The sequence below is a fragment of the Streptomyces afghaniensis genome, assembly GCF_044327915.1.
Lineage (GTDB): Bacteria > Actinomycetota > Actinomycetes > Streptomycetales > Streptomycetaceae > Streptomyces > Streptomyces afghaniensis.
This window is the reverse complement of the sequence record NZ_JBIRGJ010000004.1, coordinates 169290-225176: the sequence shown is the minus strand read 5'-3', so window position 1 is coordinate 225176 and position 55887 is coordinate 169290. Positions and strand designations below refer to the sequence as shown.

At 71.5% G+C, this 55887-nt stretch carries 51 protein-coding genes (2 of these 51 running past the window's edge); 28 read left to right on the top strand and 23 right to left on the bottom strand.

Annotated elements, in window-relative coordinates; all coding sequences use genetic code 11:
* The 4 genes from ACH4G3_RS15590 to ACH4G3_RS15575 form a co-directional block, all read right to left on the bottom strand.
* Nucleotides 1–196, bottom strand: partial view of an SRPBCC family protein gene (locus tag ACH4G3_RS15590; protein WP_354742208.1) — the beginning only. 248 nt of this gene lie to the left of the window's left edge; 196 of the gene's 444 nt are visible here — the first part of the coding sequence; its start codon is at nucleotides 194–196; its stop codon lies beyond the left edge, outside the window.
* 2 nt (nucleotides 197–198) lie between these two features.
* The gene (locus tag ACH4G3_RS15585; RefSeq protein ID WP_274821440.1) at nucleotides 199–549 is read right to left on the bottom strand and encodes an ArsR/SmtB family transcription factor; all 351 of its coding nucleotides are present in this window, start codon (nucleotides 547–549) and stop codon (nucleotides 199–201) included.
* Nucleotides 546–1004 carry an SRPBCC domain-containing protein gene (locus tag ACH4G3_RS15580; RefSeq protein ID WP_397624951.1) on the bottom strand — a complete coding sequence of 153 codons (459 nt, stop codon included), beginning with the start codon at nucleotides 1002–1004 and terminating at the stop codon, nucleotides 546–548. The genes ACH4G3_RS15585 and ACH4G3_RS15580 overlap by 4 nt, the downstream gene beginning before the upstream one ends.
* A gap of 94 nt (nucleotides 1005–1098) precedes the next feature.
* Complete coding sequence (locus ACH4G3_RS15575; protein WP_397624950.1) at nucleotides 1099–2316, bottom strand: acyl-CoA dehydrogenase family protein; 1218 nt, start codon at nucleotides 2314–2316, stop codon at nucleotides 1099–1101.
* A 137-nt stretch (nucleotides 2317–2453) separates the two neighbouring features.
* Here ACH4G3_RS15575 and ACH4G3_RS15570 point away from each other — a divergent pair, with 137 nt between their 5' ends.
* The 7 genes from ACH4G3_RS15570 to ACH4G3_RS15540 all read left to right on the top strand — a co-directional run bounded on the left by ACH4G3_RS15570 (nucleotide 2454) and on the right by ACH4G3_RS15540 (nucleotide 10060).
* Entirely contained in the window at nucleotides 2454–3290 is an 837-nt protein-coding gene (locus ACH4G3_RS15570; protein WP_397624949.1) for an enoyl-CoA hydratase/isomerase family protein, read from the top strand.
* A gap of 94 nt (nucleotides 3291–3384) precedes the next feature.
* On the top strand, nucleotides 3385–4017 hold the full coding sequence (locus ACH4G3_RS15565; RefSeq protein WP_397624948.1) for a hypothetical protein: 633 nt from the start codon (nucleotides 3385–3387) through the stop codon (nucleotides 4015–4017).
* Nucleotides 4014–6611 (top strand): putative PEP-binding protein, encoded by a 2598-nt coding sequence (locus tag ACH4G3_RS15560; RefSeq protein WP_397624947.1) that lies wholly within the window; start codon nucleotides 4014–4016, stop codon nucleotides 6609–6611. The genes ACH4G3_RS15565 and ACH4G3_RS15560 overlap by 4 nt, the downstream gene beginning before the upstream one ends.
* Complete coding sequence (locus ACH4G3_RS15555) at nucleotides 6608–7726, top strand: acyl-CoA dehydrogenase family protein (RefSeq protein WP_397624946.1); 1119 nt, start codon at nucleotides 6608–6610, stop codon at nucleotides 7724–7726. Before ACH4G3_RS15560 ends, ACH4G3_RS15555 begins: the two co-directional genes overlap by 4 nt.
* An 18-nt stretch (nucleotides 7727–7744) precedes the next feature.
* A complete protein-coding gene (locus ACH4G3_RS15550; protein ID WP_397624945.1) occupies nucleotides 7745–8188 on the top strand; it encodes a Zn-ribbon domain-containing OB-fold protein in 444 nt (147 codons plus the stop codon).
* The gene (locus ACH4G3_RS15545; RefSeq protein ID WP_397624944.1) at nucleotides 8185–9339 is read left to right on the top strand and encodes a thiolase family protein; all 1155 of its coding nucleotides are present in this window, start codon (nucleotides 8185–8187) and stop codon (nucleotides 9337–9339) included. The genes ACH4G3_RS15550 and ACH4G3_RS15545 overlap by 4 nt, the downstream gene beginning before the upstream one ends.
* A gap of 16 nt (nucleotides 9340–9355) precedes the next feature.
* Complete coding sequence (locus ACH4G3_RS15540; RefSeq protein ID WP_397624943.1) at nucleotides 9356–10060, top strand: SDR family NAD(P)-dependent oxidoreductase; 705 nt, start codon at nucleotides 9356–9358, stop codon at nucleotides 10058–10060.
* A 15-nt stretch (nucleotides 10061–10075) separates the two neighbouring features.
* On the opposite strand, the gene ACH4G3_RS15535 is transcribed toward ACH4G3_RS15540, so the two are convergent.
* Entirely contained in the window at nucleotides 10076–10783 is a 708-nt protein-coding gene (locus tag ACH4G3_RS15535) for a TetR/AcrR family transcriptional regulator (RefSeq protein WP_397624942.1), read from the bottom strand.
* 143 nt (nucleotides 10784–10926) lie between these two features.
* Between ACH4G3_RS15535 and ACH4G3_RS15530 the strand changes: the two genes are divergently transcribed.
* Complete coding sequence (locus tag ACH4G3_RS15530) at nucleotides 10927–11532, top strand: TetR/AcrR family transcriptional regulator (RefSeq protein ID WP_397624941.1); 606 nt, start codon at nucleotides 10927–10929, stop codon at nucleotides 11530–11532.
* 16 nt (nucleotides 11533–11548) lie between these two features.
* Here ACH4G3_RS15530 and ACH4G3_RS15525 read toward each other — a convergent pair whose 3' ends face one another.
* The 4 genes from ACH4G3_RS15525 to ACH4G3_RS15510 all read right to left on the bottom strand — a co-directional run bounded on the left by ACH4G3_RS15525 (nucleotide 11549) and on the right by ACH4G3_RS15510 (nucleotide 15559).
* On the bottom strand, nucleotides 11549–12961 hold the full coding sequence (locus ACH4G3_RS15525) for a dihydrolipoamide acetyltransferase family protein (RefSeq protein ID WP_397624940.1): 1413 nt from the start codon (nucleotides 12959–12961) through the stop codon (nucleotides 11549–11551).
* A gap of 5 nt (nucleotides 12962–12966) precedes the next feature.
* Nucleotides 12967–13998, bottom strand: coding sequence for an alpha-ketoacid dehydrogenase subunit beta (locus tag ACH4G3_RS15520; protein WP_397624939.1), 1032 nt, complete (start codon nucleotides 13996–13998; stop codon nucleotides 12967–12969).
* A gap of 5 nt (nucleotides 13999–14003) precedes the next feature.
* A complete protein-coding gene (locus ACH4G3_RS15515) occupies nucleotides 14004–15008 on the bottom strand; it encodes a thiamine pyrophosphate-dependent dehydrogenase E1 component subunit alpha (protein WP_397624938.1) in 1005 nt (334 codons plus the stop codon).
* Nucleotides 15009–15103: 95 nt separating this feature from the next.
* A complete protein-coding gene (locus ACH4G3_RS15510; RefSeq protein ID WP_397624937.1) occupies nucleotides 15104–15559 on the bottom strand; it encodes a VOC family protein in 456 nt (151 codons plus the stop codon).
* A 313-nt stretch (nucleotides 15560–15872) separates the two neighbouring features.
* On the opposite strand from ACH4G3_RS15510, the gene ACH4G3_RS15505 reads away from it, so the two are divergent.
* From ACH4G3_RS15505 to ACH4G3_RS15490, 4 genes are all read left to right on the top strand, one after another.
* Complete coding sequence (locus tag ACH4G3_RS15505; RefSeq protein WP_397625494.1) at nucleotides 15873–17039, top strand: aromatic ring-hydroxylating oxygenase subunit alpha; 1167 nt, start codon at nucleotides 15873–15875, stop codon at nucleotides 17037–17039.
* Nucleotides 17036–17860, top strand: coding sequence for an SDR family NAD(P)-dependent oxidoreductase (locus tag ACH4G3_RS15500; protein WP_397624936.1), 825 nt, complete (start codon nucleotides 17036–17038; stop codon nucleotides 17858–17860). Before ACH4G3_RS15505 ends, ACH4G3_RS15500 begins: the two co-directional genes overlap by 4 nt.
* Before the next feature lie 34 nt (nucleotides 17861–17894).
* Nucleotides 17895–19631, top strand: coding sequence for a PEP-utilizing enzyme (locus tag ACH4G3_RS15495; protein ID WP_397624935.1), 1737 nt, complete (start codon nucleotides 17895–17897; stop codon nucleotides 19629–19631).
* Nucleotides 19632–19703: 72 nt separating this feature from the next.
* Complete coding sequence (locus ACH4G3_RS15490; protein WP_397624934.1) at nucleotides 19704–20018, top strand: putative quinol monooxygenase; 315 nt, start codon at nucleotides 19704–19706, stop codon at nucleotides 20016–20018.
* Between the two features lie 36 nt (nucleotides 20019–20054).
* Here ACH4G3_RS15490 and ACH4G3_RS15485 read toward each other — a convergent pair whose 3' ends face one another.
* Genes ACH4G3_RS15485 through ACH4G3_RS15470 form a run of 4 tightly spaced genes read right to left on the bottom strand, consistent with a single transcriptional unit; the run spans nucleotide 20055 to nucleotide 23031 of the window.
* Nucleotides 20055–21086 carry an NADP-dependent oxidoreductase gene (locus ACH4G3_RS15485; RefSeq protein ID WP_397624933.1) on the bottom strand — a complete coding sequence of 344 codons (1032 nt, stop codon included), beginning with the start codon at nucleotides 21084–21086 and terminating at the stop codon, nucleotides 20055–20057.
* A 4-nt stretch (nucleotides 21087–21090) separates the two neighbouring features.
* Complete coding sequence (locus ACH4G3_RS15480; protein WP_397624932.1) at nucleotides 21091–21306, bottom strand: transposase; 216 nt, start codon at nucleotides 21304–21306, stop codon at nucleotides 21091–21093.
* 7 nt (nucleotides 21307–21313) lie between these two features.
* Nucleotides 21314–21640, bottom strand: a complete 327-nt coding sequence (locus ACH4G3_RS15475; RefSeq protein ID WP_397624931.1) for a 2Fe-2S iron-sulfur cluster-binding protein — start codon at nucleotides 21638–21640, stop codon at nucleotides 21314–21316.
* Nucleotides 21625–23031: an aromatic ring-hydroxylating oxygenase subunit alpha gene (locus tag ACH4G3_RS15470; RefSeq protein WP_397624930.1), complete on the bottom strand. Its 1407-nt coding sequence runs from the start codon at nucleotides 23029–23031 to the stop codon at nucleotides 21625–21627. Before ACH4G3_RS15470 ends, ACH4G3_RS15475 begins: the two co-directional genes overlap by 16 nt.
* A 237-nt stretch (nucleotides 23032–23268) precedes the next feature.
* Between ACH4G3_RS15470 and ACH4G3_RS15465 the strand changes: the two genes are divergently transcribed.
* The 4 genes from ACH4G3_RS15465 to ACH4G3_RS15450 are packed head-to-tail and all read left to right on the top strand — an operon-like array spanning nucleotide 23269 to nucleotide 28105.
* Nucleotides 23269–24411 (top strand): sugar ABC transporter substrate-binding protein, encoded by a 1143-nt coding sequence (locus ACH4G3_RS15465; RefSeq protein ID WP_397624929.1) that lies wholly within the window; start codon nucleotides 23269–23271, stop codon nucleotides 24409–24411.
* Nucleotides 24408–25919 (top strand): sugar ABC transporter ATP-binding protein, encoded by a 1512-nt coding sequence (locus ACH4G3_RS15460; RefSeq protein ID WP_397624928.1) that lies wholly within the window; start codon nucleotides 24408–24410, stop codon nucleotides 25917–25919. The genes ACH4G3_RS15465 and ACH4G3_RS15460 overlap by 4 nt, the downstream gene beginning before the upstream one ends.
* A gap of 27 nt (nucleotides 25920–25946) precedes the next feature.
* Nucleotides 25947–27041: an ABC transporter permease gene (locus tag ACH4G3_RS15455; RefSeq protein WP_397624927.1), complete on the top strand. Its 1095-nt coding sequence runs from the start codon at nucleotides 25947–25949 to the stop codon at nucleotides 27039–27041.
* A 2-nt stretch (nucleotides 27042–27043) separates the two neighbouring features.
* On the top strand, nucleotides 27044–28105 hold the full coding sequence (locus tag ACH4G3_RS15450) for an NAD(P)-dependent alcohol dehydrogenase (RefSeq protein ID WP_397625493.1): 1062 nt from the start codon (nucleotides 27044–27046) through the stop codon (nucleotides 28103–28105).
* On the opposite strand, the gene ACH4G3_RS15445 is transcribed toward ACH4G3_RS15450, so the two are convergent.
* The 4 genes from ACH4G3_RS15445 to ACH4G3_RS15430 all read right to left on the bottom strand — a co-directional run bounded on the left by ACH4G3_RS15445 (nucleotide 28093) and on the right by ACH4G3_RS15430 (nucleotide 31768).
* The gene (locus tag ACH4G3_RS15445) at nucleotides 28093–28797 is read right to left on the bottom strand and encodes a DUF4328 domain-containing protein (RefSeq protein ID WP_397624926.1); all 705 of its coding nucleotides are present in this window, start codon (nucleotides 28795–28797) and stop codon (nucleotides 28093–28095) included. The two genes, ACH4G3_RS15450 and ACH4G3_RS15445, sit on opposite strands and share 13 nt — an antisense overlap.
* Nucleotides 28798–28915: 118 nt before the next feature.
* Nucleotides 28916–29698, bottom strand: a complete 783-nt coding sequence (locus ACH4G3_RS15440) for a ThuA domain-containing protein (RefSeq protein ID WP_397624925.1) — start codon at nucleotides 29696–29698, stop codon at nucleotides 28916–28918.
* Nucleotides 29699–29701: 3 nt separating this feature from the next.
* Nucleotides 29702–30466, bottom strand: a complete 765-nt coding sequence (locus ACH4G3_RS15435) for an SDR family NAD(P)-dependent oxidoreductase (protein WP_397624924.1) — start codon at nucleotides 30464–30466, stop codon at nucleotides 29702–29704.
* A 60-nt stretch (nucleotides 30467–30526) separates the two neighbouring features.
* On the bottom strand, nucleotides 30527–31768 hold the full coding sequence (locus ACH4G3_RS15430; RefSeq protein ID WP_397624923.1) for an acyl-CoA dehydrogenase family protein: 1242 nt from the start codon (nucleotides 31766–31768) through the stop codon (nucleotides 30527–30529).
* Between the two features lie 194 nt (nucleotides 31769–31962).
* Between ACH4G3_RS15430 and ACH4G3_RS15425 the strand changes: the two genes are divergently transcribed.
* The 8 genes from ACH4G3_RS15425 to ACH4G3_RS15390 all read left to right on the top strand — a co-directional run bounded on the left by ACH4G3_RS15425 (nucleotide 31963) and on the right by ACH4G3_RS15390 (nucleotide 42426).
* On the top strand, nucleotides 31963–33501 hold the full coding sequence (locus ACH4G3_RS15425; protein WP_397624922.1) for an AMP-binding protein: 1539 nt from the start codon (nucleotides 31963–31965) through the stop codon (nucleotides 33499–33501).
* 28 nt (nucleotides 33502–33529) lie between these two features.
* Nucleotides 33530–34135 (top strand): histidine phosphatase family protein, encoded by a 606-nt coding sequence (locus tag ACH4G3_RS15420; RefSeq protein WP_397624921.1) that lies wholly within the window; start codon nucleotides 33530–33532, stop codon nucleotides 34133–34135.
* A gap of 28 nt (nucleotides 34136–34163) precedes the next feature.
* Nucleotides 34164–35354 carry an acetyl-CoA C-acyltransferase gene (locus ACH4G3_RS15415; RefSeq protein ID WP_397624920.1) on the top strand — a complete coding sequence of 397 codons (1191 nt, stop codon included), beginning with the start codon at nucleotides 34164–34166 and terminating at the stop codon, nucleotides 35352–35354.
* Nucleotides 35355–35372: 18 nt separating this feature from the next.
* A complete protein-coding gene (locus ACH4G3_RS15410; protein ID WP_397624919.1) occupies nucleotides 35373–36350 on the top strand; it encodes a PDR/VanB family oxidoreductase in 978 nt (325 codons plus the stop codon).
* 83 nt (nucleotides 36351–36433) lie between these two features.
* Complete coding sequence (icmF, locus tag ACH4G3_RS15405; RefSeq protein WP_397624918.1) at nucleotides 36434–39661, top strand: fused isobutyryl-CoA mutase/GTPase IcmF; 3228 nt, start codon at nucleotides 36434–36436, stop codon at nucleotides 39659–39661.
* A 56-nt stretch (nucleotides 39662–39717) separates the two neighbouring features.
* A complete protein-coding gene (locus ACH4G3_RS15400; protein ID WP_397624917.1) occupies nucleotides 39718–40578 on the top strand; it encodes a 3-hydroxybutyryl-CoA dehydrogenase in 861 nt (286 codons plus the stop codon).
* Nucleotides 40579–40666: 88 nt separating this feature from the next.
* Nucleotides 40667–41638: an ATP-binding cassette domain-containing protein gene (locus tag ACH4G3_RS15395; protein ID WP_397624916.1), complete on the top strand. Its 972-nt coding sequence runs from the start codon at nucleotides 40667–40669 to the stop codon at nucleotides 41636–41638.
* Nucleotides 41635–42426: an ABC transporter permease gene (locus ACH4G3_RS15390; protein ID WP_397624915.1), complete on the top strand. Its 792-nt coding sequence runs from the start codon at nucleotides 41635–41637 to the stop codon at nucleotides 42424–42426. Before ACH4G3_RS15395 ends, ACH4G3_RS15390 begins: the two co-directional genes overlap by 4 nt.
* Here the strand turns inward: ACH4G3_RS15390 and ACH4G3_RS15385 are convergent.
* On the bottom strand, nucleotides 42407–45541 hold the full coding sequence (locus ACH4G3_RS15385) for an ATP-binding protein (protein WP_397624914.1): 3135 nt from the start codon (nucleotides 45539–45541) through the stop codon (nucleotides 42407–42409). The genes ACH4G3_RS15390 and ACH4G3_RS15385 overlap by 20 nt on opposite strands.
* A gap of 367 nt (nucleotides 45542–45908) precedes the next feature.
* Here ACH4G3_RS15385 and ACH4G3_RS15380 point away from each other — a divergent pair, with 367 nt between their 5' ends.
* The 4 genes from ACH4G3_RS15380 (at nucleotide 45909) to ACH4G3_RS15365 (ending at nucleotide 50329) form a co-directional block, all read left to right on the top strand.
* A complete protein-coding gene (locus tag ACH4G3_RS15380; RefSeq protein WP_397624913.1) occupies nucleotides 45909–46673 on the top strand; it encodes a B3/B4 domain-containing protein in 765 nt (254 codons plus the stop codon).
* A gap of 3 nt (nucleotides 46674–46676) precedes the next feature.
* Nucleotides 46677–47285, top strand: coding sequence for a LysE/ArgO family amino acid transporter (locus ACH4G3_RS15375; RefSeq protein ID WP_397624912.1), 609 nt, complete (start codon nucleotides 46677–46679; stop codon nucleotides 47283–47285).
* A gap of 82 nt (nucleotides 47286–47367) precedes the next feature.
* Nucleotides 47368–49251 (top strand): KedN5 family methylcobalamin-dependent radical SAM C-methyltransferase, encoded by a 1884-nt coding sequence (locus ACH4G3_RS15370; RefSeq protein ID WP_397624911.1) that lies wholly within the window; start codon nucleotides 47368–47370, stop codon nucleotides 49249–49251.
* 181 nt (nucleotides 49252–49432) lie between these two features.
* Nucleotides 49433–50329 carry a DUF5134 domain-containing protein gene (locus ACH4G3_RS15365; protein WP_397624910.1) on the top strand — a complete coding sequence of 299 codons (897 nt, stop codon included), beginning with the start codon at nucleotides 49433–49435 and terminating at the stop codon, nucleotides 50327–50329.
* Nucleotides 50330–50468: 139 nt separating this feature from the next.
* Here ACH4G3_RS15365 and ACH4G3_RS15360 read toward each other — a convergent pair whose 3' ends face one another.
* The 5 genes from ACH4G3_RS15360 to ACH4G3_RS15340 form a co-directional block, all read right to left on the bottom strand.
* Nucleotides 50469–51155, bottom strand: coding sequence for a DUF305 domain-containing protein (locus ACH4G3_RS15360; RefSeq protein ID WP_397624909.1), 687 nt, complete (start codon nucleotides 51153–51155; stop codon nucleotides 50469–50471).
* Between the two features lie 87 nt (nucleotides 51156–51242).
* Complete coding sequence (locus tag ACH4G3_RS15355; protein WP_397624908.1) at nucleotides 51243–51701, bottom strand: DUF6153 family protein; 459 nt, start codon at nucleotides 51699–51701, stop codon at nucleotides 51243–51245.
* Nucleotides 51702–51765: 64 nt separating this feature from the next.
* A complete protein-coding gene (locus ACH4G3_RS15350) occupies nucleotides 51766–53187 on the bottom strand; it encodes an NADH-quinone oxidoreductase subunit N (protein ID WP_397625492.1) in 1422 nt (473 codons plus the stop codon).
* Nucleotides 53188–53192: 5 nt separating this feature from the next.
* A complete protein-coding gene (locus ACH4G3_RS15345; RefSeq protein ID WP_397624907.1) occupies nucleotides 53193–54701 on the bottom strand; it encodes a complex I subunit 4 family protein in 1509 nt (502 codons plus the stop codon).
* Nucleotides 54702–54706: 5 nt separating this feature from the next.
* Nucleotides 54707–55887, bottom strand: partial view of an NADH-quinone oxidoreductase subunit 5 family protein gene (locus tag ACH4G3_RS15340; RefSeq protein WP_397624906.1) — the 3' portion only. The gene runs 673 nt beyond the window's last position; only the last 1181 of its 1854 coding nucleotides appear in the window; its start codon lies off the right edge, out of view; its stop codon occupies nucleotides 54707–54709.

The following is a 55887-nucleotide window of genomic DNA, read 5'->3' as shown; positions in this document are numbered from 1 at the left end:
CGACGGGGTCGAGCTCCAGGATCTCCATGTCGAAACCGCCGACGTCACCGAAGCGGAACGCCAGCTGACCGCCGACCTCGCTCTTGCCGGTGGTGTCGGTCGTCCACCAGCCGGCGATGCCCTCGGGCGTCGCGATGGCACGGTAGACGTCGTCCAGCGGCGCGAGGGCGCCGACGCGATGCAGGATGTCGGGCATCTTCATTCTCCTTCGGTGTGGTTGCGGCTGCGTTCGATCGCCTCCGCGATGTGCTTGATCCGGCGCAGTCGGGCGTCCCAGGACGTGCCGACCGCGGCCAGTTGCGCGGCCGCGCGGGCGAGTTGCGCCTCGTCGACCCGGTAGCGCCGCTCGCGACCGGCCGGCTCGGCACGGACCAGCCCGACCCGGTCGAGGACGGCCAGGTGTTTGGACACGGCCTGCCGGGTGAGGGGCAGGCCCGCGCTGAGTGAGGTGGCCGTTCCGGCTCCGGACGCGAGGAGCAGGTCGATCAGTGTGCGCCGGGTGGGGTCACCGATCGCCGACCACAGTTCGTCGTCGACCGGCGTGCTCATGAGGCCGACACCAGCCGCGCGATGTACGCGTCCAGCCGGGGGATGTAGTGGTCCCACCCGCTCACGTGCTCGCGGTACTGCTCCTCGAGTACGGCGATCTCCCAGCCCATCTCGCGGAACCCGGTCTCGGTCATCCGCACCCGGGTCCCCTGCTGCGCCGGCAGCAGGTCGAAGGTGACCAGCAGCGAGTCCCCGCCACGTTCGGGGTCGGCGTAGCACCACCTGAACGAGAACCGCGACGGCGGATCGACCTCGACGACGGTGAGCGCGACGGTCATCGTCTCGCCGGTCGCCTCGTCCCGCCAGAAGAGTTCACCGGGCGCCCCTGGGACGGACTGGAACCGGGCGTCGTCCGGCCACCACTCCCGCATGTGCTCCGGCCGGCTGACGACCTCGAAGACCACCTCCGGTGGTGCGTCGACGTGGATCTCGCGCTCGATGCTGCCGTATTCCATGCCCGAACCCTTTCGCAACCTTTAGTTGCACATCAGCGTACGACAGAGGGCAGGCATGCGCAACATTTGGTTGCGCGTCAGCTCGACGCCGTCATCAGCCGCCGGTGGCATCCGTGCGCGGCTGCCGGTAGGGCCGCACGGCTCGGCGCGCTATGGCGAAACGGTGTGTCTCCGACGGGCCGTCGTAGATGCGGAACGGCCGCACCTCCCGGAACAGGCGGGCCAGCGGGGCGTCGGCGGCCGAGATGCCGAGCGCTCCGCAGATCTGCACCGCGCGGTCGACCACTCGGTTCACCGCCTCCGCCACAAAGGTCTTGGACACCGAGGTGAGCTGCGAGGCGGCGGCGGAACCGGTGTCCAGCTCCCAGGCCGTGCGCAGGATCAGGGCGCGGCTCGCCTCGATGTCGATCTCGGAGTCGGCCAGCATCTGCTGGACCATGCCGAGGTCCCCCAGCGCCGAGCCGAACGCCATCCGGCTCCCCGCCCGCTCCAGCGCCACGTCCTGGGCACGGCGGGCGGCCCCCAGCCAGCGCATGCAGTGCGTCATCCGGGCGGGACCGAGCCGGACCTGGGCGCCCTCGAAGCCGCGGTCCACCGCGCCGAGCACCTGCTCCTCCCCCACCACGCACTCCTCGAAGGCGATCTCGCTGTGCCCGGCGAACAGGGACTCGTCCAGCGTCTCGATGGTCCGGACGAGGCGCATGCCCGGGTTGTCGGCGTCGACCAGGAACATGGTGGCGCCGCCCGGGTCGCCGGGGCTGCCTGAGGTGCGGGCCATGACGATGGCGAAGCCGGCGCCCTCGGCACCGGTGATGAACCACTTGCGCCCGTCGATGCGCCAGCCGCCGGGAACCCGGGTCGCGGTGGTCCGCAGGGAGCGGGGATCGGCACCCGCCCCGGGAGCCGGTTCGGTCATGGCGAAGCAGGACCGCGATCGGCCCGCGGCGAGCGGACGCAGATACCTCCGCTTCTGCTCTTCGGTGGCCACCTTCTCCAGCAGGTGCATGTTGCCCTCGTCCGGAGCCGCGCAGTTCAGCGCCAGCGGTCCGAGCAGGGAGTAGCCCGCCGCCTCGAACACCACCGCCTGCCCGCGCAGGTCGAGCCCGTGGCCGCCCCAGCGCGTCGGCACGTGCGGAGCGAAGACTCCCGCGTCACGGGCGGCCTTCTGCAGGGTCTCCCGCAGGGCCTCGGGGGCGTCGTGCACGGACCCGCCGCACTCGCGCTCGGCCGGAATGACCACCTCGCGCACGAACTCGACTGTGTCCGAGGCGAGTTGAGTGACAGTCGGATCGACATCGAACTGGATGGGCACGGGGCCTCCCGCCGACGGGCGTACGGGCACCGGCTCCCGTCGCGTTCTAGAAACTGTATAGCGTCTTCAGTATCTTGCCTGGAAGTACCGGCGCCGGGAAGCACCCCGGCGACGGGAAGACGACAGGAGAAGCACCCATGAGCCGTGCCGTGAGCACCGAGCCGGTCCGGATCGTCCGCCACCCCGACCGGGTCGTCGAGCTGCGACTGGACGATCCTGGACGGGGCAACGCCCTGGATCTGAGGACGGCCGAGGCGTTGCGGGACACCACGCGCGAGGTGGCCGCGGACCCGGGCGGCGCCGTGCTGCTGCGGGCGGCGGGCGGCAGCTTCTGCGTCGGCGGTGACCTGCGCGCCTTCGCCGGTCGCGACGCCGGGACCGGCGCCTACGTCCACGCCGTGGCGAGCGCCGCGCACGCGGCGGTACAGACCCTGTACGAGCTGCCGGTCCCGGTGGTGACCGCCGTGCGCGGCGCCGCCGCGGGTGGCGGGGTCGGCCTGGCGCTGGTGGGCGACATCGTCCTGGCGGCGCGGTCCGCGCGGTTCCGGCTGGCGTACACGGCGATCGGGCTGACGCCGGACTGCGGGGCCTCGTGGTTCCTGCCACGCCTGGTGGGCCCTCGCAGGGCGGCGGACCTGATCCTCACCAACCGGGTCCTGACCGGGGACGACGCCGAACGATGGGGCCTGGTCTCCCGCTCCGTGGAGGGCGAGGAACTGGACGTCGCGGCGCACCGCACCGCGGCCGGACTGGCCGCCGGCGCCGGTGACGCACTGCGCGCCGCGAAGGGCCTGCTGCGCACCGGCACCGGCGAGGAACTGGGCCGCCACCTCGCCGAAGAGGCGCGGCTGATCGCCGCCCTGGCGGACGGCCGGGAGGCGCGCGACCGTATGGCGGCGTTCCTCGCCGCCCGGGATCGCGCGAAGGCCGGCGACAGCCGGGCCGAGGCAGGCGCATCGAAAAGTGTTTCTTGAGTCCCTCTTCACTAACGGGCTTCTTGAGGCGTAACCTCCGGGCAACACAGAACCGAGGAACCGGTCACCACAGAACCGGGGAACAGGTGTGGCGATGCAATCAGCTGCCGTGGGCCTTCCGGACGCCCCCGACGAGCCTCTCGGCGAAGCCGTCGTCGATCTCGTCCTGCGGGGCATGTGGCGCGGCCGGCCGGAGTCCGAGCACCGTCCGCTGGTCGACGCCGGGCTTGCGATGGTGAAGGGCCCGGTGGTGCTGCCGACCGAGCGGGCCAAGGCCGCCGCCGCGCGGATCCTGCGGGTTCCCGCCGGCTCCGAGCAGGAGGAACGGATCACCGCTGCTTACGAGGCGTTCCTGCCGGTCAACCGGAAGATCCGCGACGTGTGCACGGCATGGCAGTGCCGGCCCGACGGCACCGCGAACGACCACTCCGACGACGCCTACGACGCCGAGGTGCGCGAGTCGCTGGAAGACGTGCACGAGGCCATCCAGCCCGTGCTGCGCAGACTGGAGCGGGTGCTCGCGGGCAGCGACCGGTACCTCCCGGCCCTGGAGGAAGCCCTCGACCGTTTCGACGACGGCGCGACGGCGTGGCTGGCCTCGCCGCTGTGCGACTCGTACCACACCGTGTGGATGCGGCTGCACCAGGAACTGCTGCTCGTGCTGGGGATCAGCCGGGCCGAGGACGAGGCCCGGGAAGAGGAACTGGTCATGAGGAGCCGGGGGTGAGCGTCGCCGACCGCGAAGCGGGACCCCTCGCAGCACGATCCGGCGCCCTTGCCGAGCCCTCCGAGGCCCCCGGCCGGGTCCTGGTGCCCTACGGGCAGGGCAGGAGCCGGGGCCTCGACGTCGGCGAGCTGGGCGCGCACGGCGCGGCGATGGACCGGCTGGTGGCCCTCGGGCTGCCTGTCGTGCCGGGGCTCACCGTGCCCGCGGGTGCCTCCGCGTCGCTGGGCGAACCCGGCACCGCCGAGGCCGCCGTCGGTCTGGTCGAGCAGCTCTCGGGGCGGCGGATCGGCGACGGGGGCCGGCCCCTGCTGCTGCGTCTGTCGGCGAGCGCGCCGACCGAGATCGCGGGACTGCCGCCCGACCTCGCCTGTCTCGGCGTGACCCCGGGCAACGCCGACGACCTGTGCGCCGTCATCGGACGCACGGAGGCCCTGTACGAAGTGTGGGCCGGCACCGTCCGGATGATCGCCGAGTACGCCCTCGACGTGTCCGGTGCCGTGCTCGACGACGCTCTCCTGGACACGCCCGAGCCGCAGGCGCGGGTCGAAGCGCTGCTCTCCCTGGTGGCGCGGCACGGCTCCATGCCCTTCCCCGACGACCCGGCGCAGCAGCTCGCGCTGGCGGCCCGCGCCCTCCTCGCCCGGTGGGACTCGCCGCGGGCGCGGAGGTCCCGCCGGGCCCAGCGGCTCCCCGCCGATCTGAGCCTCGCCCTGCACGTGCAGGCGCTGCGCATCGGCCCGGCGGACCACTCGGGCTACGGCACGGCGGTCAGCCGCGATCCCGAGACCGGGCGGCTCTCCCCCCAGGGCTCCTTCTTCCGGGGAGTGCGCCGCAGCGCTCCGCCGCCGCACCCCGGTGAACCGCTGGAGCGGCTCGCGGGCGGGACGGCGCTGCTGGAGCACTCCCTGCTCACCCTTGAGCGTCACCTGCGGGCGCCGGTGTCGGTCGACTTCGAGGTGCGCGACGACGAGATCTCCCTGCTCGCCGCCTCGGCGCAACTCCGCCCGCCGCTCCGGGCGGCGGTCTGTCTGGCCGCGGACCTGGCCCGGGACGGGGCGCTCGGCCGCGAGGACGCCGTACGCCGGATCACCCCCGCGCAGGTGCAGGAACTGCTGCATCCGCAGCTGCGGCTGACCGGCGGGGAGGACCTCCTGGTCAGGGGGTTGCCCGCGTCCCCGGGTGCGGCGGCCGGAGCGGTCGTGCTGTCCAGTGAACGCGCCCTCGAACTGGCCGCGGACGGTACGCGGGTCGTGCTCGTGGCCGCCGAGACGACCCCGGTGGACGTCCCCGGGATGCTGGCCTCGGCTGCCGTGCTGACCGGCAGCGGCGGGATCGCCTCGCACGCCGCCGTGGTCGCGCGGGGCGCCGGCAAGCCCGCGGTGTGCGGTGCCGAGGGGATGCGCGTGGACCTGACCGCCGGAACGGTCCGCTTCGGGGAGCGGGTGCTGCGCGAGGGCGACCCGGTGTCGCTGGACGGTCGTACCGGCGCCGTCTACGCGGGGACGCTGAGCGTCAGCGTCGCCGGACCGCCGCCCGAACTGTCCACCCTGCTGGAGTGGGCGGACGGCATGCGCCGACTGGGCGTCCGGGCCAACGCCGACACCGCCGCCGAGGTCGGCACCGCCCTCGCCCTGGGCGCGGAGGGTGTCGGACTGTGCCGCACGGAACACCAGTTCCTCGGCGAGCGACTGCCGCTGATCCGCCGGGTGATCGTGGCCGCCGACCCGGCCGCACGCGACGAGGCGCTGCTGGCGCTGGAGCGCGCCCAGCACGAGGACTTCCGCGCGCTGCTGGCCGCCGTCGGGAACCGCCCGGTGACCGTGCGCCTGCTGGACGCCCCGCTGCACGAGTTCCTGCCCGCCCCCGGACAGGCCCTGGACGCGGGCGAGGAGCAGCGGGCCGCCGCGCTGCGCGAGGCCAACCCGATGCTCGGGCTGCGCGGAGTGCGGCTGGCACTGCTGCACGAGAGGCTCTACCCGGCACAGGCCGAGGCGCTCTTCACCGCCTGGGCCGATGTCGCCGCCGGCGGAGTGCGGCCGGAGCTGGAGGTGATGATCCCGCTCGTCAGCCTGCCGGAGGAACTCGCCGCCGCGGCCGCGTACGTGCGTGGTGCCGCCGACGCGGTCGCCGCTCGCACCGGGGTGGAGGTCCCGTACCGGCTCGGCACGATGATCGAGACCCCGCGGGCCGCGCTGCTGGCCGGCGAACTCGCCGAGCACGCCGAGTTCTTCTCCTTCGGCACCAACGACCTCACTCAGCTCACCTACGGGTTCTCCCGGGACGACGTCGAGCGTCAGGTGCTCGCCTCGTACCAGGAGCGCGGGTTCCTGACCGCCAGCCCGTTCGCCCGGCTCGACCCGCACGGGGTGGGCGCCCTGATCGGCATGGCGGTACAGCAGGCGCGGAGCGTACGGCCCGGCATCAAGCTCGGTGTGTGCGGTGAGCACGGCGGGGACGCGGAGTCGATCGCCTTCTGCGACGACGTCGGCCTCGACTACGTCTCCTGTTCCGCGCACCGCGTACCGGTGGCCCGCATGGCCGCCGCGCACAGTGCCCTGCGGCAGCGGCAGGACGAGGGCGGGAGCACAGGATGACGAGCACGACGACCGAGGGCACAGCCCTGTCGGACACCGAGCTGGACGACCTGCGCGAGACCGTTCGGTCGGTGTGCGCCGATGCCGGCGGGACCGCCGCGGTTCGCCGGATGTCCGAGGAAGCCCCCGGCATCGACGCCGAGTTGTGGGACACCCTCGGCCGGCAGGTCGGCCTCGCGGGCCTCGGTCTGCCCGAGTCGGCGGGTGGCATCGGCGGCCTCGCCGAGATCGCCGCCGTCTGCGAGGAGCTGGGCAGGACGCTGGCACCGGTACCGCTGCTGTCCTCGACCGTGCTGGCCGGGCAGGTGCTGGCCGGCTGCGGTACGGCCGACAAGGCGCTGGCCGAGCTCGCCGAGGGCACCGTGCATGCCCTGGCGGTGACCGCGCCCGACGGGGTGTGGCGGCCCGACGCCGTGCCGGTGGCCGTCTCCTGGCAGGGCGGTGTCCCGCTGCTGGACGGCACCGCGCCGTTCGTCCTCGACGGCGCCGACGCCGAGGCGCTGGTGGTGGCCGCGGCCGGTGCCGATGGTGTGGACCTCTTCCTGGCCGACCCGCGCGAGCCCGGGGTCACGGTGCGCCGGGTGCCCACGCTGGACCTCAGCCGGGGCCAGGCGGTGGTCACCTTCTCCGGGGCCCGGGCCAGGGCGCTGACCGCCGGCGGCGAGGGAACGGACATCGTCTCCCGCGCCCTGGACGTGGCCCTGATCGCCCTGGCCGCCGAGCAACTCGGCGGAGCACAGGCCGCGCTGGACATGACGGTGGCCCATGTGCGCGACCGCACCCAGTTCGGCAGGGCGATCGGCGGCTTCCAGGCGGTCAAGCACGCCTGCGCCGACATGCTGCTCCAGGTCGAGGCCGCACGGTCGGCCGTGGTGCGCGCGGTCCTGGCGGACGGCTCACCGGGGGCGCAGGCCGAGGCGGCGGCGGTGGCGCAGGCGTGGTGCGGCGAGGCGTTCGTATCCGTCGCCGCCGAGTGCGTGCAGTTCCACGGCGGGATGGGCTTCACCTGGGAGCACGACGCGCACCTGTTCTTCCGGCGCGCGCAGTCGGACGCGGTCCTGCTGGGCGGCGCCGCACACCATCGGGAACGGCTGGCCGGGCTGCTGGGCTGGTGACGTGGAAGGCGGGACGGCATGGCCACCAGACTCATCGACGAGTCCCTGTTCGACGGGGGGTTGGGCGGGGGTACCGACGCGAGGCATCCACCGCGTCTCGTGGGCGCCCGCTGCTCCGCGTGCGGCACCGTCGTCTTCCCCCGGCAGGACTCCTGCCCCAGGTGTCAGGACGGGACCATGTGCGCGCGGGTGCTGCCGGTGAGCGGGCGGGTCTGGTCGTGGACGCTCCAGGCGTTCCCGCCGAAGCCGCCGTACCGGCCGCCGTCCGGCGGTCACCGGGCCTACCACGTGGGCTATGTGGACCTCGGTGAGGTGCTTGTCGAAGCGCGGCTGGCGGTACCCCGCTCGGAGATCCGGATCGGTCTGCCGGTCCGGCTCACCACCGTGACGGCGTACCAGGACGAGGACGGGACCGAGGTGCTGACCTTCGCGTTCGCACCGGACCGGGACGGCGGACGATGAGGCGGACCGACGACGTCTATGTCGTGGGCTGCGGGATGCATCCCTTCGGCCGCGACGAGAGCGTCACCGGAATGGACATGGCCGAGCGTGCGATACGCGAGGCGCTGGCCGACGCCGGTGTCGCCTGGGAGGACATCGGCTACGCGGCCGGCGGCTCCGACGTGTCCGGCAAGCCCGACACCCTGGTGGGCCGGCTGGGCCTGACCGGAGTGCCGTTCGTCAACGTGCAGAACGGCTGCGCGACCGGTGCCTCCACCGTCCTCACGGTGGCCAACGCGCTGCGTGCGGGCGAGGCCTCCCTCGGACTGGCCGTGGGCTTCGACAAGCACGAGCGGGGCGCCTTCCACGTCTCCGCCGCCCGCTACGGTCTGGGCGACTGGTACGCCGAGACCGGCATGATGCTCACGACCCAGTTCTTCGCCCTCAAGACCCGGCGGTACCTGTACGAACACGGGATCTCGGAGCAGGCGCTGGCGATGGTGGCGGCGCGGGCTTTCCGCAACGGCTCGCACCACCCCCTGGCGTGGCGGCGCAAGCCGCTGACGGAGCAGGAGATCCTGGACTCCGCCGAGGTCAGTCCCCCGCTCACCCAGTACATGTTCTGTTCGCCCGGACAGGGCGCGGCGGCGCTGGTGCTGGCGCTCGGCGACCGCGCGTTCGACCTGTGCGAACGGCCGGTCAGGCTCGCGTCGCTGGCCTTCAGGACCCGGCGGTTCGGTTCGTTCGAGGTGTTCTCGCCCTGGTTGCCCCCGGGACCGCACCGCAGCCCCAGCGTGGACGCCGCGGAGGCGGTCTTCCGCACGGCGGGGCTGCGTCCCGCTGACGTACAGGTGGCCCAGTTGCAGGACACCGACAGTGGCTCGGAGCTGATCCACCTGGCGGAGACCGGGCTGTGCGGCCACGGCGAGCAGGAGGCGCTGCTGGCCGCCGGGGACACCGATGCCACGGGCCGGATACCGGTCAACACCGACGGCGGCTGTCTGGCCGGCGGGGAGCCCGTCGGCGCCTCCGGGCTGCGTCAGTTCCACGAGGTCGTACGGCAGTTGCAGGGCCGGGCTCCGGGTCTGCAGGTGCCCGGCGCTCCCCGGGTGGGCTTCACCCATGTGTACGGGGCGCCCGGGATCAGCGCCTGCTCGGTCCTCACGGTATGAAAGGGGCGGAACCGCCATGCGGCACGACGGCAGAACCGCACTGGTCACGGGCGGGGCACGGGGAATCGGTCTGGAGATCGGCCGGCAGCTCGCGGACCGGGGGCTGCGGGTCCTGGTCGCGGCACGAAAAACGGAGGCCGCCGAGGAGGCGTGCGGTGCCATAGGCCCGGCGGCGGTGCCGCTGGCCCTGGACGTGACCTCCGCGCGGAGCGTCACCGAAGCGGTCCGGGACGCGACGGTGCTGACCGGCGGGATCGACGTGCTGGTGAACAACGCCGGGGTGTCGCTGGACGGGGAGCTGCGGCCCCCGTACGTCGACGAGGACATCCTGCACGCCACGCTGGACACCAACTTCACCGGTGCCTGGCGGGTGGCGCAGGCCGTCGTACCCGGCATGGTGGAAGCCGGCTACGGGCGGGTCGTGAACGTCACCAGCTCGTACGGCTCGCTGGCGCTGATGGACTCCGGCCGGCATCCCGCCTACCGCGTCTCCAAGACGGCGCTCAACGCCCTGACCCGCATGCTCGCCGCCGAGCTGTCCGGCACCGGCGTCCTGGTCAACGCCGCCGACCCCGGCTGGACCCGCAGCGGCATGGGCGGACCCTCCGCCCCGCGCGGTCCGCGGGAGGGGGCGGACACCCCGGTCTGGCTGGCGACCCTGCCCGAGGGCGACGAGACGACGGGAGGGCTGTTCGCCGACCGCAGACCACTGGCCTGGTGAACCGAATCAGGTCCGTTACCTGGCCGGCTTGGCCGAGTTAGCAGGGCTCGCAACTTTCGCCGTTTTCGCTACTTTCGCTGCTTTCGCCGGTTTCTCCTCGGTGGCGACGATGCGCAGCGCCAGCCCTCTGACCGCCTCCAGCACGGAGCGGGAGGGCAACTGGGACAGCGGTCCCCCCTCCGCCCGCAGCGCGGTGACGAGCATCGTCGTACTGATCAGGGTGCGGACCGCGAGGGCCTGTGACGCGTGCCGCACCTTCGCCGCCCGGGGGCTGCGGGTGGTGCCCTCGGGCAGATAGTCGTAGCCACGCTGGATGTGCCGCTGCTCGAACTCGTCCCGCAGCACCTTGACGCTGCCGTTGGCCGAGGCGACCTGGACCTGGTACAGGCGGGCCTCGTCCGGGTTCTGCTCCACCCAGTCCCACACGGCGTCGATGACGCGGATCAGCCCTTCCGCGTCACCCGGCTCGGACTCGGGACGGGCCGCCTCCACGACCGCGTTCAGCTGGTCGAACACGCGACGCATGGCGAGTTCGAGCAGTTCCTCCTTGCCGTCGAAGTGGTAGTAGACGGCCGTCGGCACCACCTGGGCCTCGTCGGCGATGTCCTGGATGCTGGTCTCCGCGAACCCGTTGCGGCCGAACACCCGCACGGCGGCGGTGATGATGTGCTGCCGCCGCGAGGGTCGGTGGGCGGGCTGCTTGCCGTTCTTCGTGCTGGCCATCATGCTCCCTGCCGACTGCCGTGACCCCGCGACCGCGGGCCCTGTGTACTGACCATGCTATCCAGTAACTCCAACCGCACGGCCGAGTAATTCCTGCTGCGTGTGGGCTTACGGGACACTCGGCGCCCGGCATACTTGACATCATGACGACCTCCGGAACCCGCGCCGCTCACCGTCCGTCGCGCAAGCAGTGGGTGATCGAAGCAGCCACCGAGCTGTTCGCCACTCAGCCGCCGGACGAGGTGACGGTGGCCGACATCGCCGCTCGCGCGGAGATGACCTCGGCAGCGGTGTACTACCACTTCTCCTCCAAGGACCAGGTCCTGGCGGAGGGGATGCGGGCGTTCGCCACCGCACTGCGCGAGCAGTTGCAGGCGCTCACCGAGGCCCACGAACCCGGCTCGGACATCGGTGCGGCGGTCACCACGCTGCTGTCCTGGCTGGGCGAACACCGCTCCGCCGCCACCGTGTTCTTCGTGTCGTCGGCCGGCATGAGCCAGGAGGCGGAGGCCCTGCGCCAGGAGAGCCGCAGCGAGTTGCTGGACGAGCTGGTGCGGCTGATCCGCAAGGCCCGCGCTTCCGTGTCCGACGCCGAGGCGGCGGTGATCGGCCTGGGCCTGCTGGCACTGCTCGAGACCGCGGCGATCTCACAGGTCCGGGGCGACGATGTGTACCGGTCGCTGGGGCACCGCTCGTTCGTCCGCGAGGTCGGCGCTCTCGCGGAGCGGATCGCCGACCCGGCGACCTGAGGGCCGGTCCGGCGGATCACACCAGGAGCCGGAGGGGCCTGCGCAGCAACTCACCGACCGTGCGCAGGTATTCGGCCGCGGGTGCCCCGTCGACGGCGCGGTGGTCGAAGGTGAGGCTCAGGGTGAGCACCCGCGTCCGCAGCGGCCGGTCGTCCGCCCACTCGACGCCGTCCCTGAGCCTGCCCACCCCGAGGATCGCGACGTTGCCGGGGTTGATCACCGGGGTGAAGAAGTCCACGCCGTATCCGCCGAGCGAGGTGACGGTGAAGGTGGCCCCTTCCAGCTGTGCGGGGGAGATCCGCCCCTCGCGCGCGGCCTGGGCCAGGGCCTTGGACCGGCGGGCGATCTCGGGCAACGGCAGCTCCACGGCATCCTCGATCACCGGGACCATGAGACCGCCCGGAACGGCAACGGCGAAGCCCAGGTGGATGCCGTCGAGCAGATGGATGCCGTCCTCCCGCACCGTCGCGTTGAGCAGCGGGTGCTCGCGCAGGGCCAGGGCGGCTGCCTTCAGCAGGAAGTCGTTGAGGCCGGGCACCGGCAGATCGCTGTCGGCCCACTCCTCCTTGAGCCGGTCCCGCAGGGACACCACGGCGTCCATCCGCACCTCGTAGCCGTGCGTCAGCTGTGCCATCTCCTGGAGGCTGGCGTGCATCCTGCGGGCGATGGTGCCGCGCATCCCGGTGAGCGGGAGGACGTCGCCGGGCCGAGGGGCCGTGTCCCGGTGGGGAGGGGCCGGGGTGATGGCGTCGAGGTCGGAGCGGCGGATCCGGCCGCCCGGGCCGGTGCCGTTCACCTCGGAGAGGTCGATGCCCCTCTCCTTCGCCAGCTTGCGGACCAGCGGCGAGAAGGAGCTGCCGCCCGGCGGGACCGGCGTGCCGAGGTCGCCGGGGAGGGCCGCGAGGAACTCCTCCACGTCCTCGGAGACGATCCTGCCGCCCGGTCCCGTGCCGCGTACGGCGGTGAGCTCGACGTCGGCAGCGGTGGCGACCCGCCGGGCGTTGGGTGAGGACAGAAGCCGGCCGGTGGTGCCGTTGACGGAGGGCGCGTCGGCGGCAAGGCCTGTGTGGGGAGCCGCACCGGCGCCGGCGAGGTCAGGCAGGGCGCTCGTACCCGCAGGCTCGGCGGCCGCACCCGCGCCGGCTCCGGGCCCGGCGGGCATCGGCGTACCCCCCGGGCCCGGTGGCTGCTCGCCCTCGGCCAGCAGCCAGCCGATGAGGGCCCCGGTGGGGACGGTGACCCCCGCCGGGACCACCGGGTGGAACCGTCCCCCGGCCTCCGCCTCGACGTCCACGTCGACCTTGTCGGTCGCCAGCCTCAGCAGCGCGTCGCCCTCCGCGACCGCCGCGCCGACCGGCACGAGCCATTCGTCGATCGTGCCTTCCTGCATGGTCAGACCGATCTTCGGCAGCAGGACCTCGACCGCCATGTCGGTCACGACCTTTCGAGGAGACGCCGGCAGCCCTGGGCGATGCGGGCGCGATCGGGCACGTACGCCTTCTCCAGGACCGGGGAGAAGGGAACCGGGGAGAAGGGCGCGCCGATGCGCAGGACCGGCGCGTCCAGGTAGTCGAAGACGGAGTCCTGGATCTGGGCGGCTATCTCAGCGCCGAGCCCGCCGAAGGTGACGGCCTCGTGCACCACGAGCACCCGGTTGGTGCGGCGGACGGAGGCGAACATCGTCTCGGTGTCCAGCGGCTGCACACTGCGGGGGTCGATCACCTCGATCTCCACGCCCTCGGCGGCGAGTTCGTCGGCCGCCGCGAGGGCCTCCCCCACCATGCGGCCCAGGGCGATCACCGTGACGTCGGAGCCGTGGCGTGCGGTGTGCGCCTGGCCCAGGGGGATGCCGTAGATCTCCTCGGGCACCTCGCTGGTGCTGCCGAGCAGGACCTTGTTGAGCATGATGACGACCGGGTTGTCGTCCCGGATGGCCGAGACGGTCAGGCCCTTGGCGGTGTACGCGTCGCTGGGCATGACCACCTTGAGGCCGGGCACGTGGGCCAGCCAGGCCTCCAGGCTCTGGCTGTGCTGGGCGGCGGCGCCGAGGCCCGCGCCGGAGGCGGTGGTGATGGTGAGCGGCACGGACAGCGCGCCGCCGAACATGTACTTCATCTTGGCCGCCTGGTTGACGATCTGGTCGAGGCAGACGCCGATGAAGTCCATGAACATCAGGTCGACGACGGGTCGCAGGCCCCGGGCGGCGGCTCCCACACCGAGGCCGACGAGGGCGGCTTCGGAGATCGGGGTGTCGATCATGCGGCGGGGGCCGAACTCGTCGAGCAGGTTGTCGAACATGCGGAAGACGCCGCCGTATCCGGCCACGTCCTCGCCGGCGACGAAGACGTTCTCGTCCTCGCGCATGGCCTGGGCGAGTCCCTCGTTGAAGGCCTTGACGTAGGACAGTTTGCGGGAGGCGGCGACCGGGGTGACGGCCGACGCCTCGGTGGTGGTCATGGCGGTCATGGCGGTCATCCCGAGTAGACGTTGAGCAGCAGATCGGCGGGGTCGGGCAGCGGGCTCGCCTCGGCGTACGCGATGGCGTCGGCGATCTCGTCGCGCGTGCGCCGCCATACGTCGTCCAGCTCCGCACGGGTCGCGGTGCCGTCGGCGACGGCCCGGACCTCCAGCAGGTCGATGGGGTCGCGGGCCTTCCACTCGGCGACCTCCTCGTCCGAGCGGTAGGGGTGGCGCAGGCCCTTGACGCCCTGGTGGTCGAAGTAGCGGTAGGTCTTGGCCTCGATCATCGTCGGGCCCGCGCCGGCCCGGGCCCGTTCGACGGCCTCGATGGCGGCCCGGTGGACGGCGACCGCGTCCATGCCGTCGACGATCACGCTGGGCATCCCGTAGGCGGCGGCCCGGTCGGCGACGTCGGTGAGCAGCATGTGCCCGGACTGCGGCGTGAACTCCGCGTAGCCGTTGTTCTCGCAGACGAAGACCACCGGCAGGCCGAGGATCGCGGCCATGTTGGCGCCCTCGTGCCAGGCGCCGATGTTGGTGGCGCCGTCGCCGAAGAAGGTCACGGCGACGTTGTCCTCGCCCTTGTACCGGGCGGCGAAGGCGGCGCCCACGGCGATCGGGACGCCCGCCCCGACGATGCCGTTGGCGCCGAGCATGCCGCGGGTGAGGTCGTTGATGTGCATGCTCCCGCCGCGGCCGAGGCAGGCGCCGGTGACCCGGCCGTACAGCTCGGCGTACATCTCGCGGAAGCCGACGCCCTTGGCCACGGCGTGCCCGTGGCCGCGGTGGGTGGAGGTGATCTGGTCGTCGTCGCGCAGGGCCGCCATCACGCCGGCGGCGACGGCCTCCTGGCCGACATAGAGGTGCAGGAAGCCGGGCAGTTTGCCGGCCTCCATGAGCTTTCCCGCCTCCGTCTCGAACAGCCGGATGCGCACCATGCGCTCGTGCAGGTCCTTGATGACCTGCTCGCTGACCTGCGTGGATTTCTTCGACGCCGTTGACGCTCGTTGAGCCATCGTCCGCCCCTTCGTCCGAGGGAGGTTGCCAAGCAATCGGACTTACTTGTGCCGGTCTACAGTAACCAGCATGGGCACCTTACTGAACAGCGTCTCTAATTACTACGCCCCGGACCCGGATCGCCGCCCCGCGCGTCCACCAACTCGACGGAGTTGCCCTCCGGATCCGCCCAGAAGCTGATCCGCCGACCGCGCGCCCGGACGACGACCGGGTCCGACAGAGGCCGGGCACCTGCGGCCCGCAGCGCCTCCACGACCGGGCCCATGTCGTCGAAGTGGAAGGTGAGATACGACAGGCCCGGACGCCCGGCCGGCAAGGCGCCCGCCCGCTCCGGCACCGCCGCCGACCGGGGAAGGATCAACTTGACGCATCCCCCGGAGGGCACCCGCAGCCAGGCGACCACCAGCTCGCCGCCGAGTCCGGCCGGGCCGCCGACGGACTCCGGCACACCCGAGCGGCGCTCGGCGCGGCAGCCGAGCACGTCGCAGTAGAAGCGCTCCATCAGCTGCAGGTCCCGCACCACCACGCCCACCTCGAACGGCAGGGTCATGACCATCACACCCACCCCCACGGAACACCGAGCGGCCTCTTCGCCACTTTCTATTGACAGACCACACTAAGTCCTGTTGTCGTTTCGGACACAGCCCAGCTGTCGCATTCCGAAGCCGGTCACCGGCTCGCGGCTGGGAGGATGTGAGGACATCGTGGTCCAGACCAGTTCGCCGGAGATTCGGGAAACAGACGCGGGGCCCAGGTCGTCGATCTCAGCCCCGCCGGCCCCATCGGCCTCCTCGGCCCCCTCGGCCCCCGAATACGCGTCGTGGATCAGCCAGGACCGGTCCACCGACGCCGCATCCGTGACGATGCGGCGGGAGGCCGCCGAACTCGTCGAGCGTGTGATGACGCACTACCGCGACAACACGACGCACGAGGCGGACGGCCAGTGGACGGAACCCGTCGCCAACTACCTCGACGCCGACCGCTGGCGGCGCGAGACGGACGCCGTCCACCGCAGCGTCCCGCTGCCGCTCGCCATGTCCTGCGAGCTTCCCGGGCCGAACACCTACAAGGCGATCGACGTGCTCGGCATCCCCGTGCTGATCACCCGTGACCGACAGGGCGCCGTGCACGCGATGATCAACGCCTGCCGGCACCGGGGGGCCAAGCTCCTCGAACCCGGCTGCGGGGTGTCGAAGCGGCTCACCTGCCCGTACCACTCCTGGTCGTACGACCTCGCCGGAGAGCTGCGGGGCGTGTACGCCGAGAAGACGTTCGGCGAGGTGCCACGTGAGGGCCGCAGCCTCGTCAGGCTCCCGGCCGGGGAGCGCGCGGGGATCGTCTTCGTCTCGCTGGACCCGGCGGCCGAGCCCGACCTGGACACCTGGCTGGGCGACCTCCAGCCCCTGCTGGAGGGCCTCCGGCTGGCGGAGTGCCACCACTACGCCACCAGCGAGCTGACCAGTCCCAACTGGAAGGTCACGCTCGACGGGTACCTGGAGACGTACCACTTCGCCTCGCTGCACCCGAAGACGGTGTTCGAGACGAACCTCTCGAACATGATGGCCCACGACACCTGGGGCCCCCACCAGCGCATCGCACCGGCCCTGCGCCCCATCGCGCAGGCGGTCGAACTGCCGCCGGACCAGCGCGACCCGGGGGACTGTGTCGGGCCCATCTACTGGCTCTTCCCGGGCCTCGCGATCGCGGGCGGCTGGCGCCAGAAGATCGCCGTCTCCCTGGTGCTTCCCCGGACGGCCACCGAGTCGGTGACCCAGCAGATCATCCTGCTGCGGGACCCGGCGGTCACCGAGGAGGAGCGCGAGGCCGCCGACCGGTTCGGCGCGTGGTTCCACGAGGTGGTCCGCGACGAGGACTACGCGACCACCTACGGAGTCCAGCAGGGCCTGAAGGCCCTCGACGGGACCGACTTCGTCTTCGGACGCAACGAGCCCGGGCTCCAGCACTTCCACCGCACCATTCACCGACACCTGGACAGTGGCGCCACAGCAGCCCCCAGAGCCGCCAGGTGAGCAACCAACAACACTCGCGGGAGAACATCATGGTGGCTACGGGCAGCCTCGACGGACGTGTCGCGGTGATCACGGGCAGCACGCGCAGCATCGGACGCGCCATCGCCGAGGCCTTCCTGGCCGACGGCGCCACGGTCGTCGTCAGCGGCCGCAGCGAGGTCAAGGGCAAGCAGGCCCTGGAGGAGATGGACGCCGGGGACCGGGCCGTCTTCCACCCCTGCGACGCCAACAGCCAGGAGGACATCGAGGGCCTCGCCGACTTCGCCGCCGAGCGCTTCGGCAGGCTCGACATCTGGGTCAACAACGTCGGCGGCAGCTCCGGCTTCGCCCCGATCCACCAGCTCAGCGACGAGGCCTGGCACGACGCACTCAACCTGAACATCAACGGCTACTTCTACGGCACCCGCCGGGCCCTGCCGAAGATGCTGGAGGGCGGCTGGGGCCGCATCATCAACATCTCCTCGGTGGAGGGCAAGCAGGCCAACAAGCCCGCGATCAGCCACTACATCACCAACAAGCACGCCATCCACGGCCTGACCAAGGCGACCGCCTTCGAGTACGGCACCCAGGGCATCACCTGCAACGCGATCTGCCCCGGCGCCGTCGACACCGACCTCATGCGGGCCGCGGGTCCCGCCGCCGCGGAGGCCGAGGGCATCTCCTACGAGGACTGGCTGAGCCGCTTCGCCGAGCACGCCGCCACCAAGAAGATCACCACGGTGGAGCAGGTCGCGGCGGTCGCCTCGCTGCTCGCGAGCGAGGCGGGGGCGGGTATCACCGGCACGCTGATCAGCGTCGACGGCGGAACAGCGCAGTGGTAGGCGGCGCGGACACGGACAGCGGGAGACCTCGGTCATGAAGAGCTGGATCACGGACTGGCAGCGCAGTGAGCGGCTGCCGCACTACACCCGGGCCAACGCGGGAGAGACCCTGCCGGACCCCGCCAGCCCGCTGGGCTGGACCCTGGTCTGGGGACGGGGCCTGCAGGGCTGGCGTCGCGGCTTCGTCGGGTTCGGCATCTACCGCGAGGAGGAGGTGGCCGGCCCCCGGCCGCCGTTCGTCGGCATGTTCGGCGGCCACTTCTACCTGAACCTGTCCCACATGCGGCTGTTCGGCATCCGCATGGGCCAGACGGCGGACCAGATCGACGCGGCCTTCGTCGGTCAGCGCTCCGACACGCCGGTGTATCTGGCGCACCCGGACGACCAGGACGAGGAACTGACCGCCAAGGCGGGCGCGACGCTCCAGCGGATGCTCGGCCAGACCGGTTTCCCGGAGGCCGACGCCGACCGGGAACGGCTGCGCGCGCTGCGCCGCTCGCGACCCGACCTGACGAGGCTGTCCGACGCCGGACTGGTGGCGCACGCCCGGTCCTTGCTGGACGAGGTGGAGACGACCTTCCAGCGGCACGTCGAGTCGTCGCTGCCCGCGTCCGTCGGACCGGCGATCCTCGGCCCGCTGTGCGCGAGCGTGGACCGCCCCGGCGCCATGCTCGACCTCATCGGCGGTCTCGGCGACGTCGACTCCGCCTCCCCGTCGACCGGGCTGTGGACACTGTCCCGCCAGGTGGCGGCCTCGGCCGAACTGAGCACGCTCTTCGACCAGGGCCCGGCCGCGGTGGAGCGGGCGCTCGACGGGGCGAGCGGGGACGTGAAGGCGTTCCGTGACTCCTTCGAGGAGTTCCTCGCGGAGTCCGGCGACCGCGGCCCCAACGAGTGGGACATCCACGCGCTGTCGTGGGAGGCGTCGCCCGTCCAGGCGCTGGCCCTGGTCGACCGTATCCGGCACAGCTCCGACGACGACTCCCCGGCCGCCCGGCGGAAACGGCTGACCGAGGGACGCGAGCGGACGGCGCGGGAGATCCGGGAGCTGCTGCCCGACGACGTACAGCCCATGTTCGACGCCGGCATGCACGCCTCCCGGGTGTGGATCCCGGCCCGCGAGCGCACCAAGGCGAACTGCGTCACCGTCGTCAACGAGATCCGCATGGCCGTACGGGAGCTCGGCCGCCGCGGCGTCGCGGCGGGGCTCTTCGCCCGGCCCGAGGACGTGATGATGCTGCTGGACACCGAACTCGACGACTACGTCGCCGCCCCGGAGTCCTTCGGCCCGGTGATCGCGCGGCGGCTCGAGGAGTACGCGGGTCTGCACGAGCTGGAACCGCCGTTCTTCGTCGCCGACGACGCGCAGACCGAGATCGACACCTGGCCGCGCCGCGCCGAGGAGCGGACCGAGGCGGCCGCCGAGGGCGATGTGCTCGGTGGCGTGGGCGGCAGCCACGGCACGTACACCGGCAGGGTGCGAGTGGTCACCGACCCGGCTTCCTGCGAGGCACTGGAGCCCGGCGAAGTGCTGGTCGCGCCGATCACGGACGCGGCCTGGACCCCGCTGTTCCTGGTCGCCGGCGCGGCCGTCGTGGACGTGGGCGCGCTCAACAGCCACGCCGTGGTGGTCTGCCGCGAGCTGGGCATCCCGGCCGTGATCTCCGTCGAGGGCGGGACGCGACGGCTGCGGGACGGAATGGTGATCACGGTCGACGGTGAGCAGGGCACGGTCACCGTCGACAGTGTTCCCGCCCCGCTCGCCATCTGAGAACACCGCGGGCCCGTCGCTTCCCCTGCACCGGAGCGACGGGCCCGCGGGCACGACCTCGAAAGGACCACCATGGCTGAGGAAATCATCGTCTCCGGCTGGATGGACTACCGACCCGGCGACCGCGACACCATGCTGACGGCCCTCGTCGAGCTGGGCCGGCGTACCCGAGAAGAGGAACCCGGCTGTCTCGACTACGCGATGACCGCGGATCCCGCCGACGAGCGGCGCATCAGGGTGTACGAGCACTGGACCTCGCGGCAGGCCCTCGACGAGCACTTCGCCACCGCGCACATCAAGGACTTCCGGACGGCCGTCGCGGGAATGACCCGGGTCGGGGTCTCCCTGACGGCCCACACCGTCGCCACGTCACAGCCCATGCGCTGAAACGGCGCCCCGGCCGGGGCGCCGTTTCCGGCAGTCTCAGCGGGAACCGTCCAGCCGCACCAGCATCTTGCCGACGTTGCCGCCGCCCAGCAGGGACAGCAGCGCCCCCGCGGCGTTCTCCAGGCCGTCGACGACCGTCTCGCGTGCGGTGATCCGGCCCTCGGCGAGCCAGCCCGCGACCCGCTGCTCGAACTCCGGCCGCAGGTCCTCGTGGTCGCGGACGATGAAGCCGGACAACGTCAGCCGCTTGAGGACCGCCTGGATCAACTGGTTGATGTCCGCGGTCCGCCCTCCGCCGCCGAACTGCGACATCATGCCGCACAGGGCGACCCGGCCACCGGTGCGCAGCGCGTGCAGAGCTGCGGCGAGCTGCTCACCGCCGACGTTGTCGAAGTACACGTCGATGCCGTCGGGTGCCAGTCGCGCCAGCGCGTCGCGCACCGGCTCGGCACGGTAGTCCGCGGCCGCGTCGTAGCCGAACTCCTTCACCAGCAGGGCGCACTTGTCCGGCCCTCCGGCAGTCCCGATCACGCGGTCCGCGCCCAGCAGACGGGCGAACTGGCCGGCGGCGGTGCCGACGGCACCGGCCGCCGCGGACACGAAGACGGTGTCGCCCGGACGCAGTCGCGCGATACGGGTCAGGCCGACGTACGCGGTGAATCCGGTCTGGCCGAGCAGGCCCAGCCAGGTGGGCAGCGGCGCGAGTTCCGGGTCGATGCGACCGGCGCCGTCGACGGCCGTCGCGTCGAGCACCGCCCGCTCCCGCCAGCCGAGCTGGTGGCGTACGTACGTGCCCGGCGGCACCGAGGCGCAGCGGCTCTCCTCCACGACACCGAGGGCCCGGCCGTCGAGCGGTGATCCGGGGGTGAAGTTGTGCGTGTAGTGCTTCTCGGTGGTGGACAGCCGCCCGCGCATGGACGGGTCGACGCTCATGTAGAGGTTGCGGACGAGTAGCTGCCCCTCCCCCAGGGGCGGCAGCGGGCGCTCCTCGACGGCGAAGTCACCGGGGAGCGGTTCTCCGTCGGGCCGGCGCGCCAGGCAGACCACCCGGGTGGTGGGAGACGTCACGGGATCACTCCTCCGGCTGCTGGGTGGTGCGCCGCTGGGCGAGGCGGCCGACCCAGCCGGCCATCTGGAGGTCGGCGTGGCGCAGTTCGCCCGACTGCCACCGGGCCTGGAAGTCGAAGACGCCCTGCACCCCTGTCCTGGGGTCGGTCACCTCGACCAGTCCGTCCTCGGTGAGCCGGTACACATGGCCGGTCAGCGGGTGGATCACTTGCTTGGCCATGGGGGCCTCACTCCTGCACTCGGCGGCGTACGCCGCGCTTGGTCACGGTCACCGGGCCCTCGACCCGGAGCCGGCAGGCGAGCCGGGTCAGGCCGTCCACCGGTCTGCGCAGGGCCTCGATGCCCTCGCGTTCCAACGGGCCCACGGGGGAACAGTTCTCGGCACCCTCCTCGACCTGGACGAAGCAGGTACGGCAGGTGCCCTTGCCGCCGCAGACGGTGGGCCAGCGGTAGCCGAGTCGCCGGGCGGCGGTGAACACGTCCTCCCCGTCGAGGACGTCGAGCTCGACACCGGAGGGTCTGACCGCCACCCGGTGGGTCACCTGCTCATCCACTGGTCGAGCGTCTGGTTGAAGTGGCGGATACGGCTCTCCTGGTAGTTCGCCAGGGTGATGCCCGGCTTGCGCATCGCCTTCAGGCCCTGCTGGACGTAGGGCAGGTTCTCGCAGTCCTGGTCGAAGACGGGCCCGAGCACGCCCAGTTCGGGGATGTCGGCGAAGAGCGTGTCCTCCGGCACCCAGCGGATCTTCGCCGGGGGCGGCGTCTCGCCGGGCTGCTTCGGGGACGACATGAAGATGATCTCGGCGGTGCAGGAGTCGGGGTCCAGGCCGTTGGGGCGGAACCGGTAGATGATGTTCGACTTGGCGCCGCCCCAGGGGTTGAAATTGGGGAACAGCAAGTAGTTGATGGCGTCCAGCAGCTCGGTGTCGGGGGTCTGTGAGAAGTCCTGCTGTGAGGTGGCCGCCAGTTGCTCGCGCATCCGCGCGGCGAGGACCTGGCGGGCGGTGCCGCCGGGCGGGATCGCCGGCAGTTCGTCACCCTCCTGCATCACCAGGTCACGGCCTTGGGCGGCGGCGTAGAACGAACGCGAGTCGTAGAAGGTCTCCAGGACGTCCTCCTCCGTGACCGAGTCCGCCACGTGCGGGCTGGGGGCGCCCTGGATGTTGATCATCCGGTTCCAGTTCGGCTGGTCCGCCATGACGTCGTACTGCGAGTTGGCGTCGGCGAGCCACGTCAGCATCTGCGGATGAGTGGCGATCACATGGAAGGACTCGATGAACGCGTCCTGCGCGACCTTCCAGTTGCAGGGCAGCACCTTGGCGACGTGCAGCGACTTGTAGCGGTTCTCCAGCGGCCAGATGTAGTAGTCGTCGAAGGTGCCGCGGTAGCTGTCGAAGGACTCGGCGTACGGGTCCATATTGATGAAGACGAAGCCGCGCCAGGTGGCCACCCGGGCCTCGGGGAGGGCGAACTTCTCCGGGGTGACGTGCGGGAAGTCCCAGGCGCAGGGCGGGGTCTGCATCGTGCCGTCCAGGTTCCAGGTGAAGCCGTGGAACGAGCAGCGGAACTCGCTGACGTTGCCGCCGCCGGTGCGCAGTTTGCGGCCTCGGTGCAGACAGACGTTGACGTAGGCGCGGATCTCGTCGGGAGCCGTGCGGACGACGATGAGGGAGTCGTCGCCGATCTCGTAGACCTCATGGTCGCCGACCTCGGGAATCTCGCTCTCCAGGCAGGCGAACTGCCAGACGCGCCGCCAGACCTGCCGCATCTCGCGTTCGGCCCACTCGCGGGAGGTGAAACGGGCGGTGTCGATGTCCTCGCTGCCAAGGTAGTCGTTCCGCTCGTACCTCAGGGCGGGGGGAACGGGGCGGCTGTCCTGGTCGAGGTAGTCCTGGACGCTGGGCCCGGGGCACCGTGCCGTGGCCGGCTCCGACGTTTCGTCCATCATCTCTCCTCCGGCAGAAACTTTAGATTGAGTGTAGTTACCGCTGGCAGCCGGGAGCAATACTCGCGCCGGTGAACGATCTCCACACCTTCCGAGGTCACCGCCCTTTCGCGCCGTTGTTCCGGAATTTCTTGCGGTAGCCCTCTCCCCAAGCCCGCTGGGCCATGTCACACTCCGACCCACTTGAGGCTGTAGTGCCTCATAAGTTTCTCCGTCACACCACGGGAGTGCTCAACGATGAGTTCCAGACCCCGTCGCGCGGTCCGCCGCGCCCTGACCGCGATCCTCCCCGTCACCGCTCTGCTCGCCCTCGCGGCATGCGGCTCCGGGACCACTCCGGCTGCCGGCCCGACTCAGGCGGGGGCGCCCGGTTCCCCCGGCCTGACGGCGGCCCGCGCCGCCCTGGCGAAGTACTCCGAACGACCGGCCACGATCTCCGTGACCCAGCCCGTGGGCAAGGCGATCCCCAAGGGCAAGAAGATCGACTTCATCCTCTGCGGCGTCCAGTCCTGCAAGGACCTCGCCGACTTCTTCACCGAGGCCGCGAAGGAACTCGGCTGGCAGGTCAAGCAGATCGCCACCCAGGGCACCCCGGAGTCCGTACAGGCCGCCTACGAGCAGGCCGTACGAGACAAGCCGGACGCCGTCGTCGCCTCCGGTTTCCCCCGTGCCGTCTATGCCAAGCAGCTGGCACAGCTGAAGGCGGCCGGCATCCCCGTCATCCAGTCGAACGCCGACGACGTGACGGGCGACGGCATCTCCCTGCTGAAGAACGGGCCGAAGGACGTCGGCGTGCAGGGCGAGATGCTCGCCTCATGGGTGGTGTCGAACAGCGGCGCCAAGGCGGACACCGTCTACTTCGATCTGCCGGCGTACACGATCCTCAAGCCCGTCAAGGACTCCTTCGCGGGCAAGTACAAGGAATGGTGCGACGGTTGCGCGCTCGACAACGTCGACGTGCCGATCACCGCGGTGGGCAAGGACATGCCGGACCGCGTGGTGTCGTACCTCCGGTCGCACCCGAAGGTGACCCATGTCGTCTTCTCCCTGGGCCTGCTCAACGTGGGTGTGCCGGCCGCCCTGAAGACCGCCGGGATCACCGGCAAGCACATCGTCGTCAACGTCGGTGACGCGCAGAACTACCAGTACATCCAGAGCGGTCTCACCGACGGCGCGATGGCGCTGAACTCGCACGAGACGGCGTGGCTCCAGGCCGACGCGCTGGCCCGGCACTTCACCGGTCAGTCCATGGCCGTGGGCCAGAAAGCGGTACTGCCCAACATGCTCGTCACCAAGGACAACCTGCCCTCGGCCGACGGTGACTTCCCGATCGTCGAGGACTACGAGAAGCAGTTCAAGGCGCTGTGGGGACTGAGTTGACCGGGCCGGTACTGCGGGTGGCGGGACTCTCCAAGAGATTCGGCGGCACCCAGGCGCTCAAGGACGTCGATCTCGAGGTCATGCCCGGCGAGATCCACGCCCTGATCGGCCCCAACGGCTCCGGCAAATCCACCCTCATCAAGATCCTCGCCGGCTACCACCACGCGGAGCCGGGTGCCGTCGCCGAACTCGACGGCGAGCCCTTCGGGCTCGGCCAGGTCACGGCCTCCCGCCACGACCGGCTCCGTTTCGTCCACCAGGAGCTGGGGCTGGTGGGCGAGTTGAGCGCCATCGACAACCTCGCGCTCAGCCATGGCTTCGCCCGCACGGCCTTCGGCAACATCCGCTGGCCGGAGATGGAGCGGCGGACGAGCGCCCTCGTCGAACGGTTCGGCATCGGCATCGACGTACGCAGACCCCTGATGACGGCGACCCCCGTCCAGCGCACGGTGGTGGCCATCGCCGCCGCGCTGCAGGGCTGGGAGGGCCGCCGCGGGGTCCTGGTCCTCGACGAACCCACCGCGGTGCTGCCGCCCGGCGAGGTGGCCCGCCTCTTCGACATCGTGCGGGAGGTCCGCGAGGCCGGCGCAGGCGTCCTCTACGTCTCGCACCGGATGGACGAGATCTTCGCTCTCGCCGACCGGGTCACCGTGATCCGCGGCGGGCGCCGGATCGCCACCCGCCCGGTCGCCGAGCTCACTCCGCGCCTGCTGGCGGAGCTGATGGCGGGCGAGGAGACGGAGACCGCGCACCGTCCGGCGGCCCCTTCCGGTCCTGCCGACCCTGTGCTGGAGGTCCGCGACCTGTGGGCCGGGCCCCTGCGGGGAGTCGGCTTCGACCTGGCCGGGGGCGAACGCCTGGGCATCACCGGGCTGGTCGGCTCCGGCCACGAGATCGTGCCGTACGCGGTGTGCGGGGCCCATGCCGGGCGGGTGAGCGGCAGGCTGCGGTTGCCGGAACGCTCCGAGCGGTGGACCGAGGCGCGTGACGCGAGCGGCCTGGGTCTTCCTCTGGTCCCGGCGGACCGGGCGGGCGAGGGAGTGATCGGCGATTTCTCGGTCGGTGAGAACCTCACCCTGCCGCTCCTGGACCGGCTGCGCTCCCGTTCCGGGCGGCTGCGCCGGCGCCGCGAGTCCGCCCTGGCGGAGGACTGGATCCGGCGCGTCGGAGTGCGTACGGCCGGACGCGGGGCCAGGATCACCACGCTGAGCGGCGGCAACCAGCAGAAGGTCGTCATGGCCCGCTGCCTGGCCGGACGGCCGCCGGTGCTGGCGCTGTGCGAACCCACGGCGGGCGTGGACATCGCCACCCGTCTGCAGCTCTACGACCTGATAGAGCGTCAGTCCGACGAGGGCATGGGTGTCCTCGTGTCCTCCTCCGACACGCAGGACCTGCTCGCACTGTGCACCCGTGTCCTGGTGGTGCGGGACGGCCGGATCGCACGGGAGATCAGCGGCCGGGACATCACCGAGCCCGCGCTCGTGCACGCCATGGAAGGAACCGAGTGACATGAGTACCGGAAGGAACCGAGTGACATGACGTCCACCCCGACCCGGACGGCGGAGCTCCCGCCGTCCGTACCGGAGAGATCCACGGTGTCCGTCCCGGGGACACCGGTCCGGCGGGCGGCGGCCGCCCTGTCGTTCCGGAACATCGGCGCCGTGTACGTGTGGCTGGTCATCGTCGTGCTCTTCACGGTGTGGGCGCCGGACACGTTCCCGACCACCATCACGGTCAAGCAGGTACTGAACGGCAACGCCGTGGCGGGCCTGGTCGCGCTCAGCGTCGTACCACCGCTGGCCGCACGCGTCTTCGACCTCTCCATCGCCTTCACCATGTCGCTCACCAGCGTGCTGACCGCCTACTTCATGGTCTCCGCCGGGCTCGGGCCCGGCACGGCCATCGCCCTGGCGATGACAGCCGCGCTGCTGGTCGGGGTCGTCAACGGCATCGTGGTGGTGGTCCTGCGCGTCGACTCGTTCATCGCCACCCTGGCCACCGGTGCGCTGATCCAGTCCCTGATCACCATGGTCACCGATGACAGCTCGATCACCGGTGTGCAACTGCTCGCCCAGCCGTTCGCGAGCATCGCCCAGCTGGACGCCGGCGGCGTCACCCTGCCGGTGCTGTATCTGCTGCTGGCCGCCCTCGCCATCTGGTTCCTGCTGGAACACACCGCCTCCGGACGCCGGTTGTACGCGACCGGATTCAATGCCGACGCGGCCCGGCTGCAAGGAGTGCGCACCGACCGGCTGCGCTTTCTGACCCTGGTGGCCGCCGCGCTGCTCTCCGGTTTCGCCGGTGTCGTCTTCACGGCCTCGGTCGGCTCGGGATCGCCGACCGCGGGCACCCCGTATCTGCTGTCGGCCTACGCCGCCGCCTTCGTCGGGGCGACCCAGTTGCGCGCGGGCCGCTTCAACGCCTGGGGCACGGTCCTCGCCGTCCTCCTGCTCGGGACCGGCATCACCGGACTCGGGCTCGCCACCAGCGCCCAGTGGGCCGCGAGCCTGTTCACCGGCTCGGTCCTCATCGTGGCGCTTGTCCTCACGGGGGGCCGGATCGCCCTGCCCGCCGTGCTGCGCCGCCGGGCGAGAACCCGGCCGAACCCGTCCACCAGCAAGGAGATTTGATGATGAAGGCACTTCAGTACCGGCGAGTGGGGCAGGCGCCCGAGGTCGTGGAAGTCCCGGTACCCGAACCCGGCCCGGGCCAGGTGCTGCTGCAGGTGACGGCAGCGGGGCTCTGTCACTCCGATCTGGCGGTGATGGGCTGGCCCGAGGAGCAGTTTCCCTACGCCCTGCCGATGACCCTCGGTCATGAGGGCGTCGGCACGGTGGCGGCGCTGGGTGCCGGTGTCACCGGCGTGACGGAGGGCGAGGCGGTGGCGGTGTACGGCCCGTGGGGCTGTGGGCGCTGCCACCAGTGCGCCGAGGGCAGGGAGAACTGCTGTCCGCACGCCGCCGGGCTCGGCATCCTGCCGCCGGGGCTCGGCTCACCCGGTGCCCTGGCGGAGTACATGCTGGTGGACTCGCCCCGGCACCTGGTGCCCCTGAACGGACTCGACCCCCTCCAGGCGGCACCCCTCACGGACGCCGGGCTGACCCCGTACCACGCGATCCGCGGAGCCCTGCCGAAGCTGCTGCCCGGCAGCACGGCGGTGGTGATCGGCGTCGGTGGTCTGGGGCACCTCGCCGTGCAGCTGCTGCGCGCGCTGACCCCGGCCCGGGTGGTCGCCCTCGACGTGAGCAAGGAGAAGCTGGAACTGGCACGTGAAGTCGGCGCGCACGAGACGCTCCTCTCCGACGGCGAGGCCGCCGCACGGATCCGCGCGGTCACCGGCGGCACGGGAGCGCAGGTCGTCCTGGACTTCGTCGGGGCCGAGGCGACCCTGGCGGTCGCCGCCGCGTCGGTGGCGGTGGCGGGCGACGTCACCGTCGTCGGCCTCGGCGGGGGCACGCTGGCCGTCGGCTTCGGGGGCGGGCTGCCGTTCGAGGTGTCGGCCTCCTTCCCCTACTGGGGCAGCCGGACGGAGCTCATGGAGGTCCTTGAGCTCGCACGCCAGGGTCTGGTGTCGTCCCACGTCGAGACCTTCACACTGGAACAGGCGCCCGAGGCGTACGAGCGCCTGCACGCCGGGGAGATCGACGGCCGCGCGGTGGTACTGCCGCACGCCTCGTCGCCTCACGCGCTGTAAGGGCTGCTCGCGGTCGCCTTCAGCCAGTGCATGGAGGTCAGGCGGACGGCGAAGTACACCGCGGCCACGGCAGCGGCGATGTGCACGGCGTCCGCTGCCATGTACTGCATCACCGCGGCCCGAGTCTCCGTGAGGGTCCCTGCGCTCTCGTAACGCGACGAGGCGTACAAGCCGTACAGCGAGCTGGAAACGAGCAGACCCCACCACAGGTTCACGGGCCAGATCCCCGCCCGGTACGGTTCCCCGTCGGCGGGCAGGGGTGACGCCGCACCCCACATGTCGACGGCGATGCGGTACGGCAGCCAGAAGTTCGCCAGTGGGATGAGCCAGCCGCCGATCGCCCAGCCCGGACCCTTACGGAACCGATCGGGTGCCAGCAGCCCGGTGTTGCGCCGCGTCCAGAAGAACCAGGCGACGAAGAGGACCGCACAGGGCAGGAACACGATGCCCTGAACGTTGCCGGCTGTCTGGTACAGCGAGTACGCAGCGTCCAGCCTTTGCTGGGGAGCGGCGGCGAATCCCTGGTCCTCGTCGATGAGCAGGTAGATCCGGGCTCCGGCGAAGACGGCGAAGACATCGCTGAGGGCGACGATCGCGAGCGCTGCCGACGCCGCGGCCAGCAGGCCGCGCGCCGAGCGTGGTGTTCCGCTCGGCAGCATGCGACGCGGACGGAGTTCATTGGATGCGGACATGACGGTGGCCCCCCACGGGCGGAGAAGGAAAGGCCCGCGAAGAGCGCGCGCGGAGGCACGGTACGCCTGATGCGCGGCGCCGTCCATGACGATCCGCAGGTCGGACACGTCCCGCGCTTCACCGAGCCGGGCTTCGCGCGCCCACCGTCCGCTCCACACAGCGCCCGAGCACCGTCAGGAACTCCGGTGTCTCCCAAGGCCCCACATCCACGCGCCCGGTGTCGTCCACGCCGAGGTCCTGCATGTCGTACCGGCCCCGGCAGTGGCCGAGGGTGAAGTAGCAGACCTCGCCGAGGCCGTGCCGCTTGAGGTACAGCACCGGCCGGGGCGCGCGGTCGAGGGCCGCCGTGTCGCCCTCGGCGAAACCGCGGCACGGCCCCGTGTACTCGGTGTGCAGCAGCACCTCCAGCTCGCCGTGGAGTTCGCACACGTACAGCTCGTCGGTGACGGTGAACGACCCGATCCCCGCGACCAGCGGATGGTCGGGCCGGGTCACCAGCACCTCGTACGGCTCGATCGGCGGGTGGGCCAGGAACTGACTGCCGAGCACCTTCGCCAGGTCCCCGAGCAGCCGTGGCGTCGTGAACACCCGCGGGCCGCTGCCCGTCGACGGCTCGATCACCGCGTTGGTGCCGTGCAGGGCGAGCCAGCGCCCGCCCCGCTCGACGAACCGTGCCAGCGCGGCCCGTTGCGCCGGGCGGGGCCGGACGTCGCAGGTGTAGGTGACCAGCAGGTCGGCCCTGTCGAGCGCGGCCACGCAGTCGTAGTCCTGGTACACCGTGGTGCGCACCCGGGGATGCTCGCCGAGCAGCTCCAGCAGCCTCAGTCGCGCGAGGTCGAAGTCGTGCCAGCGCCCGCCGCAGACCAGTACGGCGTCCAGGCGGCCGGCCGGGCCACCCACGGCTCAGTACTGGACGCGGGTGAGCAGCCCGCCGTCCACCACGAGGTTGACCCCGACACAGAAGGAGCCGGTCCGTCCGAGCAGGAACGCCACCGCCGCGGCCACGTCCTCGGCGGTGCCGTAGCGGCCGATGGGCAGCTTGGCGAGGACCTCCTCGTACACCTCGGGGCGGCTGCTGCGGATGGTCTCCCAGGCGCCGCCGGGGAAGTCGATCGGGCCGGGTGAGACGGTGTTGACGCGAATGCCCTTCGGCGCGAGGGAGTGCGCGAGGGCCGAGGCGTGCTGGACGACGGCCGCCTTCAGCGCGGAGTAGGAGTTCGCTCCGGCCGGGCGTGCGGTGTCGGAGGCGTTGGTGGTGCCGATGGCCACGACGGCGGCCCGGTCGGAGGCCTCCAGGTGCGGCAGGGCGGCCTCGACGAGCCCCGCGAACGGGATCAGGTCGCCGCGCAGGCTGGCCTCCCAGGACTCGGGGCCCTTCACATTGCCCGCCGACACGTTGGACACCAGCAGGTCCAGGCCGCCGAGTTCACCGGCCGCCCGCTCCACGAAGCCCGCGAGGGCCGCCGGGTCGGTGACGTCGACCGGCTCCGCGAACACCGTGGCCCCCTCGCCGCGCAGTTCGGCGGCCGCCTTGGCCAGCCCTTCCTCGCCCCGGGCGCACAGGGCCAGTGCGCAGCCCTCGGCCGCGAGGGTTCCGGCGATCGCGCGGCCGATGCCCCGGCTCGCGCCGGTCACCAGCGCCTTCGCTCCTGTCAGTCCCAGATCCATCGATGTCACTCCTTCGTGATTGCCGAAACGGTCCCGGTAGCCCGGTCGCCGAGAAGTCCTTCAGTTGCCGGGGAGCTGCGAGAACGGCACCCGGTCCGCCCGCGGCTCCGGCGGCAGCTTCAGCACCCGTTCGCCGATCAGGTTGCGCTGGATCTGGTCGGTGCCTCCCGCCAGCCGGTAGCCGGGGGCACCGAGCAGGTGCTGCGTCCAGGCGAAGGTGCCCGGTTCCCCGGTGTCGGCGCTGATGCGCGCCCCCATCAGCTCGGCGGCGACCTGTCCCGTGCGGGTGAGCAGGTCGGATGCCATGAGCTTGGTCAACGACGCCTCGGGCCCCGGCCGGCCGCCGGACGCGCTCGTCCTGGCGACGCGGTCCACGGTGGCCGCGCGCAGGGCGGCGCGCACGTACAGGTCGGCGAGGTGCTGGCGGACCAGCGGGTCCGAGGTGCGGTCGAGGGAGCGGGCGAGTGCGAGCACGTCCGCGAAGGTGCCGCCCTTGCGGCGGTTGCCGCTGCCGGAGGCGGTCCGTTCGAAGGCGAGGGTGGTGGTGGCGACCTCCCAGCCCTGGCCCGGCCGCCCGATCCGGAGCCGGTCCGGGACGCGTACGCCGCTGAGGAACACCTCGTTGAAGGAGGCGCCGCCGCTCATCTGCCGGATGGGGCGCACCTCCACGCCCGGGGCGTCCATCGGGACCAGGAAGGCGGTGATGCCGGCCTGTTTGACGACGTCCGGGTCGGTGCGGGCGAGCAGCAGACCGTAGTCGGCGAACTGGGCTCCCGAGGTCCACACCTTCTGACCGTCGATCACCCACTCGCCCTCGTCGGCCTGCCGGGCGCGGGTGCGCAGGGCGGCGAGGTCGGACCCGGCACCCGGCTCGCTGAAGAGCTGGCAGGCCAGCAGGTCGGTGCGCAGGAACGCGCGTGCGTGGTCGCGGAGTTGCTCGGCCGTCCCGAACAGGGAGACGGCCATCGCGACCAGGCGCACGGTGACGCTGATCAGCTCGGTGGAGGGCGGCACCTCGAAGGCGGACTCCTCCTCGGCGAAGACGGCCACGTGGGCGGCGGTCAGGCCCGCGCCGCCCTTGTCCGCGGGGAGGGTCAGCGCCTGGTAGCCGGCGTCGAAGCGGGCCCGCTGGTAGGCGCGGCAGCGCTCCAGCAGCAGGCGTTCCTCGTCCTCGGGGAGGTTGTGGAACACGGCGAGATCGGCGTCTTCTGCGGCGGACTCCGACGCCCGCGCCGGTTCGAGCACGCCGGCCAGCCACTGCCGTACCTGCGTGCGCCATGCGTCCGGATCGGGCTGGGGCATGACTCCTCCTCGGACAGTTACCAGACGAGAGATTCAGTAACGGTGGCGGCAAAGTGGACCCGCCAACCCATTGAGCATGAAGGAATGCCTCCGCTCGGGATCAGAGTGTTCCGTACTTTCTTGATAAACGCTACAGTCACCGCATCACCTCTCCCCTCGATTCGGGAGAGGCCCGATGAGCCGCCGGAGGAGCCATGTCGCTGCTGCCACTCGACCGTCGCGCCCAGGAGACACCCGAGGACCCCGCCGTGGTGGACGACTTGGGCGTGCTGTCCTGGTCAGGCCTCGCCGACCAGGTGGCGCGGGCGGCGGCACGGCTGCTGGAGTTCGCGCCCGGCCCCGAGGACCGGGTCGCCGTCCTCGGGGACAACGCGATCCTGACGCTGGTGGCCCATCTGGCCGGCCTGCGGGCCGGGGTCGGGACCGTGGCCACGTCCCGGAACCTCACCTCGGGCGAACTCGTCGACCAGATCATCGACGCGGGCGTGACCGCGATCGTCACCGGCCCCGCCGGGGCGGGCGCGGCCCTGGACGCGGCCCGGGAACTGGGCCTGCCGCTGGTGACGCACGGAACGCCGGCCGTCGGGCACGCCTTCGACTGGGACCTGTGGCTGGCGGCCGCACCGGCAGGACGCACCGTCCCGACGGACCGGCCCGCCCGGCCTCCGCTCGTCTACACCTCGGGCACCACCGGACGGGCGCGGGGCACCGAGGTGCGCTGGGTGAGCGGCCCGGTCACCGACAGCGCCGCCTACCTCGCCGCGATGTCCGCCCGGCCCGGCTTCCCGCCGGGGCCCCACCTGGTGTGCGGTCCGCTCCAGCACAACGCGCCGCTGACCTCGCTGCGGCATCTGGCGGCCGGTCAGCCGGTGGTCGTCCTCGGCAGATACGACGGGGAGACGTTCCTCAGCCGGGTGCAGAGATGGCGGGTCTCCTCGACGGTGATGGTGCCCACCCACTTCCAGCGGCTGCTCGCCCTCCCGGAGGAGGTCCGCGCCCGGTACGACGTCTCCAGCCTGCGGCAGGTGTCCCACACCGGCTCCGCGTGTCCGCCGGACGTGAAGCGGGCCATGATCGAGTGGTTCGGCCCGGTGCTGACCGAGTCGTACGGCGCCAGCGAGGCGGGGACCGTGGCCCGCATCAGCAGCACCGAGTGGCTGGCGCACCCGGGCTCGGTCGGGCGCGTCCGGGCCCCGTTCGAGGTCCTGGTCACCGATGACGACGGCCGGCCGCTGCCGCCCGGCGAACGCGGACTGCTGGCCTTCCGGGCACCCGACGACCAGGGCGTCCGCTACCACGCGGACCCGGACAAGACCAGGTCCGCCTACCTCTCCCCCGGCGTCTTCACGCTCGGCGACATCGGCTACGTCGACGCGGACGGCTACATCTTCATCACCGACCGGGCCGCGGACGTGGTGGTCTCCGGCGGCGTCAATCTGTACCCGGCCGAGAGCGAGGCGGTCCTGCGCCGGCATCCGGCGGTCGCCGAGGTCGCGGTCGTCGGCGTGCCCGACCCGGACTTCGGCGAGTCCCTGCGGGCGCTGGTCGTGGTGGCGGCGGACGAGCCGCCGGCCGACGAGCTGGACCGGTTCTGCCGCGAGCACCTCGCCGCCCACAAGTGCCCGAAGTCGTACGAGTTCGTCCCCGAGCTGCTGCGCAACGCGATGGGCAAGCTCGACAAACGCGCGATGCGCCGCCCGTACTGGCACTCCGAACGGACCATCGCCGGCTGAGCCGGGCTCACCCCAGTAAGGACCACCCATGACCGAACTCCTCCTCATCCGGCACGGCCTCCCCGTGGCGGGCGTGTTCGACCCCCGGTTGTCGCCGGAGGGCACCGCTCAGGCCGAGCGCCTCGCCGCCTGGCTCGTGCACGAGGGCGTCGACGCCCTGTACTCCAGCCCGTACCGGCGTGCCCGCGAGACCGTGGCACCCCTGGAACGCCTCACCGGCATGACCGCCACCGTCCTGGACGACCTGCGCGAATGGGACACCGACGTGTCCCAGCCCTACATGCCGCCGGAGCAGATCGGCGCGGACGATCCCCGGGCGGCGGCGCTCGCCGAGGGGCGCTACGAGGACTTCGTGCCCGAGCTGGACTGGGACGCCTTTCGCGCCCGCGCCGGGCGGGCCATGGACACCATCCTCGACGCCCATCCCGCAGGGCGGGTCGCGGTCGTGTGCCACGGCGGCATCACCAACACCTATCTGGCGACCGTGCTCGGCCTGCCCACGATGTTCTGGTTCCACCCCGACTACACGTCCGTCAGCCGGGTGCGGCGCATGCCCGGCGGCCGGATCGTCCTGCACTCGGTGAACGAGACGGCCCACATGGTCGCCGAACGCGCCGTCGACGCCGTCGCCTGACCCGCCCCACACCCCAGGAGGTCCCGGCATGCCCGGATCCGTCATCGTCGCCGGAGCAAGAACGCCCATCGGCAGGCTGACGGGTGCCCTGAGCACCGTTTCCGCGGTCGACCTCGGCGCCCACGCCATCGGCGCGGCACTGGCCGCCGCCCGTCTGGACCCGGCGGCGGCGGAAGCCGTCGTCATGGGCCATGTCGTGCAGGCCGGGGCCGGCCCGAACTCGGCACGGCAGGCGGCGGTCCGCGCCGGCATTCCGTTCTCCGTCCCCGCGAGCACCGTCAACAAGCTCTGCCTGTCCGGTCTGCACGCCATCGCCCTGGCCGACCTCATGATCGCCTCCGGCCGCCATGAAGTGGTCGTCGCCGGTGGCATGGAGTCCATGTCGGACGCCCCGCACCTGCTGCGCGGGGCGCGCACCGGCTGGAAGTACGGCTCGGCCGCGGCCGAGGACGCCCTCGACCGCGACGCCCTGGTCTGCGCCTTCGACGGCGTCTCCATGGGCGCGGCCACCGAGCGCTACCAGCGGCCGTACGTCCTGAGCCGGGAGGAACAGGACGAGTACAGCGCGCTGTCCCATCAACGTGCCTCCGCCGCCCAGGAGTCGGGCGCGTTGTCGGAGGAGATCGCCCCCGTCACCGTGGCGGGACGCCGGGGCGAGACGGTGGTGGACACCGACGAGGGCGTACGGCCGGGAAGCACTGCCGAGAGCCTGGGGCGCCTGAGGCCGGCCTTCTCCAGCGCCGGCACCATCACCGCGGGCAACTCCTCACAGCTCTCGGACGGCGCGGCGGCCCTCGTCGTGATGAGCGCGCAGCGCGCCCGGTTCGAAGGCCTGACACCACTCGCCGAGATCGGTGCCTACGGCACGGTCGCCGGCCCCGACCCCTCACTGCTCGTCCAGCCGGCCGGCGCGGTCCGCGACGCCCTGTCCCGGGACGGCCGCCTGAAGGCCGCCGACCTGGACCTGTTCGAGATCAACGAGGCGTTCGCCGGAGTGGCCCTGGCCTCCGTACGGGAGCTGGACATCCCGCTCGACAAGGTGAACGTCAACGGCGGAGCGATCGCGCTCGGGCACCCGGTCGGCATGACCGGAGCCCGGCTGGTGCTGACTCTCGCGGCCGAACTGCGGCGGCGTGGAGGCGGCAGCGGAGCGGCGGCCCTGTGCGGGGGCGGCGGCCAGGGCGACGCGCTGTTGCTGCACGTGCCGACCCAGGACTGAACCCGGAGCCGAACCATCATGAACGTCCAGCTGACCTCGGTCGACACGACCCTTGTCGTGGCGGCCCGTACCGTCGCCGCCGACGGCGTCGTCTCCCTCACCCTGCGCCGCGCCGACGGCGGGATGCTCCCCGCCTGGACGCCGGGCGCCCACATCGACGTACTCCTGGCCGGAGCCGACGGCGAGAACGGGGATCTGATCCGGCAGTACTCCCTGTGCGGAGACCCGGCCGAACGCGACTCCTGGCAGATCGCCGTGCTGCGCGAGCCGCGGGGCCGCGGCGGCTCCGCGTACGTCCACGACCACCTGTGCGAAGGCGCCGCCGTGCGGGTCCGCGGACCGCGGAACAACTTCCCGCTGCGGCCCGCCGCACGCCACCTGTTCATCGCCGGCGGCGTCGGCATCACGCCCATCCTTCCGATGGTGGAGGCCGCCGAGGCCGCGGGGGCCGACTGGCGTCTGCTGTACGGCGGGCGCACCCGGACCTCCATGGCGTTCCTAGACCGCCTCGCCCGGCACGGGGACCGGGTACTCGTCCGTCCGCAGGACGAGTACGGCCTGCTGGACCTCGCGGCCCACCTCGGCGTACCCGAGGAAGGCACCCTGGTGCACGCCTGCGGTCCCGAACCCCTGCTTCAGGCGGTGCAGGAGCAGTGCGCGGACTGGCCCCCCGGCACGCTGGGCGTCGAACGGTTCGCCCCGGTGCGGACGGCCGCCACCGGCGCGGCCGAGGCCTTCGAGGTGGAGCTCGCACGATCCGGGCTCACCCTCACCGTGCCGGCGGACCGCTCGATCCTGGAAACCGTGGAGCAGGCCGGTGTCGCGGTCGACTTCTCCTGCCGGGAAGGCACGTGCGGCACCTGCGAGACCGACGTGCTCGACGGCAAGCCCGACCACCGCGACTCGCTGCTGACCGAGGACGAGCGGGCCGCCGGCGACACCATGCTCATCTGTGTCTCGCGCTCGTGCGGGACTCGCCTCGTTCTCGATCTGTGACGGTGATCACTCCCAGCAATTTACTAGGACGTCCTAGTATCTCTTCTGTCGACAGTACCCCCGCCCCGTCCGGGAAGGCCCCCATGAGTGATCTGCACCGGCCCGTGCATCCTGTCCGCCTGGTCACGGCTTCGGCTCTGTTCGACGGGCATGACGCGTCGATCAACATCATGCGGCGCATCTTCCAGTCCCAGGGCGCCGAGGTGATCCACCTCGGGCACAACCGGTCGGTGCGGGAGGTCGTGGACGCCGCACTGGAGGAGGACGCCCACGGCGTCGCCGTCTCGTCGTACCAGGGCGGGCACGTGGAGTACTTCGAGTACCTGGTCGAGTCGCTGCGCGCGGCGGGAGCCGACCACATCCGTGTGGTGGGCGGCGGAGGCGGCGTCATCGTGCCCGAGGAGATCGCCCGGCTGCGCGGCAGCGGGGTGACCATCTTCTCGCCCGAGGACGGGCAGCGGATGGGCCTGGCCGGGATGGTCAACTCCGTTGTCCAGGACTGCGACTTCGATCTCTGGGACGGCAAGCCGGCCGACGCGGCCGCCGTGCTGGCCGGCGACCGGTTCGCCATCGCCCGCGCCATCACCGGCGCGGAACTGGGCAAGCTGCCCGGGGAGTTTCTGGAGCAACTGCGGGCCGCCGCCGCGGCACGGGTCATGCCGGTGCTCGGCATCACCGGCACGGGCGGCTCGGGCAAGTCGTCGCTGACGGACGAGCTGGTGCGCCGCTTCCGCCTCGACCAGCAGGACAAGCTGCGGATCGCCGTGATCGCGGTCGACCCGACCCGCCGCCGCGGCGGCGGGGCACTGCTCGGTGACCGGATCCGGATGAACTCCTTGGACGGGAACCGGGTCTTCTTCCGCAGCCTGGCCACCCGTGGCAGTCGCGAGCTGCCCGAGCACCTGACCGACGTCATCGACGTGGTCAAGGCCGCCGGGTTCGACCTGGTGATCGTGGAAACTCCGGGCATCGGCCAGGGCGACGCGGCGATCGTGCCGTTCGTCGACACCTCGCTGTATGTGATGACACCGGAGTTCGGTGCCGCCTCGCAGCTGGAGAAGATCGACATGCTCGACTTCGCCGACGTCGTGGCGATCAACAAGTTCGAGCGGCGCGGCGCGCAGGACGCCTTGCGCGACGTCGGCCGCCAACTGGTCCGCAACCGCGAGGCGTTCGGCAAGCGGCCGGAGGACATGCCGGTGTACGGCACCTCGGCGGCCACCTTCAACGACGACGGCGTCACCGCCCTCTACCAGCACCTGAAGACGGGCCTGGCCGAGAAGGGCCTGCCGCTGTCCGAGGGCGCGCTGGCACCGGTCGCGGTACGCCACTCCTCCGGCATCCGGCAGGTGGTCCCCGCGGGCCGGGTGCGCTACCTCTCCGAGATCACCGACACGGTCCGTTCGTACCACGCCGAGACCACGCGCCTGGCCGGGGCGGCCAGGCGCGTGCAGCACCTGGAGGCGGTCAGGGACGAGCTCGTCGAGGCCGGCTCCGACGCGGCGAACGTGCAGTCGCTCCTCGACGACGCCCGCAAGCAGCTCCCGCACCAGATCACGGAGCAGATCGGGAACTGGCCCGCCGTCATCGCCTCCTATGCCGGGGACGAGCAGGTGGTGAAGGTCCGGGACAGGGAGATCCGCACCAAGCTGACCCGGGAGTCCCTGTCCGGCAACAAGGTCCCGCGCGTCGCCCTGCCCCGCTTCACCGACCACGCGGAGCTGGTGCGGTTCTGGCGCGGGGAGAACCTGCCCGGCTACTTCCCCTTCACGGCCGGGGTGTTCCCCTTCAAGCGCGACGGCGAGGACCCGGCGCGGATGTTCGCCGGCGAGGGCGATCCCTTCCGCACGAACCGGCGCTTCAAGCTGCTCTCCGAGGGCCAGCCGGCCACCCGCCTGTCCACCGCCTTCGACTCGGTCACGCTCTACGGCCGCGACCCGGACGAACGCCCCGACATCTACGGCAAGGTCGGCACGTCCGGGGTGTCGGTGGCAACGCTCGCGGACATGAAGGCCCTCTACGACGGCTTCGACCTGACCGCACCCACGACCTCGGTCTCCATGACCATCAACGGACCCGCGCCGACGATCCTGGCGTTCTTCCTCAACACCGCGATAGACCAGCAGACGGACCGGTTCCGAGCCGCCGAGGGCCGTGACCCGTCACCCGAGGAGGCGGCCGAGCTGCGGGCCCACGCGCTCGCGAACGTGCGCGGCACGGTACAGGCCGACATCCTCAAGGAGGACCAGGGCCAGAACACCTGCCTGTTCTCCACCGAGTTCTCCCTGCGGATGATGGCCGACATCCAGGAGTGGTTCATCGCCCACAAGGTCCGCAACTTCTACTCCGTGTCCATCTCCGGCTACCACATCGCCGAAGCCGGCGCGAACCCCATCAGCCAGCTCGCCTTCACCCTCGCCAACGGCTTCACCTACGTCGAGGCCTACCTCGCCCGGGGCATGCACATCGACGACTTCGCCCCGAACCTGTCGTTCTTCTTCTCCAACGGCATGGACCCCGAGTACTCCGTCCTCGGCCGGGTCGCCCGCCGTGTCTGGGCCGTCGCGATGAAGGAGAAGTACGGGGCCAACGAACGCAGTCAGAAGCTGAAGTACCACGTCCAGACCTCCGGACGCTCCCTGCACGCCCAGGAGATGGACTTCAACGACATCCGCACCACCCTCCAGGCCCTCACCGCCATCTACGACAACGCCAACTCGCTGCACACCAACGCCTACGACGAGGCCGTGACCACCCCGTCCGAGGAGTCGGTGCGGCGGGCGCTGGCCATCCAGCTCGTCATCAACCGCGAGTGGGGCCTGGCGATGAACGAGAACCCCCTGCAGGGGTCGTTCATCATCGACGAACTCACGGACCTGGTGGAGGAGGCCGTACTCCAGGAGTTCGAGCGGATCAGCGAGCGCGGTGGCGTACTGGGCGCGATGGAGACCGGCTACCAACGGGGCCGCATCCAGGACGAGTCGATGCTGTACGAACAGCGCAAGCACGACGGCACCCTGCCCATCATCGGCGTCAACACCTTCCTGCGCCCCGGGGGCGACAGCCGGCCCCAGGAACTGGAACTCGCCCGGGCCACCGAGGAGGAGAAGCAGTCCCAGCTGGAGCGCGTGCGGGACTTCCACACCGGCCACCGCGACCGGGCCCACGACGCCCTGGCCGCTCTCAAGAACGCGGCGACGAACGGCGACAACGTCTTCGCCGTCCTCATGGACGCCACCCGGGTCTGCTCGCTCCAGCAGATCACCGAGGCCTTCTTCGAGGTGGGCGGCCAGTACCGCCGCAACGTCTGACCCAGCCCCGTAGCCCCGGAAACCAGCCCGCAGCCACTCAGCAGATAGGACCTCAGATGGACCCCGTCACCCGTCTCGGCGTTGTCGGCTGCGGCCTCATGGGCTCCGGCATCGCCGAAGTCGCGGCCCGCAGCGGCATCGACGTCCGAGTCGCCGAGGCCACGCCGGACGCGCTGGAGGCAGGCCGCCGCCGGCTCACCGCCTCACTCGACCGAGGCGTACGGCGTGGCAAGCTCAGCGAGGAGCAGCGGGACCAGGCCCTCGCCAGGCTCTCCTTCACTCACGACCTCAGCGACCTGGCCGACCGCCAGTTCGTCGTCGAGGCGGTCGCAGAGAACCGCGACATCAAGACGGAGGTCCTGCGCACCCTGGACAAGGCGGTCGAAGACCCCGCGGCGGTCCTGGCCACCAACACCTCCTCCATCCCCATCGTCGATCTCGCCGTCGTCACCGAGCGGCCCGCGCAGGTCATCGGCATGCATTTCTTCAACCCCGTGCCCGTGCAGCAGCTGGTGGAGCTCATTCCCGCCCTCACCACCGGCGCGGACACCGTGCTGCGCACCCGCGGCTTCGCCGAGCAGCTAGGCAAACAGGCCATCCAGGCGCCCGACCGCTCCGGCTTCGTCGTCAACGCCCTCCTCGTGCCCTACCTGCTCAGCGCGGTACGGATGGTGGAGTCGGGCTCCGCACAGCCGGAGGACATCGACCGGGGCATGGAACTCGGCTGCGCCCACCCCATGGGGCCGTTGCGGCTGCTCGACCTCATCGGCCTCGACACCGCCCAGGCCGTGGCCGAGTCGATGTACGAGGAGTTCAAGGAGCCGCTGTACGCCCCGCCCGCCCTGCTGCGCCGCATGGTCGCCGCGGGCCACCTCGGCCGCAAGAGCGGCCGGGGCTTCCACACTTACGACGCCTGAACGACGCTGCTCCCCCTGAGGGCGAGTTTCAGGGCGCTGAAAGCACCCTGAAACCGCGCTGAACGCGCCCTGCCGCAACCTCTGCGGCATGACGACAACGACATCCCGCTCACTTGCCATCGCGGCCAAGGGGCTGCGCAAGGCGTACGGAGAAAAGACGGTTCTCGACGGCATCGACCTGGCGGTGCCGGCCGGCACCGTCTTCTCCCTCCTCGGCCCGAACGGCGCCGGCAAGACCACCGCCGTCAAGATCCTGTCGACCCTCATCACCGCCGACGCCGGCGAACTGCACGTCGGCGGCCACGACCTGGCCACCGCGCCGCAGGCGGTGCGGGCCGCGATCGGAGTCACCGGGCAGTTCTCCGCCGTCGACCGCCTGATCACCGGCGAGGAGAACATGCTCCTCATGGCGGACCTGCACCACCTCTCCCGCGGTGAGGGCCGCCGTACCGCCGCCGAACTGCTGGAGCGCCTCGACCTGGTGGAGGCCGCGAAGAAGCCGGTCTCCACCTACTCGGGCGGCATGAAGCGCCGCCTCGACATCGCCATGACGCTGGTCGGCGACCCGCGGATCATCTTCCTCGACGAGCCGACCACCGGCCTCGACCCGCGCTCCCGGCACAACATGTGGCAGATCATCCGCGAGTTGGTCTCCGGCGGCGTCACCGTCTTCCTCACCACCCAGTATCTGGAAGAGGCCGACGAGCTCGCCGACCGCATCGCGGTGCTGAGCGACGGCAAGCTCGCCGCCGAGGGAAGCGCCGACGAGCTGAAGCGGATCGTCCCGGGCGGGCATGTGCGGCTGCGGTTCACCGACCCGGCCGCGTACCGGTCCGCCGCCGTCGTCCTGCGCGAGGCCACCGGGGACGACGAGGCGCTGTCGCTGCAGATCCCCAGCGACGGCAGCCAGCGCGAGCTGCGCGCCATCCTCGACTGGCTGGACTCGGCCGGGGTCGAGGCGGACCAGCTGACCGTGCACACCCCCGACCTCGACGACGTGTTCTTCGCCCTGACCGGCGGCACCAAGGTCCCCAACCAGTCCGAGGAGACTGTCCGATGAGCGCTCTCTCCCTCGCCGTACGCGACTCGAACACGATGCTGCGCCGCAACCTGCTGCACGCACGGCGCTACCCGTCCATGACCCTGAACCTGCTGCTCACGCCGATCATGCTGCTGTTGCTCTTCGTCTACGTCTTCGGAGACGTGATGAGCGCGGGCATCGGTGGCGGCGGCGCCGACCGCTCGGACTACATCGCCTATCTCGTCCCGGGCCTGCTGATGATGACCATCGGCTCCACCGTGATCGGGGCCGCGATCTCCGTCTCCATGGACATGACCGAGGGCCTCATCGCCCGCTTCCGTACGATGGCGGTCTACCGCGGGTCCTTGCTCGTCGGGCACGTCGTCGGCAGCGTGCTGCAGGTGCTCGCCAGCCTGGTCCTCGTCGGTGCCATCGCCGTGGCCATCGGCTTCAGGTCCAGGGACGCCACGGCCCTGGAGTGGCTGGCGGCGTTCGGACTGATCGCGCTGTTCGCCCTGGCGCTCACCTGGATCGCGGTCGGGATGGGCATGGCCAGCCCGAACCCCGAGGCGGCCGGCAACATGGCGACGCCGCTGATCCTCCTCCCGCTCATCTCGAGCGCCTTCGTCCCCATCGACGCGATCCCGGGATGGTTCCAGCCGATCGCCGAGTACCAGCCGTTCACGCCGGCCATCGAGACCCTGCGCGGCCTGCTGCTCGGCACCGAGATCGGCAACAACGGGTGGATCGCGATCGCCTGGTGCGTCGGCCTGACCGCACTCGGCTACCGCTGGTCGACGTCGCTGTTCAACCGCGACCCGAAGTAACCGGCATGACAGCGCGGGCCGCCTCCCGCAACTCGTCCCGCCCCAGGGCGGCGTACTCCGACACCGCGTCGGCGTAGGCCGCCCGGTCGGCGTCCTGGGCCGCCTTGCGGGCGCGGTCCGCCGACATCGTCGGCTGGAAATCGCGCAGCACCCGCAGCCGTTCGGCCAGCGCGATCATCCGGACGGCACCGGCGTCGCCGGAGGCGAGCCCCGCCATACCGAGGGCGTGCAGCACCGTCCCGATCACGGGGAGTTCCATAGGAGAGCCGGCCGGACCGGAGAGCAGGGCCCGCAGCCCCTTCCGCAGCCGCTCGACCGGCTCCGGGACCAGTTCGAGACGGCCGGCGTGCGCGTGGGCCGTCACCGCCACCGCCAGGGTCTGCAGCACCCACCGGTCGAAGAAGGGGTCGCCGCCGGGCACCGGGCCGGCTGCGGCCAGCGGCTGCACGGCGCTGCGCCACAAGCCGAGCCCGACCTCCGTCAGTCCGCGCGCGAGCGCGATCTCTGCGCGCCCGAGGAGGTCCATGCTGTAGTCCTCCTGCTGCGTGGTGTTGGCGCCCTGCGCCTGCCGCAGCCAGTACTCGGCCTCGTCGGGGTCGCCGCGCTGCAGGCAGGCGAGGACCAGGCCCCAGCGGACGCCGATGAGGTCGTGCTCGTCGCCGAGCCGGGGCAGCGCCTGGAGCGCCGCCTTGAGGTGTCCGTACGCCTCCTCGCCCTGCTCCGTCTGCAAGCACAGCTCGCTCAGCCGGGCGTGGCCCATGACCTGCAGGAACGGGTTGTCGACCGGCGCCAGTGCGGCGATGATCCGCCGAGCCGACGCGCGCGCACGGTCGATGTCGTGCTCCGACTCCCACACGTAGGTGGCGACGCACTCCGCGATGCCGGCGAGCAGCGGCTGCTCGCTCTCGCAGAGCCGGTGCAGCACTTCGTAGTCGGGCGGCATCATGTCCGGGATCGCGCCCAGTACCACCGCGACGGCCCGCAGCAGCGTGTCCGGTGGGGCCGGGGGCAGTCGACGGAGGGTGACGAGCTGGCGTACGACGTGCGGGCCGTAGCCCATGAACAGGCTGGCTGTGCACAACACCGCGGCGGCGCGGGCGACTTCGACGTGTTCGGGCTCGGGGTGGTAGTGCGACAGCGGCCGGCCGGTGTCCGCGGCGAGGGCGGTGAGGCGGGGGTAGTTGGAGCCGGTGGACCACAGGGCGGCGAGGACGGCGGTGAGGGCGGCCGTGGTGGGGCCGTCCGTACGGGCCAGGGCGTACCGCAGGGCCGGCACGAGGTTGTCCTGCTCGGCCCTGACCCGCTCCCAGGCGGTCAGCGGTTCGGAGCTGAAGAGCCAGTCGTGGTACGCGACCCCGAAGTCCCGCGCCCAGGCGAGGAACCGGCCGACGGCCTCCTCTTCCTCGCCCGCCTCGGCACGCCGGGCCGCGCTGAACTCCCGTACGGTCTCCAGCATCCTGAACCGCGCGCCGGCCGGGGTGTCAACGACGGTGAGCAGCGACTGATCGGCCAACTGCTCCAGCAGGAACAGCGCGTCCTCGCCCAGCACCCGTTCCGCCGCCTCGCCCGAGAAGCCACCGGGGAAGACGGACAGCATGCGCATCGCGGCCCTGGCCTCACCGTCCAGCAGATTCCAGCTCCACCCCACGACCGCGTGCAGTGTGCGGTGGCGCTCCGGAACGTCCCGTGCCCCGCCGCGCAGCAGCGCGAACCGGTCGCCGAGGCGGCGGGCGATCTCCGGCACCGACATGACCCGCACCCGCGCCGCGGCCAACTCCACGGCGAGCGGCAGCCCGTCGAGGTGGCCGCACAGCTCGGACACTTGGTCCGGCGGCAGTTCCACGCCGGGCCGGGCCGCCCGGGCCCGCTGCGTGAACAGCTCGACCGAGGTGTCGGGACGGAGTTCCGGCAGCGCGTACACCGCCTCCGACGTGAGGCCCAACGGGGCCCGGCTGGTGGCCAGCACCCGCAGGTCCCCGGAGGACGAGAGCAGGGCCTGGACGAGGTCGGCGGCGCCCCGGATGACCTGCTCGCAGTTGTCGAGGACCAGCAGAGCGGGCCCGGAGCCGATGACGCCGAGGATGCCGGACACCGGGTCGGCCGAGGTGTGGCCGCTCACGACGCCGGGCCGCCTCTCACCCGCGCCGAGCGCGGAGGCCACCTCCACGGCCACGTCCTCGTCCACCGTGACACCGGCGAGCGGCACGAAGTACACCACGCGTTGCTCGGCCCGGCGGCTGACGGCGTGCGCGAGCCTGGTCTTGCCGAGGCCGCCGGGGCCGACGACGTTGACGGCGCGGGAGGCGCTCAGCAACCGCTGGACCGCCGCGATGTCCTCGTCCCGGCCGAGGAGCGGGTTCGGCTCGTGCGGCACGCCGTGCCGGACCACAGGTGCCTCGCCGCGCAGCAGTTCCCGCTGTACGGCCTTGAGCCCGGCGCCCGGATCCGTGCCCAGCTCGTCGCGGAGCTCCCGGCGGTACGCCTCGTACCGCATCAGCGCGGCGGACGGGCCTGTCGTCGCCGCCTCGCAGCGCAGCAGCTCGACGAGCACCTCCTCGTCGCGCGGATGCTCCGAAGCTGCCACGGCCAGCGGCCCGGCCGCCTCCGCGTGCCGTCCGAGGCGGGCGAGCGCGAGCGCCCGCGCGCGTAGGAGAGTGCCGCGGACGGGGGCACGCTCGGTGCGCAGGGCGGCTACCGGGTCGTCGGTGTCGTACGCCTCGTCAGGGGTGCCCTCCCACAGTGCGAGCCCGGCCTCGGCCGCGGCCAGCGATCCCGCGTGGTCCCCGGCCCTGGCCCGTTCCGCGCTCGCGGCGGCGTGCAGCAGCAGCGCGGAGCTGTCGACCTGGTCCTCGGCGAGGGTGAGCCGGTACCCGGTCGGTGTGCCGGCGATGACGTCGGCCCCCAGCTGCGCCCGCGCCCTGGACACGAGGACCTGCACCGCTTTCGCCGGCCGCTCCGGCAACGCGTCCGGCCACAGTCCCGCCACCAGGCGCTCGGTGCTGCAGCCCGTGCGCAGGTCGCCGGCGAGCAGCGCGAGGAGGCCGCGGAGCCGCGGCGCGGTGATCTCCTGTCCGCGATGGGCGACACGCGGCAGGAGGGTCAGGTCGGTGGTCACGCGTGCAGGTTAGCCAAGGTGCCCGCCACCCCCACCGTCGTCCTTGGCACCGGTTGCGCACGAGTTCAGCCACACCACACAAGGAACTCGCCATCCTTGAGACCACCGATTGCATGCGGGGCAAGCTCCGGGCTGGACTTGATGGACTGGACACGCTTCGCAAACGTGACGCCCCAAAAGGGCGGCGGCAGTCCCCTGGTCATGTCCCACGAGGACGTGAGCCGTGAGCCACGCCTGACGTGCGGGCGTTCGTGACAACGGCTGCTTTCACGCGTTGTCAGGGCACGGAGCCACCCGTGCCGGCCTTCAACGGCGCAGGCCCCACCTACGCACCGGTACCGCAGGAAGACTAGGAAAATCTCCCCCCATGCCTGACGTTGTCACGAGTCAGTTCGCCCAAACCGAACGCTGTTTGCGCCTCTCGATCGCACCGGAGGTCGCTGCCCGCTATCCGGAGTGCCACACCGCCGTCATCGTGGCCCTCGGTCTGGACAACTCCGGATCGTGGCCCGAGACGGAATCCGAACTGACCGAGCTGGAAGCCGAGGTGAGAGCCGGTCGACGGCAGATGCCCGGCGAGGACCATCCGGCCATCGCCGCCTGGCACGACCTGCTCCGCAGTTTCGGGACCAACCCGCGGCGGATGCGGCCGAGCGTCGATGCGCTGGGTCGGCGGCTGGCCAGGTCCGGGAGGCTGCCGCGGATCTCACCTCTCGTCGACACCTGCAACCTCGTCTCACTGCGTTACACGCTGCCCACCGGCGGCTACGACCTCGATCACATCCGACATGGCTTCACCCTGCGGCAAGCGGGGCCGGGCGATGTGCACATTCCTCTCGGGCAGCCCGAGGAACGCGAGACGCCCGTACCCGGCGAAATCGTGTACGCCGATGGTCATCAGGTGCTGACGCGCCATTGGAATCACCGGGACGCCGACAACACCAAGGTCACGGAGAACACTGCAGATGCCGTGCTGTTTCTGGAAGGGATTTCGCCCGTGATCGCCCCGGACGTACTGGAAGAGGCCCAGCGGGAGCTCGCGGACCGCGTGGCTCCCCATGCCTCGTCTGTCACGCTCCACACCTTCGACCCGGCACAGGAGACGACGGTGACCTGGGTGCCGACGCGCTGATCCGTGGATGCCTACTTCGCCGGGATGCTGCTCGGCCTCGCCATGATCACGCCCATCGGGCCGCAGAACATCTTCCTCATCAACCAGGGCTTCACCTTCGGCGTACCGCGGGTGTTCGTGGCGGTCGTGGCCGCCGGTATCTGCGACACCGTCCTCATCTCTCTCGGCGGTGCCGGGACCTCAGCGGTACTCAACCGCATCCCCGGGATCAAGTCCTTCCTCCTGGCCGCCGGCGTGGTGTTCCTGACGTACCTGGCGGTCAAGTCCTTCCGGTCGCGTCCAGAGGACTTCGACCAGTCCACACCGCCTGAGATGCGCTGGCGCCGTGTGGTTGCGCAATGCACCTCGGTCACCGTCTTCAACCCCCACGCCGTCCTGGACGTGGTCGGCATCCTCGGTGTGGCCATCGCCGCCCAGGCTCCGGATCACCGCCCGATCTTCGCCGCGGGGACGGTCAGCGCCTCCTGGCTCTGGTTCACCCTCCTCGCACTCGGCGCTTCGACGCTGAGACGCTGGCTGACGCCTCAGCGGCGGGTGTGGATCGACCGTGGATCCGGCACTCTCATGCTCGTTTTCGCCGCCCTCTTCCTGGGTGAACTCCTCCGCTCATGATTCGTCCTTCTACGCGGCCGCGCTCGCCCCTGTAAGCGTCGCGGCCGGCTCCCCCTGCCCCGCACCCGAAGGGAATCGCGTCATGCTCAAGATCGGCTTAGTGCAGCAGAGCGCCTGGGATCTGCCCATCGACTCCATGCCACTGGCTGCCGGCTACATGAAGGCGGTACTGGACGCCGACCCGGACCTCGGGCCCGAGACCGAGGTACGCATCCACAACCTGCGCGGCGGCTGGTCCATCACGCAGATGGCCCGCATGATCTTCGGTGACGGCGACATACCCGACGTCCTCGCCTTCTCGGTGCTCGGCTGGAACTACCGCAACTTCGCCTGCCTCGCCGAACTCCACAAACAGCTCAAGCCGGACGGCGTGACCGTCTTCGGCGGTAACCATGTCAGCAACCAGGGCCAGAAGGTGTTCCGCGAGTGCCCGTCCGTGGACGTCGTCGTCAACGGTGAGGGTGAGCTGACCTTCCGGGACCTGACCGCCGCCCTCCTCGCCGACCGTCGTGAACCGCACCTTGCCGACATCGCCGGCCTGTCCTTCCGCTCTCCGGAGGACGGTAGTTGTGTCACCACGAGCGAGCGCGAGCGGATCGACGATCTGGACGTCATCCCGTCACCGTTCCTCACCGGAGCGATACCGCTCCTCGACCGCGATGGGCATTTCCCCTATGAGTTCGCTCTCCTGGAGACGAACCGCGGTTGCCCCTACAAGTGCTCCTTCTGCTACTGGGGTGGCGCCACCGGTCAACGCGTGCGCTCCTTCTCACGTGAGCGGCTCGCCGCCGAACTGGACATGTTCGGCTACCACGAGGTGCCCACGGTCTTCCTGTGCGACGCCAACTTCGGCATGCTGCAGGCCGACGAGGAGTTCACCGAGGACCTCCTCCGAATGAACGAGAAGTACGGCTTCCCCATCGCGCTGGAAGCCAACTGGGCCAAGAACAAGTCGGAGCGATTCCACCGCATCGTTCGTACGCTCAAGCAACGCGGATTCAAGAGCTCGTTCACCTTGGCCCTGCAGACGCTCTCCGATCAGGCGCTGACCGACATGCGGCGGCGCAACATGAAGCTCAACCAGTGGGAGGAACTCACCGACTGGCTGGCCGAGGAGGAGATGGAGGCGTTCGTCGAACTCATCTGGGGCGCCCCCGGCGAAACGACCGAGTCCTTCTTCCAGGGCTACGACAAGCTGGCGGAGAAGGTTCCCAGGATCGCCGTCTATCCGCTGCTGCTCCTGCCGAACACCGACTACAGCGAACAGCGTGACATCCACGGCTTCGTCACCGTCCGCGGGCAGTCCGACGACTTCGAGTACGTCCTCGCGAACCGCACCTCCACCTTCGACGAGAACCTCCGCATGCAGCGCTTCATGTACCTGGCGCGGATCCTCGGGGAGAACCAGTACTTCAAGCGGCTGTGGCACCCGGCACGGCGGCTCGCCGGGATGACCCAGTCGCAGGTCATCCACAGTCTGCTGGACTGGATCGACGCGTCGGACCATCCGTCGGTCGCCGCCTTCCGCGAGAGCTTCCCGGTCATCGCCGAATCACCGGCCGTCGCGTCCGGTCACCGCATGCTGTACAGCGATCCCCTGTTGGACCGAGAGATCGAGCGGTGGTGGTCGCAGTCGATCGTGCCGAGGTTCCCGGAGGGCTGGAGGCACGCGGGAACACAGATGTACGCCTTCGAACGCTGGAGCCGTCCCGTCTACCAGCCCCCGGGCACCGAGCGGCCCGACGGCTGGACCGAGACCGGCGGCGAATACGTCAGCGAGGAGGTCTCCTTCTCCTACCCGATGGCGGAGCTGCTCGACCGGATCGCGGCCGGGGACCTCACCTCGCCGGATGCGCAGGAGGCGGTCTACGTGTTTCGTGGCATGAGCGGCTTCTACCAGCACTTGGACAACCACGAGACCGGCGCCCACTACTTCGCCCGCGCCGAACGCCTCGTACACGCCTGACGAGGGCGCCACCGCGGGGCTCCGTCGCCTCACGCCCTCTCACAGCCTCGGCGCCGTGCTGAACGCCTCTTGGCACCACTACGTACTAAGGACATCCGTAGATGGCAGCCGGAGGACCACGGAAGTCGACGGGCCCGCGACACAGGGCGCCGGCGACGATGGTCGGAGGCGGAGGGCAGCGATGGGAAGTCCGGCCCTGAACTGGACGCTGGCGGCGGTCGCCGCGTTCGTGGCAGTCGTGAGCACGGCGCGGCTGGCCGCCGCCGGCAGCAGACAGGCCCGGTTCGCGGCCGGAGGGGATCTCGTCATGGCCGGCGGCATGGCCGCGATGTTCCTGCCCGCGACGGCGGCCGGCTTCGGGGACCACGGGCTGTGGTGGGTGACGGTGTTCAGCGCCGTCGGCCTGGGTGGCGTGGCCCTGTCCGTACGCCATGCTCGGCTGCACGGCTGGCGACACGGCCGCCGCTGGGCGCATCACGTCATCGGCAGTGCCGCCATGGTGATCATGACGCTCGCCATGCCGGGTACCGACTCCGCGCCGGTCCTCGCTCTGGGCGGGCACTCGATGGCCGGCATGGATCACGGGCACGGGCACGGATCCGGTACCGCGGGGACCGAGGGCATGGCCGGGACGGAGGGCATGGACCACTCCTCGGGGACGGCCGGTCACGACATGACGGCCGGCGCCGCCCACAGCTCCGCGTCGGGAGACTCCGCTTCTGTGTGGCGCGCCGTCCTGCTCGCCCTCGCCGTGTACTTCCTGCTCTCGATCGTCGCGGCCGTGTGGGCACGGCTCCGCGGCACCGGCCGGTCGGCGGGTTCGGGCCGCGCCGCGGGCAAGGGCCGCTGGGCGCGGCGGCTCCTCGCCCTGCCCGACGCGATCGTGGTGTTCGCCGCGTCCCTGGCCGTCTCCGTCTGGGACAGGGCCCGACCGGGAGGCGACAAGCGCCGGGCCCACGCGGCAGCGGGCCACCGGAACCGCCGTCGCCCACCGGGTACGTCACCGGGCGCGGCGCTGCTGGCCCATATCGGCATGGGCGGCACGATGTGCGCCATGCTCGTCATGATGGCCGCCTGAGCGCTCGTCGCGGATCAGTGACCGCCGCTCGACGTGACCGCCAGGCGCTTGTTGAACGTCCTGCCCGCATGGGGAGGTGACCGCCCGGGCTCCTCGGGTGCGCGCCTCGGAGCCCGGAGCGGTCAGTGGGTGATGCGGATCAGAGCCGGTCGAGGATCTTCTCGAACTTCTCGACCTCGGCGGACTGGGTCTTCACGACGTCGGCGGCGAGCCTCTTGGCCGTGGCGTTGCGGCCGTTCTTCTGCTCGTCCTCCGCCATGGTGATCGCGCCCTTGTGGTGCTCGATCATCATCTGCGCGAACATCCGGTCGAACTCGGTGCCCTTGGCGGCCTCGAGCTTCTTCATGTCCTCGTCGGACATCATTCCCGACATCCCGGACCCGTGGTCCATGCCGCCGGCCCCGTGGTCCATACCGGGCATGCTCTCCCCGGCGGACACCGGCTCGCCCCAGCCCTTCAGCCAGGACTTCATGGTCTGGATCTCGGGGTCCTGGGCCTTTTCGATCTCCGCGGCCAGGGTCTTGATCTCCGCGTCGGAGGCCCGGCCGTCCGCGAGCTGGGACATCTCCAGCGCCTGCTCGTGGTGCGGGATCATCATCTGCGCGAACTTGACGTCCGCGTCGTTGGACGCGCCGGGCGCCGGGTTCTCACCCGTCGCCCGGGTGGGCGAGGGGGAGGCGGAGGCGGAGTTGCCGCTCCCGTGGTCCATGCCCTCCATGTCGTTCCCGCCGCAGGCGGTGAGCAGCAGCCCGCCCGCCGTGATGGCACCCACCACGGCGAGACGGCGGCTCAGGCGGCGGTTGAGGGCGTGCTTGTAGGCAGTCATGTGCCACATACCTCTTGTCGTCAGTTCTGTCTGTGCGGAGTAGGCGTCTGCGCGGGCAGCACTGAATGGGCCGCGCGACGGTTCGGCCTATATCCGCAGAACTGACAACTCGGACAGGAGCGGTCTCGGCGGCGGTGTCACGGGGCGCGCCAAGGCCATCGATCGAGCGAGAAGGGCGGTCAGCCGCTCTTGCCGGCGGACCACCAGCGCATGGAGAAACAGCCCGAGCAGCCCCGCAGTGAGAACCGCCAGGCACACGGACATCGGGTCCATGCCGCCCGGGAGTTCGTGCACCGGCGACTTGGCAGCCGATGCCGCTGTCCCGTGCCCGGCCGCCGCCTCCGGCTCGGCCGAGGGCTCAGGGGCTGCGGCCCTCTGGGCCATGCCGTCCTGGTGCGCACCTGCGGCAGCAGGGACGCCGCTCATGCCGTGCCCGGAGGAATCTTCCGGGTGGCCCATCGTGTGCATGGCGAACACGCCCAAGGTGAGCATGACGACCAGCAGGAGGTACCCGAAGGCCCCACCTGTGCGCAGCCGCCCGCTCATGCTCAAGCCTGCCCTCCGTACTCGACCTACCGGGGATACTACTAAGTCGCTTGGCACTTCGCGGTCAGGGCGCGAGCGGACCGCCCAGTGCGTCGAGGACGGTCCCTCCGAGCAGTCCCAGAACGACGGATCCGGCCGCCGCACCGTAGGCGATCACAGCGGCCGTCCGTGACGTCGTACGGGAGTCACCCGCGGGTCCGCGTGCGAGGAACGCCGGGGCGATCCAGCGCAGGTAGTAGAAGAGGGAGGCCACGGTGTTGACCGCCGCGACGACGGCCAGCCAGGCGTAGCCGCCGTCGAAGGCCGCGCTGAAGGCTTCCAGTTTGCCGAGGAACACGGCCGTCGGGGGCGTGCCGACCAGGCCCAGCAGGCAGACCACGAGTGAGGCGAGCAGGGCCGGGTGCGCCCGTGCCAGGCCCCGGTAGTCGTCGATGGCGAGGGCTCCCGGGATGGCGCAGACGACGGCGAAAGCGCCGAGGTTGGTCAGCGCGTACCCGGCCAGGTAGTACAACAGCGCCTCCTGGTCGAGGTCGGTGCGTCCGGCGACGGCCACCGGGAGCAGGAGGTAGCCGACCTGGCTGATGGTGGAGTACGCGAGCAGCCGTTTGACGTCCTGTTGGAAGAAGGCCGCCAGGTTGCCCAGGGTCATGGAGGCGACCGAGAGCACCGCCACCAGGCCGGCCCAGGGCAGGTCGGCGTCGGCGAGCGGCACGGCGGCGAGCCGGTAGAGGGCGGCCAGGGCGCCGATCTTCGGGATGGTCGTGAGGAAGGCGGCCACCGGGGCCGAGCTGCCCTGGACGGCGTCCGGCACCCAGAAGTGGCCGGGCACGCCTCCGGCCTTGAACAGGACGCCGGCGAGCAGGGCGAGCGTGCCGACGGCGACCAGCCCGGCCGGTGCCTGGGCGAGCTCGGAGCGCAGCACGGGGTACGCCGTCGCCCGGCCGGCGGCGAGCAGCACGGTGATGCCCGCGAGCATCAGGACACCGAGGAGCGCGCCGACGACGTAGTACTTCAAGGCCGCCTCGGTGCCGGGGCCGTCCTTGCGGAACCCGGCGAGCGCGTAGGCGGGCACGCTCGCCAGCAGGTAGCCGGCGGCGAGGAGCAGCAGGTCCTGGGCTCCGGCCAGGACGAGCGCGCCCACCGCGGCGAGCTGGAGGAGGACGTAGAACTCGGTTTCGCGCGGGTCGCCGTGCCGGCGCGGCATGGCGAGCGCGAGGACGAGCAGGGTGCCGCCAAGGATGACGATCCTGCTGGTGGCCGTGAGCGGATCGATGGCGAACGACGCCCCGAAGGCCGTCTCCACGGGGCCGGACGCGGCGATGGCGGCGGCCACGATCCCCCCGGCACAGGCCGCGCCCGCCAGGGCCCCGGTCAGCCACTGGCGGCGGCGCGGCAGCCAGGCCCCGAGCAGCAGCCCGAGCACGGCGGAGGCCGCGAGCAGCACCTCGGGCAGGAGGTCGAGGGGGTTCTCGTTCATCCCGGTCATCTCGTTCATCGCGCGAGCAGCTCCAGCACGGTGCGCGAGGCGGGTTCGATGACGTCGAGGACGAATCGGGGAGCGAGGCCGAGGACGACGCCCAGGATCAGCAGTGGAACGATCGCGAGCCCTTCGTGGACGCGGATGTCGGGGAACGGCCGGTCGGCACCGGGCGCGGCGGCGGGCAGCCGCAGCGGCCCGAGGAAGATCTGTTGCAGGGCGCGCAGGAACAGGCCCGCGGTGAGCAGGATCCCGAGCACGGCCAGGCCGGTGGCGACCGGCTCGGGCCCGAGGCTCCCGGTGAGGATCTGGAACTCGGCGATGAAGCCGGAGAAGCCCGGCAGCCCGAGCGAGGCGAAGGCGGCGACGCCGGTCAGCGCGGCGAAGACGGGAGCCCGCCCGGCGACACCCGAGTATGCGGACATCTCGTACGTCCGCCCGCGTTCGTACAGCACGCCGGACAGCAGGAACAGCGCGCCGGTCAGCAGGCCGTGGCTGACCATCTGGAAGACCGAGCCGGTGACGGCGAGGCGGCGGGCGTCCTCCTGGCCGGCGCCGACGGCCCCGGCCGCGCCGATCGCCAGGACGATGTAGCCCATGTGGTTCACGGAGGTGTAGGCGACCATCCGCTTGAAGTCGGCCTGGGCGAGGGCGACCAGTGCTCCGTACAGCACGGAGACCACGCCGACGACGACGAAGACGAGCGCGTAGTCGCGCCAGGCGCCGGGCAGGACAGGCAGCGCGATGCGCAGGAAGCCGTACGTGCCCATCTTCAGCAGCACGCCGGCGAGGATCGCCGATCCGGCGGCCGGAGCGTCGGTGTGGGCGGGCGGCAGCCAGGTGTGGAAGGGCACGGTGGGGGTCTTCACCGCAAGTCCGACGGCGATGGCGAGGAGGACCAGGGCTCCGTGAGCGGAGCGTCCGGCGAGGGGGTTGGCGGTGGTCAGTTCGACGATGTCGAAGGTGTGCGGGTCGGCGGCCAGGTAGAGGCCGATGAAGCCGAGCAGCAGGGCGAGGGAGCCGGTGAAGGTGTAGAGGAAGAACTTCAGGGCGGCGCGGCCGGCGCCCTTGTGTCCCCACCCGGCGATGACGAAGTACATCGCCACGATGGACAGGTCGAAGAAGACGAAGAACAGGATCAGGTCCAGGGCCACGAACAGGCCGAGGCACGTCGTCTGCAGGAAGAGGAACAGCGCCGCGAACTCCCTGACCCGCCGGGTCTCGCGCCACGCGTATAGCGCGCAGGCGAGGAACAGTACGCAGGTGACGGCCACCAGCGGCAGGGACAGTCCGTCGACGCCGACGTGGTAGCTGATGCCGGCGTCGGGGATCCAGCGGGCACGCGTCTCGTACTGGATGCCGCCGTGGGCCCGGTATCCCGCCCAGACGATCAGCGTCAGGACCAGTTCGGCGGCGGTGGTCGCGATCCAGGCCGTCAGGCACAGGGGGCGGGGCGCGCTGCGCGGCAGGCACAGCAGGAGGGCCGCCACGGCGGTCGGGATCAGGACGATGGCCGTGAGCACGGCGGTCACCTCACGAGGACGAGGACGACGGCGAGGACGGTGAAGGCGGCGACCGCCTGGGCGAGGTACTGGTGCAGTTGCCCGGTCTGCGGTCGGCGCGCCCAGCGGCCGAGCGCGCGGGCGCCGCCGGCCACGCCCTCCACGGTGCCGTCGACGAGCCGTTCCGCCCGGGCGTCGGTCCATCGGGCCAGCCGGACCGAGCCGCGGGCGGTGCCTTCGACGGCGCGGTCCAGCACCCGGTCGTCGAAGACGGCGAGCGCGTCGGCGAGACGCAGGACCGGGTGCACGAGGAGCGTGCGCGCGGCGGTCTCCAGGCGAAGCCATTCCGACGCCAGGGCGGTGATCCGGCCGGGCAGGGCGAGCAGGTGCGGACCCCTGATCCAGACCGCGGCCGAGACGGCCACCGCGAGCGCGCCGGACAGGGCGAACTCCCATGCCGACGGGGCCGGTTGTGGCGCGCCGCCGAGCACCCGTTCGACGGTGTTCCGCGCGGGCGGGAAGGACGTGACGGTCAGAGCGGCGCAGGCGACGGCCAGGGTCACCAGCGGCAGCCGCGTCGCATACGGCAGCGGCTCCTCCGTACGGTCGTCCGTCGCGGAAGCGGGCTGCCAGACGAACCACAGCGCCTTGGCGCTGTAGACCGCGGAGATGACGGCACCGGCCAACCCGGCGAGGTACAGCGCCATGTGGTCCTCAAGAGCGCCCGCGAGGAGTACGTCCTTGGCCGCCCACAGGGACAGGGGCGGGACCCCCGCCAGGGCCAGGGCCGCGACGGTGAAGGTGACCCCGGCCGTACGGTGCCGCCGGGCCGCACCGCGCAGGGCGGGCAGCGCCTTGGCTCCGAGGGACGTCAGCCAGGCGCCCGCGACGAGGAAGGCGAGGCTCTTGGCGGCGGCATGGGCGATGAGCTGCAGAGTCCCGCCGGTGACCGCACCGGCCCCGGCGGCGAGCACCATGAAGCCGATCTGGGCACAGGTCGATGCGGCGAGCAGTTGCTTGAGGTCGCTCTGCGCCACGGCGACCAGGCCGAGCACGACCGCCGTCACTGCACCCGTCCACGCCACCACCGGTCCGCCCCAACCGGACTGCTCGAGCAGCGGCTCCAGCCGGAGCAGCAGATACGCCCCGGCCACCACCATGGTCGCCGAGTGCAGCAGGGCGGAGACCGGGCTCGGGCCCTGCATGG

Coding starts and splice junctions, on each gene's coding strand:
- ACH4G3_RS15585 (WP_274821440.1), bottom strand. CDS start 549: ATGAGCACGCCGGTCGACGACGAACTGTGGTCGGCGATCGGTGACCCC.
- ACH4G3_RS15580 (WP_397624951.1), bottom strand. CDS start 1,004: ATGGAATACGGCAGCATCGAGCGCGAGATCCACGTCGACGCACCACCG.
- ACH4G3_RS15570 (WP_397624949.1), top strand. CDS start 2,454: ATGAGCCGTGCCGTGAGCACCGAGCCGGTCCGGATCGTCCGCCACCCC.
- ACH4G3_RS15565 (WP_397624948.1), top strand. CDS start 3,385: ATGCAATCAGCTGCCGTGGGCCTTCCGGACGCCCCCGACGAGCCTCTC.
- ACH4G3_RS15555 (WP_397624946.1), top strand. CDS start 6,608: ATGACGAGCACGACGACCGAGGGCACAGCCCTGTCGGACACCGAGCTG.
- ACH4G3_RS15550 (WP_397624945.1), top strand. CDS start 7,745: ATGGCCACCAGACTCATCGACGAGTCCCTGTTCGACGGGGGGTTGGGC.
- ACH4G3_RS15545 (WP_397624944.1), top strand. CDS start 8,185: ATGAGGCGGACCGACGACGTCTATGTCGTGGGCTGCGGGATGCATCCC.
- ACH4G3_RS15540 (WP_397624943.1), top strand. CDS start 9,356: ATGCGGCACGACGGCAGAACCGCACTGGTCACGGGCGGGGCACGGGGA.
- ACH4G3_RS15535 (WP_397624942.1), bottom strand. CDS start 10,783: ATGGCCAGCACGAAGAACGGCAAGCAGCCCGCCCACCGACCCTCGCGG.
- ACH4G3_RS15530 (WP_397624941.1), top strand. CDS start 10,927: ATGACGACCTCCGGAACCCGCGCCGCTCACCGTCCGTCGCGCAAGCAG.
- ACH4G3_RS15525 (WP_397624940.1), bottom strand. CDS start 12,961: ATGGCGGTCGAGGTCCTGCTGCCGAAGATCGGTCTGACCATGCAGGAA.
- ACH4G3_RS15520 (WP_397624939.1), bottom strand. CDS start 13,998: ATGACCGCCATGACCACCACCGAGGCGTCGGCCGTCACCCCGGTCGCC.
- ACH4G3_RS15515 (WP_397624938.1), bottom strand. CDS start 15,008: ATGGCTCAACGAGCGTCAACGGCGTCGAAGAAATCCACGCAGGTCAGC.
- ACH4G3_RS15510 (WP_397624937.1), bottom strand. CDS start 15,559: ATGACCCTGCCGTTCGAGGTGGGCGTGGTGGTGCGGGACCTGCAGCTG.
- ACH4G3_RS15505 (WP_397625494.1), top strand. CDS start 15,873: ATGCGGCGGGAGGCCGCCGAACTCGTCGAGCGTGTGATGACGCACTAC.
- ACH4G3_RS15495 (WP_397624935.1), top strand. CDS start 17,895: ATGAAGAGCTGGATCACGGACTGGCAGCGCAGTGAGCGGCTGCCGCAC.
- ACH4G3_RS15490 (WP_397624934.1), top strand. CDS start 19,704: ATGGCTGAGGAAATCATCGTCTCCGGCTGGATGGACTACCGACCCGGC.
- ACH4G3_RS15480 (WP_397624932.1), bottom strand. CDS start 21,306: ATGGCCAAGCAAGTGATCCACCCGCTGACCGGCCATGTGTACCGGCTC.
- ACH4G3_RS15470 (WP_397624930.1), bottom strand. CDS start 23,031: ATGGACGAAACGTCGGAGCCGGCCACGGCACGGTGCCCCGGGCCCAGC.
- ACH4G3_RS15465 (WP_397624929.1), top strand. CDS start 23,269: ATGAGTTCCAGACCCCGTCGCGCGGTCCGCCGCGCCCTGACCGCGATC.
- ACH4G3_RS15455 (WP_397624927.1), top strand. CDS start 25,947: ATGACGTCCACCCCGACCCGGACGGCGGAGCTCCCGCCGTCCGTACCG.
- ACH4G3_RS15450 (WP_397625493.1), top strand. CDS start 27,044: ATGAAGGCACTTCAGTACCGGCGAGTGGGGCAGGCGCCCGAGGTCGTG.
- ACH4G3_RS15445 (WP_397624926.1), bottom strand. CDS start 28,797: ATGTCCGCATCCAATGAACTCCGTCCGCGTCGCATGCTGCCGAGCGGA.
- ACH4G3_RS15435 (WP_397624924.1), bottom strand. CDS start 30,466: ATGGATCTGGGACTGACAGGAGCGAAGGCGCTGGTGACCGGCGCGAGC.
- ACH4G3_RS15430 (WP_397624923.1), bottom strand. CDS start 31,768: ATGCCCCAGCCCGATCCGGACGCATGGCGCACGCAGGTACGGCAGTGG.
- ACH4G3_RS15425 (WP_397624922.1), top strand. CDS start 31,963: ATGTCGCTGCTGCCACTCGACCGTCGCGCCCAGGAGACACCCGAGGAC.
- ACH4G3_RS15420 (WP_397624921.1), top strand. CDS start 33,530: ATGACCGAACTCCTCCTCATCCGGCACGGCCTCCCCGTGGCGGGCGTG.
- ACH4G3_RS15415 (WP_397624920.1), top strand. CDS start 34,164: ATGCCCGGATCCGTCATCGTCGCCGGAGCAAGAACGCCCATCGGCAGG.
- ACH4G3_RS15410 (WP_397624919.1), top strand. CDS start 35,373: ATGAACGTCCAGCTGACCTCGGTCGACACGACCCTTGTCGTGGCGGCC.
- icmF (WP_397624918.1), top strand. CDS start 36,434: ATGAGTGATCTGCACCGGCCCGTGCATCCTGTCCGCCTGGTCACGGCT.
- ACH4G3_RS15400 (WP_397624917.1), top strand. CDS start 39,718: ATGGACCCCGTCACCCGTCTCGGCGTTGTCGGCTGCGGCCTCATGGGC.
- ACH4G3_RS15395 (WP_397624916.1), top strand. CDS start 40,667: ATGACGACAACGACATCCCGCTCACTTGCCATCGCGGCCAAGGGGCTG.
- ACH4G3_RS15390 (WP_397624915.1), top strand. CDS start 41,635: ATGAGCGCTCTCTCCCTCGCCGTACGCGACTCGAACACGATGCTGCGC.
- ACH4G3_RS15380 (WP_397624913.1), top strand. CDS start 45,909: ATGCCTGACGTTGTCACGAGTCAGTTCGCCCAAACCGAACGCTGTTTG.
- ACH4G3_RS15370 (WP_397624911.1), top strand. CDS start 47,368: ATGCTCAAGATCGGCTTAGTGCAGCAGAGCGCCTGGGATCTGCCCATC.
- ACH4G3_RS15365 (WP_397624910.1), top strand. CDS start 49,433: ATGGGAAGTCCGGCCCTGAACTGGACGCTGGCGGCGGTCGCCGCGTTC.
- ACH4G3_RS15360 (WP_397624909.1), bottom strand. CDS start 51,155: ATGACTGCCTACAAGCACGCCCTCAACCGCCGCCTGAGCCGCCGTCTC.
- ACH4G3_RS15355 (WP_397624908.1), bottom strand. CDS start 51,701: ATGAGCGGGCGGCTGCGCACAGGTGGGGCCTTCGGGTACCTCCTGCTG.
- ACH4G3_RS15350 (WP_397625492.1), bottom strand. CDS start 53,187: ATGACCGGGATGAACGAGAACCCCCTCGACCTCCTGCCCGAGGTGCTG.